This window comes from Bradyrhizobium sp. BRP22, assembly GCF_020194175.1.
Taxonomy (GTDB): domain Bacteria; phylum Pseudomonadota; class Alphaproteobacteria; order Rhizobiales; family Xanthobacteraceae; genus Bradyrhizobium.
The window spans coordinates 1-56,725 of the sequence record NZ_JADYVX010000016.1; the positions used below are offsets into that span (position 1 = coordinate 1).

At 63.1% G+C, this 56,725-nt stretch carries 49 protein-coding genes, 1 tRNA gene and 2 pseudogenes (1 of these 52 cut by a window edge); 19 read left to right on the forward strand and 33 right to left on the reverse strand.

Annotated features, from left to right (window positions below; translation table 11 throughout):
- The first annotated feature begins 186 nt into the window (after positions 1-186).
- Positions 187-1,149, forward strand: coding sequence for an alpha/beta hydrolase (locus I6F35_RS20285; RefSeq protein WP_225119438.1), 963 nt, complete (start codon positions 187-189; stop codon positions 1,147-1,149).
- A 2-nt stretch (positions 1,150-1,151) separates the two neighbouring features.
- Here the strand turns inward: I6F35_RS20285 and I6F35_RS20290 are convergent, their stop codons facing one another.
- Positions 1,152-1,805 carry a helix-turn-helix domain-containing protein gene (locus I6F35_RS20290; protein WP_225119567.1) on the reverse strand — a complete coding sequence of 218 codons (654 nt, stop codon included), beginning with the start codon at positions 1,803-1,805 and terminating at the stop codon, positions 1,152-1,154.
- Between the two features lie 272 nt (positions 1,806-2,077).
- On the opposite strand from I6F35_RS20290, the gene I6F35_RS20295 reads away from it, so the two are divergent.
- On the forward strand, positions 2,078-3,235 hold the full coding sequence (locus I6F35_RS20295) for an acyl-CoA dehydrogenase family protein (RefSeq protein WP_225119439.1): 1,158 nt from the start codon (positions 2,078-2,080) through the stop codon (positions 3,233-3,235).
- A 590-nt stretch (positions 3,236-3,825) separates the two neighbouring features.
- Here the strand turns inward: I6F35_RS20295 and I6F35_RS20300 are convergent.
- On the reverse strand, positions 3,826-5,100 hold the full coding sequence (locus I6F35_RS20300) for an OpgC domain-containing protein (protein WP_225119568.1): 1,275 nt from the start codon (positions 5,098-5,100) through the stop codon (positions 3,826-3,828).
- Positions 5,101-5,262: 162 nt separating this feature from the next.
- Positions 5,263-5,454, reverse strand: coding sequence for a hypothetical protein (locus I6F35_RS20305; RefSeq protein ID WP_225119440.1), 192 nt, complete (start codon positions 5,452-5,454; stop codon positions 5,263-5,265).
- Between the two features lie 459 nt (positions 5,455-5,913).
- On the opposite strand from I6F35_RS20305, the gene I6F35_RS20310 reads away from it, so the two are divergent.
- Positions 5,914-6,885 (forward strand): AraC family transcriptional regulator, encoded by a 972-nt coding sequence (locus I6F35_RS20310; protein WP_225119441.1) that lies wholly within the window; start codon positions 5,914-5,916, stop codon positions 6,883-6,885.
- A gap of 102 nt (positions 6,886-6,987) precedes the next feature.
- Here the strand turns inward: I6F35_RS20310 and I6F35_RS20315 are convergent, their stop codons facing one another.
- The 3 genes from I6F35_RS20315 to rpmB all read right to left on the reverse strand — a co-directional run bounded on the left by I6F35_RS20315 (position 6,988) and on the right by rpmB (position 11,970).
- Positions 6,988-8,271, reverse strand: coding sequence for a DUF2235 domain-containing protein (locus I6F35_RS20315; RefSeq protein ID WP_225119442.1), 1,284 nt, complete (start codon positions 8,269-8,271; stop codon positions 6,988-6,990).
- 105 nt (positions 8,272-8,376) lie between these two features.
- Complete coding sequence (locus I6F35_RS20320; RefSeq protein ID WP_225119443.1) at positions 8,377-11,364, reverse strand: TaqI-like C-terminal specificity domain-containing protein; 2,988 nt, start codon at positions 11,362-11,364, stop codon at positions 8,377-8,379.
- Positions 11,365-11,664: 300 nt separating this feature from the next.
- Positions 11,665-11,970: a 50S ribosomal protein L28 gene (gene rpmB / locus I6F35_RS20325; RefSeq protein ID WP_225119444.1), complete on the reverse strand. Its 306-nt coding sequence runs from the start codon at positions 11,968-11,970 to the stop codon at positions 11,665-11,667.
- Positions 11,971-12,368: 398 nt separating this feature from the next.
- Here rpmB and I6F35_RS20330 point away from each other — a divergent pair, with 398 nt between their 5' ends.
- From I6F35_RS20330 to I6F35_RS20350, 5 genes are all read left to right on the forward strand, one after another.
- Positions 12,369-13,190 (forward strand): DUF3108 domain-containing protein, encoded by an 822-nt coding sequence (locus I6F35_RS20330; RefSeq protein WP_225119445.1) that lies wholly within the window; start codon positions 12,369-12,371, stop codon positions 13,188-13,190.
- Positions 13,191-13,588: 398 nt separating this feature from the next.
- Complete coding sequence (locus tag I6F35_RS20335; RefSeq protein ID WP_225119446.1) at positions 13,589-17,032, forward strand: helicase-related protein; 3,444 nt, start codon at positions 13,589-13,591, stop codon at positions 17,030-17,032.
- Positions 17,033-17,058: 26 nt separating this feature from the next.
- A complete protein-coding gene (locus I6F35_RS20340; RefSeq protein ID WP_225119447.1) occupies positions 17,059-17,328 on the forward strand; it encodes an RNA-binding S4 domain-containing protein in 270 nt (89 codons plus the stop codon).
- Between the two features lie 135 nt (positions 17,329-17,463).
- The gene (gene fdxA / locus I6F35_RS20345) at positions 17,464-17,802 is read left to right on the forward strand and encodes a ferredoxin FdxA (RefSeq protein WP_225119448.1); all 339 of its coding nucleotides are present in this window, start codon (positions 17,464-17,466) and stop codon (positions 17,800-17,802) included.
- Positions 17,803-18,200: 398 nt separating this feature from the next.
- Positions 18,201-18,986, forward strand: a complete 786-nt coding sequence (locus I6F35_RS20350; protein ID WP_225119449.1) for a CarD family transcriptional regulator — start codon at positions 18,201-18,203, stop codon at positions 18,984-18,986.
- 288 nt (positions 18,987-19,274) lie between these two features.
- Here the strand turns inward: I6F35_RS20350 and I6F35_RS20355 are convergent, their stop codons facing one another.
- The 9 genes from I6F35_RS20355 to cyoA form a co-directional block, all read right to left on the reverse strand.
- Positions 19,275-20,813: an MmgE/PrpD family protein gene (locus I6F35_RS20355; RefSeq protein ID WP_225119450.1), complete on the reverse strand. Its 1,539-nt coding sequence runs from the start codon at positions 20,811-20,813 to the stop codon at positions 19,275-19,277.
- A 267-nt stretch (positions 20,814-21,080) separates the two neighbouring features.
- Complete coding sequence (locus I6F35_RS20360) at positions 21,081-21,797, reverse strand: ABC transporter substrate-binding protein (RefSeq protein ID WP_225119451.1); 717 nt, start codon at positions 21,795-21,797, stop codon at positions 21,081-21,083.
- Positions 21,798-21,896: 99 nt separating this feature from the next.
- Positions 21,897-22,430: a response regulator transcription factor gene (locus I6F35_RS20365; RefSeq protein WP_225119452.1), complete on the reverse strand. Its 534-nt coding sequence runs from the start codon at positions 22,428-22,430 to the stop codon at positions 21,897-21,899.
- Positions 22,420-23,811: an ATP-binding protein gene (locus tag I6F35_RS20370; protein WP_225119453.1), complete on the reverse strand. Its 1,392-nt coding sequence runs from the start codon at positions 23,809-23,811 to the stop codon at positions 22,420-22,422. Before I6F35_RS20370 ends, I6F35_RS20365 begins: the two co-directional genes overlap by 11 nt.
- Positions 23,783-24,577 (reverse strand): SURF1 family protein, encoded by a 795-nt coding sequence (locus I6F35_RS20375; protein WP_225119569.1) that lies wholly within the window; start codon positions 24,575-24,577, stop codon positions 23,783-23,785. The genes I6F35_RS20370 and I6F35_RS20375 overlap by 29 nt, the downstream gene beginning before the upstream one ends.
- A 26-nt stretch (positions 24,578-24,603) precedes the next feature.
- Complete coding sequence (gene cyoD / locus I6F35_RS20380; RefSeq protein WP_225119454.1) at positions 24,604-24,981, reverse strand: cytochrome o ubiquinol oxidase subunit IV; 378 nt, start codon at positions 24,979-24,981, stop codon at positions 24,604-24,606.
- Positions 24,978-25,607 (reverse strand): cytochrome o ubiquinol oxidase subunit III, encoded by a 630-nt coding sequence (gene cyoC, locus I6F35_RS20385; protein ID WP_130225984.1) that lies wholly within the window; start codon positions 25,605-25,607, stop codon positions 24,978-24,980. The genes cyoD and cyoC overlap by 4 nt, the downstream gene beginning before the upstream one ends.
- Entirely contained in the window at positions 25,604-27,613 is a 2,010-nt protein-coding gene (gene cyoB / locus I6F35_RS20390; RefSeq protein ID WP_225119455.1) for a cytochrome o ubiquinol oxidase subunit I, read from the reverse strand. Before cyoB ends, cyoC begins: the two co-directional genes overlap by 4 nt.
- Positions 27,614-27,623: 10 nt before the next feature.
- Entirely contained in the window at positions 27,624-28,790 is a 1,167-nt protein-coding gene (gene cyoA / locus I6F35_RS20395) for a ubiquinol oxidase subunit II (protein WP_225119456.1), read from the reverse strand.
- Between the two features lie 179 nt (positions 28,791-28,969).
- On the opposite strand from cyoA, the gene I6F35_RS20400 reads away from it, so the two are divergent.
- Entirely contained in the window at positions 28,970-30,286 is a 1,317-nt protein-coding gene (locus I6F35_RS20400) for an MFS transporter (protein ID WP_225119457.1), read from the forward strand.
- A gap of 24 nt (positions 30,287-30,310) precedes the next feature.
- Here I6F35_RS20400 and I6F35_RS20405 read toward each other — a convergent pair whose 3' ends face one another.
- The gene (locus I6F35_RS20405; RefSeq protein ID WP_225119458.1) at positions 30,311-31,804 is read right to left on the reverse strand and encodes a M48 family metalloprotease; all 1,494 of its coding nucleotides are present in this window, start codon (positions 31,802-31,804) and stop codon (positions 30,311-30,313) included.
- A gap of 198 nt (positions 31,805-32,002) precedes the next feature.
- Complete coding sequence (locus I6F35_RS20410) at positions 32,003-32,746, reverse strand: thermonuclease family protein (RefSeq protein WP_225119570.1); 744 nt, start codon at positions 32,744-32,746, stop codon at positions 32,003-32,005.
- A gap of 274 nt (positions 32,747-33,020) precedes the next feature.
- On the opposite strand from I6F35_RS20410, the gene I6F35_RS20415 reads away from it, so the two are divergent.
- Genes I6F35_RS20415 through I6F35_RS20425 form a run of 3 tightly spaced genes read left to right on the forward strand, consistent with a single transcriptional unit; the run spans position 33,021 to position 35,267 of the window.
- Positions 33,021-33,539, forward strand: coding sequence for an Mpo1-like protein (locus I6F35_RS20415; RefSeq protein WP_225119459.1), 519 nt, complete (start codon positions 33,021-33,023; stop codon positions 33,537-33,539).
- 26 nt (positions 33,540-33,565) lie between these two features.
- On the forward strand, positions 33,566-34,615 hold the full coding sequence (locus tag I6F35_RS20420) for an NAD-dependent epimerase/dehydratase family protein (RefSeq protein WP_225119460.1): 1,050 nt from the start codon (positions 33,566-33,568) through the stop codon (positions 34,613-34,615).
- Between the two features lie 25 nt (positions 34,616-34,640).
- The gene (locus I6F35_RS20425) at positions 34,641-35,267 is read left to right on the forward strand and encodes an isoprenylcysteine carboxylmethyltransferase family protein (protein ID WP_225119461.1); all 627 of its coding nucleotides are present in this window, start codon (positions 34,641-34,643) and stop codon (positions 35,265-35,267) included.
- Positions 35,268-35,361: 94 nt separating this feature from the next.
- Here the strand turns inward: I6F35_RS20425 and I6F35_RS20430 are convergent, their stop codons facing one another.
- Together I6F35_RS20430 and I6F35_RS20435 are read right to left on the reverse strand one after the other, a co-directional pair.
- Complete coding sequence (locus I6F35_RS20430) at positions 35,362-36,381, reverse strand: LysM peptidoglycan-binding domain-containing protein (protein WP_225119462.1); 1,020 nt, start codon at positions 36,379-36,381, stop codon at positions 35,362-35,364.
- Positions 36,382-36,553: 172 nt separating this feature from the next.
- The gene (locus I6F35_RS20435) at positions 36,554-37,282 is read right to left on the reverse strand and encodes a hypothetical protein (RefSeq protein WP_225119463.1); all 729 of its coding nucleotides are present in this window, start codon (positions 37,280-37,282) and stop codon (positions 36,554-36,556) included.
- A 533-nt stretch (positions 37,283-37,815) separates the two neighbouring features.
- Between I6F35_RS20435 and I6F35_RS20440 the strand changes: the two genes are divergently transcribed.
- The 3 genes from I6F35_RS20440 to I6F35_RS20450 all read left to right on the forward strand — a co-directional run bounded on the left by I6F35_RS20440 (position 37,816) and on the right by I6F35_RS20450 (position 40,710).
- Entirely contained in the window at positions 37,816-39,021 is a 1,206-nt protein-coding gene (locus I6F35_RS20440; RefSeq protein WP_225119464.1) for an ABC transporter substrate-binding protein, read from the forward strand.
- A gap of 139 nt (positions 39,022-39,160) precedes the next feature.
- Positions 39,161-39,955, forward strand: a complete 795-nt coding sequence (locus I6F35_RS20445) for an enoyl-CoA hydratase (protein ID WP_225119465.1) — start codon at positions 39,161-39,163, stop codon at positions 39,953-39,955.
- Between the two features lie 2 nt (positions 39,956-39,957).
- Positions 39,958-40,710 (forward strand): hypothetical protein, encoded by a 753-nt coding sequence (locus I6F35_RS20450; protein WP_225119466.1) that lies wholly within the window; start codon positions 39,958-39,960, stop codon positions 40,708-40,710.
- Positions 40,711-40,810: 100 nt separating this feature from the next.
- On the opposite strand, the gene I6F35_RS20455 is transcribed toward I6F35_RS20450, so the two are convergent.
- The 3 genes from I6F35_RS20455 to I6F35_RS20465 are packed head-to-tail and all read right to left on the reverse strand — an operon-like array spanning position 40,811 to position 43,865.
- Positions 40,811-41,611: an enoyl-CoA hydratase/isomerase family protein gene (locus I6F35_RS20455; protein WP_225119467.1), complete on the reverse strand. Its 801-nt coding sequence runs from the start codon at positions 41,609-41,611 to the stop codon at positions 40,811-40,813.
- Positions 41,612-41,623: 12 nt separating this feature from the next.
- On the reverse strand, positions 41,624-42,784 hold the full coding sequence (locus I6F35_RS20460; RefSeq protein ID WP_225119468.1) for an acyl-CoA dehydrogenase family protein: 1,161 nt from the start codon (positions 42,782-42,784) through the stop codon (positions 41,624-41,626).
- 16 nt (positions 42,785-42,800) lie between these two features.
- Complete coding sequence (locus I6F35_RS20465; RefSeq protein ID WP_225119469.1) at positions 42,801-43,865, reverse strand: acyl-CoA dehydrogenase family protein; 1,065 nt, start codon at positions 43,863-43,865, stop codon at positions 42,801-42,803.
- Between the two features lie 260 nt (positions 43,866-44,125).
- Between I6F35_RS20465 and I6F35_RS20470 the strand changes: the two genes are divergently transcribed.
- Positions 44,126-44,908, forward strand: coding sequence for an SDR family oxidoreductase (locus tag I6F35_RS20470; protein WP_225119470.1), 783 nt, complete (start codon positions 44,126-44,128; stop codon positions 44,906-44,908).
- 94 nt (positions 44,909-45,002) lie between these two features.
- On the opposite strand, the gene I6F35_RS20475 is transcribed toward I6F35_RS20470, so the two are convergent.
- Both I6F35_RS20475 and I6F35_RS20480 read right to left on the reverse strand, forming a co-directional pair.
- On the reverse strand, positions 45,003-45,281 hold the full coding sequence (locus tag I6F35_RS20475; protein WP_225119471.1) for a GlsB/YeaQ/YmgE family stress response membrane protein: 279 nt from the start codon (positions 45,279-45,281) through the stop codon (positions 45,003-45,005).
- A 42-nt stretch (positions 45,282-45,323) separates the two neighbouring features.
- Positions 45,324-45,920 carry a YidB family protein gene (locus I6F35_RS20480; RefSeq protein ID WP_225119472.1) on the reverse strand — a complete coding sequence of 199 codons (597 nt, stop codon included), beginning with the start codon at positions 45,918-45,920 and terminating at the stop codon, positions 45,324-45,326.
- A 145-nt stretch (positions 45,921-46,065) separates the two neighbouring features.
- Here I6F35_RS20480 and I6F35_RS20485 point away from each other — a divergent pair, with 145 nt between their 5' ends.
- Both I6F35_RS20485 and I6F35_RS20490 read left to right on the forward strand, forming a co-directional pair.
- The gene (locus tag I6F35_RS20485) at positions 46,066-47,070 is read left to right on the forward strand and encodes a 2-dehydropantoate 2-reductase (RefSeq protein WP_225119473.1); all 1,005 of its coding nucleotides are present in this window, start codon (positions 46,066-46,068) and stop codon (positions 47,068-47,070) included.
- 60 nt (positions 47,071-47,130) lie between these two features.
- The gene (locus tag I6F35_RS20490; protein ID WP_225119474.1) at positions 47,131-47,358 is read left to right on the forward strand and encodes a hypothetical protein; all 228 of its coding nucleotides are present in this window, start codon (positions 47,131-47,133) and stop codon (positions 47,356-47,358) included.
- A gap of 237 nt (positions 47,359-47,595) precedes the next feature.
- On the opposite strand, the gene I6F35_RS20495 is transcribed toward I6F35_RS20490, so the two are convergent.
- The 4 genes from I6F35_RS20495 to I6F35_RS20510 form a co-directional block, all read right to left on the reverse strand.
- Positions 47,596-48,189: a hypothetical protein gene (locus tag I6F35_RS20495; protein ID WP_225119571.1), complete on the reverse strand. Its 594-nt coding sequence runs from the start codon at positions 48,187-48,189 to the stop codon at positions 47,596-47,598.
- Between the two features lie 184 nt (positions 48,190-48,373).
- Entirely contained in the window at positions 48,374-48,541 is a 168-nt protein-coding gene (locus I6F35_RS20500; protein ID WP_225119475.1) for a hypothetical protein, read from the reverse strand.
- A gap of 3 nt (positions 48,542-48,544) precedes the next feature.
- Complete coding sequence (locus tag I6F35_RS20505; RefSeq protein ID WP_225119476.1) at positions 48,545-50,299, reverse strand: heme peroxidase family protein; 1,755 nt, start codon at positions 50,297-50,299, stop codon at positions 48,545-48,547.
- A gap of 271 nt (positions 50,300-50,570) precedes the next feature.
- A complete protein-coding gene (locus I6F35_RS20510) occupies positions 50,571-51,011 on the reverse strand; it encodes an MgtC/SapB family protein (protein WP_225119477.1) in 441 nt (146 codons plus the stop codon).
- 207 nt (positions 51,012-51,218) lie between these two features.
- Here I6F35_RS20510 and I6F35_RS20515 point away from each other — a divergent pair.
- Positions 51,219-51,295 (forward strand) — tRNA-Arg (locus tag I6F35_RS20515).
- 80 nt (positions 51,296-51,375) lie between these two features.
- Here I6F35_RS20515 and I6F35_RS20520 read toward each other — a convergent pair.
- The 5 genes and pseudogenes from I6F35_RS20520 to I6F35_RS20540 form a co-directional block, all read right to left on the reverse strand.
- A pseudogene (locus I6F35_RS20520) lies at positions 51,376-51,630 on the reverse strand (winged helix-turn-helix domain-containing protein); the annotation flags it as partial.
- Positions 51,631-51,893: 263 nt separating this feature from the next.
- Complete coding sequence (locus I6F35_RS20525; RefSeq protein WP_225119478.1) at positions 51,894-54,164, reverse strand: penicillin acylase family protein; 2,271 nt, start codon at positions 54,162-54,164, stop codon at positions 51,894-51,896.
- A 314-nt stretch (positions 54,165-54,478) separates the two neighbouring features.
- The gene (locus I6F35_RS20530; RefSeq protein ID WP_225119479.1) at positions 54,479-54,802 is read right to left on the reverse strand and encodes a 2Fe-2S iron-sulfur cluster-binding protein; all 324 of its coding nucleotides are present in this window, start codon (positions 54,800-54,802) and stop codon (positions 54,479-54,481) included.
- 10 nt (positions 54,803-54,812) lie between these two features.
- A pseudogene (locus tag I6F35_RS20535) lies at positions 54,813-55,616 on the reverse strand (cytochrome P450).
- A gap of 26 nt (positions 55,617-55,642) precedes the next feature.
- Positions 55,643-56,725, reverse strand: partial view of an ABC transporter substrate-binding protein gene (locus tag I6F35_RS20540; protein WP_225119480.1) — the 3' portion only. Its footprint extends 66 nt past the window's final position; 1,083 of the gene's 1,149 nt are visible here — the last part of the coding sequence; its start codon lies beyond the right edge, outside the window; the stop codon is at positions 55,643-55,645.

Below are 56,725 nucleotides of genomic sequence, written 5' to 3' on the forward strand. Positions count from 1 at the left end.
ACATTGCGTCAGCGGCCATAGCCGGCTTCCACACCCTGATCTTCTGCCCAAAAGCTAGGATCTGTCCGGAATTGAGCGCGCCAGCCTAGCCGGACGCTCAAAACTATTCTTGCCCAGTCTCTTCGCTTCATCCGGGCTACGATTCGGCGATAATCAACAAACAATCCGGAACGTCGGAGGAACTCGATGCCTCTCCCGCTTGATCCCGCGATCGAGAAGATCATCCCGCTGCTGCCGCTGCGCGATCCCAAGACCATGACCCCGCAGAGCGCGCGGCAGCAACTGCGCGATCTCGCCGCCGCGCGTGCCGCGATCCCGCCGCCGCTGGTCGAGCACGTGAAGGACATCAACGTCGCCGGCGGCGCCGGGCCGCGGCCGGCACGGGTCTATCGCAACGGCAGCGGGACCGCGCCGACGGTGGTGTTCTTCCACGGCGGCGGCTGGGTCGCGGGCGATCTGGAGACCCATGACCGGCAGGCGCGCAATCTCGCCATCGAAACCGGCGCGGTGGTCGTCTCGGTCGACTATCGCCGCCCGCCGGAGACGCGCTTTCCCGGCGCGTTCGAGGATGCCTTTGCCGCGGTGCGCGACGTGGTCGGCCGCATCAGGGAATTCGGCGGCGATGTGGCCCGCGTCGGCGTCGCCGGTGACAGCGCCGGCGGCAATCTCGCTGCCACCAGCGCGCTGGCCTGCCGCGATGCCGGGATCAGGCTCGCCGGGCAACTCTTGGTCTATCCGGTCACCGACGTTGTCGGAAATTTCGCAGACGGCAGCGAGAACGCGCGGTTCCCGTCGCGGGATGAGAATGCGGAAGGATACTTCCTGTCCCGCGCCGTTATGGAGTGGTTCTGCGGGCATTATCTCGAAGACCGCGGCCACGGCGCCGACTGGCGGGTCTCGCCGCTGCGCGCGAAGAACCTCAAGGGCGTTGCGCCCGCCGTCGTCACCACCGCCTGGTTCGATCCGCTGCGCGATGAGGGCGTGGCCTATGCCAATGCGCTGCGCGGAGCCGGGGTGCCGACCTGGCACCATGACGGGCAGGGCCTGATCCACGGCTATTTCGGCCTTGGCGATGCCTCCGACACCGCGCGGACCGAGGCGCAGCGGGCGCGGGCCGATTTCAAGGCGCTGCTCGACAAGGGCGTGTAGTATCAGCCGACCGCGCGCACGCCTTTCGCGAACGGGCTGAGGCCCAGCCATTGCTGCATCGAGCGGGCGATCGTCTTGTCGCCGGTGAGCTCGATGTCGCCGCTGGCCACCTCGCGCTCCAGCGTCGCGATGCCCATCCACACTGCGGTCATCGTCCGCAGCGGGCTCGTGACGTAAAGATCGACGTCATAGCCGGGATCGGTCAGGCAGAGATCGACGGTTTCGCCGTCGATCACGAGCCACCAGGATTTGCGGTCGCCCGCCAGCTCCGGATAGATGAAGTTGATGGTGCAGCGGCGCGGCGGCAGCAGCTCGGGGCGCAGGTTCCGCCGCATGTCCCACATCAAAAGCGACGGATCGAGGTTCTTCAGCGACAGCGAGGACTCGACCCAGCGCTGGGCCCAGAAGCCGAGCGACATGATCACCTCGCGCAGATCCTCGCCGGCCTGCGTCGGCCGATAGTCCATCACGCCCGGCTGGCCCGATGGCGTCACGCTGATCAGCCCGGCCACCTCCAGTTCCTTCAGCCGCTTCGAGAGCAGCGACGGCGACATCCGCGGCACGCCGCGCCGCAGATCGTTGAAGCGCGTGGTGCCGCAGAGCAGTTCGCGCAGCACCAGCACGGTCCAGCGATTGCAGACGATCTCGGCTGCCATCGCGACCGGGCAAAACTGCCCATAGCTTCCGCGTTCGGTCCTGTCAGGCAATCGGCTCCTCCAAAAATGCGGGCCCCGACCGGGGTAGTACAGAAGTGATAGCGCGTGACCCGGTGTGAGGCCCGAAGCCGCGGCAGAAAACGTAAGCGTTCCGGACGCGGTGGAGACCCTGATCGATGGCCACAGCGTCGCAGTACAGTTCCTGAACTGGAGCGCTCTTTGCGGCGGAATTAGGCTCTCGACGGTGGATATTCTCAATGATGGAGAGTGTCATGAGCAGCAACGCAGCACACAGTCTCGATGCGTCAAAATCGCGCAGCGCGGCCGAGCTCGCAGAGGAGCTTGGCCCGGTCTTCGCGCGCCGCGCCGAGCAGGAGACGAACGAGGACAAGTTCGTCGCCGAGAATTTCGCGGACCTGAAAGCCGCAGGCCTGGTCGAGGCCGGCGTGCCGGCCGAGCTTGGCGGCGGCGGCGCCGATGTCGACGAGCTCGCCGAGATGCTGCGCACGCTTGCGCATTATTGCGGCTCGACCGCGCTCGCCTTCTCCATGCACACCCACCAGGTCGCAATTCCCGCCTGGCGCTGGAAGGTGCAGAAGGCGGCTCCCGTCGAGCCGCTGCTCCGGCGCATCGCGAGTGAGCGCATCATCCTGCTCTCGAGCGGCGGCTCGGACTGGATCGGCGGCTCCGGCCGCGCCGAGAAGGTCGACGGCGGCTATCGCATCACCGCGCGCAAAGTGTTCTCGTCGAGCTCGCCCGCGGGCGACCTGATGATGACGAGCGCGGTGCTGGAGAGCGAAGGCGAGCCGGCGACGGTCTTGCACTTCGGCGTGCCGATGACCTCGCCGCACGTGAAGGTGCTCGACAATTGGCGCGCGCTCGGCATGCGCGGCACCGGCTCCAACGATGTCGCGATCGAGGGTCATGTGGTGCCGGAGGCGGCGGTGGCAGCGAGGCGCAAGGCCGGCGAATGGCATCCGCTGTTCCAGATCATCGCGACCACGGCGTTTCCGCTGATCTACTCGGTCTATCTTGGCGTCGCCGAAAGCGCCCGCGACATCGCGATCGCAACCGCGAAGCGCAAGACGCCGGACCAGTATGCGATCCAGCTCGCCGGCCGCATGGACACCGAGCTCGCGGCGGCGCGGCTCGCGCGCGAATGGATGCTGGCCGCTGTCAGGCTCAACGCGCCGTCGGCTGCGACCGTCAACCAGGTGATGATGGGCCGCCAGCTCGTGGCGCGGCATGCGATCGCAGCGGTCGAATATGCGATGGAGCTCGCTGGCGGCGCCGGCTTCTATCGCGCGACAGGATTGGAGCGGCGCTTCCGCGACATCCAGGCGGCGCGGTATCACCCGCTGCAATCGGGCCCGCAGGCGCAATATGCGGGATCGATGGCGCTCGGCCTGCCGGTCGACCGGGTGTATTGAGCGCCGCGTTGATGAAGACTGCTCGCGGTCGCGCCGCGCTCGTCGTTGCGAGGCAGGCACTCCATTACGCCGCCGCCGGCGTTGAATGGATCGCCGCCTCGCTCGCCGGGCACATGATGATGACGGCCTATGGCGGCGCCACATTTTCATTCTGGTTGTCAAAGAGCCGAGCGGATGTGCAGCTTCGTTCTCGCGGCGGGAAACGCCCGAGGCTTGCTGCCGTTTCACCCTCTTGAAGAACGAGAGGGCGCAGGGAATGCTGGGTGCCGGTCGCACCCGTGGGCCCCGTGCAACAAAAAGCACGGGGGTAGGACCACAGGTACAGCCGGAGCATTCCAGCATTCCCTGCGCGATGGTTTTACGGCTTACTTCGTGCTCTCCTCGGTGACCGGGCTTTCTTGCCACCGTCACCTCTCGCGCGAAAAACTCCGCGCAAAAGATTTAGCGCCAGCGTCGGGGCGCCAGGACCACACGACTTCGCCGTCCGCGGATGCTGCGTTCGTCGATCGCAACAGCCGCGTCCACCGCATCCCACCGCAACGTTCGTGACGATCGCGATCCGCCCCTCATCCTGGGTGAGACGCGCGGAGTCATAATGCTGATTTGCCCGACGACGGAAGCGGAATATTTTTCGCGAGAGGGGTGGACAGGATTTCAGGTGATTTGCCCGTCGGGCTGATTTGTCGCATGCGCTGCTTCCAGTTCGTCGCTGTCGCTCCTCGCAATGACATGGTGCCGGTCTTGCTGCCAATCGACAGCAGCACCGCGGCGACGATCATCACCATGATTCCACCAAGGCTGAGCGCAATCTGCATCGCAAGCCCGTCGGAAATGTCGAGCAGCGCCACGTGACTGGCGAACGCCAGCAGAACGCCGAGGCAATAGATTGGAAGCGAGTTCTGGCCACAGCGTATCGCGCCGCGCATCACCGGCGTCGCCAGCCCTGGCCACTCGCGAGGCACGAACCATGCAGCCACGATCGCAAGAGCGAAGAAATGCAGCAGTCGGAAGGGGCTGAGATTCGATTTGTCCATCGGGAACAGCAGATTCGTCAGGGTCCGCGGAACCAGCGGCTCGAGCGGCTTGATGCTTAAGCTCAATGTGATGATCAGGCTGAAGGCCAGATAGACGACGGCCAGGACCAGCGCCGCGCGCGAGGTCACCCGCGGCCGGAATCTGTTTCCCTCGATGACCCACCAGGCGCCAAACACAAGCAGAAGCTGCCAGGCCAGCGGATTGAAGAACCAGACATTGTGCGGCCAGGCGGGAACGGTCCAGCCGAACATGTACACGAGCCCATACAGCAACAGCGAGGCGCCAAGGGTCACGTTCGGGACTCGCAACAGCAGCCACAGAAGCGGTGCGAACAAGACGTGATAGATGACGAAAACCGGCAAGATGTCGGCGTTGACGGGACGGTATTGCAGGATCGCAGCGTGCGCGAGCGTCGCGCCCGGATCGTCCAGCAGAATGCGCGTATTGGTCTCGTCGGCAAGATGGTCGTGGCCTGCAAGGTAAACCATGATGACGCAAGCGAGCGTGAGCAGCAAAGATGCAGCATATATGTCCCATCCTCGCCGCAGCGAACGGCGGAGCACGCCGCTCCAGCCCTCGCGCTGGCGTGCCCTGCCGTAGGCCAGCGCGCAGGTCACGCCCGAGATGAACATGAACACTTCCGCGGCGTCGCTGAAGCCGTAGTGCCGCAGTGTCAGCCAACTTCCGATGTTGCTGGGAACATGGTCAAGAAAGATGCACCATAGCGCGATGCCACGGCAGGCATCGATCCGCAGGTCACGACCAAACCCCTCGAGTTCCGGCAGCGGTTCGCCGATCAATCGCTTCGAGATGTGAGTTCGATCATGCATCTGGTAAGCCTGTGCGGCGTGCGAGAGCGCTCTCCGTCGAACTGAGCTCGACGAGACCGCGGTCGCTGAAACGCCTTTGCATGTCAGGTCGCGGCGATGCATCAGGAGTGTGCGGGCGCCGGGCGGGTCACCGACCTTGACCGATGCGGTTACGAGGCCCGGCTATTGGACGATTGCTTCTTTCTCTGCGAGGCGGTTGCCGCCACCGCGATCACCAGAGCCGGCCGGATCGCCGGCGTCGCAATTCGCTTCCCGCACTTCGTCGCTCGCAACCGTAATCAGAAGCTGTTGCCGCATTTCGGCGAGGCGGGCGCGGCAATATTCGCGGTAAAGCAGGTCTAATATGATGGACATGATCGAATCCTCGCTTGATCATTACCGTCGACATTCCACGCATTTCGCCCGCGGCCGAAAATGATTTGTGCCGGCAGAGGTGCGCCGCGGATCGTTGAGTTCGATCAATCGCGAACAACGTAGTAAAACGGCACCCGCGCCTGCAGGCGCCAGCGATTCCCGAAAATGGACGTGATGGCGGCAACGAGAAATAGAGCTGTCACGGCTATCTCTCCTTAAAGGAGATTTTGCGTCGACTTTCGCAATAATATTATGAACCTAATTTTCTGGCCGCTAAGTGAGCCAACTCACATCAGCATCGCTCACGGGTGAGTGAGACTAGCAGGCGGACACTGCCGTTTCTTGGACTTCTGCGCACCGCGTAAACGAAGGTCGGTGCGCGAATAGCAAACTATAATGCCGGCGCTTGTTTGTTGGAGCACTTTGTCCGGATATTTTATCAACGCTGGGAGAGTCGTCATGTCGACCGGCGCAGCCAATTTCGAATCGTATCGATTCTCAACGCGCGAGCTCCCCGAGCGGATGCGCATGCAGCTATGGCGCGAGAACTTTGCGAGAGCCATAGTTCACGCCGATATAGAGCCTTTGTCGGACGTTCCGTTTCGTGCCGAAGCGACACTGCACGCGCTTCAGGGGTTGCGCACGATCGCTCTGAAGGGTTCGGCGATGCGCTTCGAGCGGTCGCAAACCAATATTGTCGATGGCGATGATTCGATCGGGCTCATCATCAGCTCTCCCGGCAGGAGTGAGCTGTCGCAGCGCGGCCAGGAGATCGAGCTTCGAGGCGGCAATGCAATCGCTATTCTGCATTCGGAGCCCGTCACTGTCAGCTATCTGGGAGGATGGCAATTTGGTCTGGCCGTGCCGCGCCCCGCGCTTGCATCGCGCGTGACCGATGTCGACGACCTCGCCATGCAGCCGATTTCACACCGGAGCGAAGCGCTCCGACTTCTCATGACTTATGTGAGGTCGGCATTGAAGGAGCGCACGCTGGCGTCCCCCAAGCTCCGTGAAGCGGTCGTCAGTCACATCCAGGATCTGGCGGCGCTTGCAATCAGCGAGCGCGCTCCGTTGGGTGAGAGCAACGCGAGCGCAGTTGTGGCTGCGCGGCACAGCGTCGCTCTCGACCACATCGCCGCGCACTTCCAGGATCCGGAGCTCACCCTGGAGGTCGTCGCCGATCAGCAGCGCATCTCGCCCCGTTACCTGCAGCGGCTGATGGCGTCATCCGGAACGTCGTTCACGGAGTGCGTGAATGAACTGCGGCTGCAAAGGGCGTTCATACTGCTGAACGAGCCAAACGACGGCGCGCGGCGAATTTGCGACATTGCACTGGAAGTCGGCTTTTCGGACATCTCGCATTTCAACCGGTTGTTCCGGGCCCGCTTCGGCGATTCGCCACGCCGCGTGCGCAGTGCGCGGAAGGGGTGATGGGGGCGCGTGGCCCCGATCCGCGCGTGCGGCGAGCGCCGCGCAGCATGGGTCGTCGTAGGTGCTCGTCGCTGTCGTCCTTCGCGATGACGGCACCACACCTCACGCCGCTTCCGGCGGAGCCTGCTCGGTCGGCGCTTCCGGCATCGGGAAGGTCTTGTACTGCTTCGGCACGTTGATCGGCCGATAATCCTTCACCGCCTCCATCCGCTTCAGCACCGACTCGTGGATCACGGCATCCTCCGGAATCAGCCGCGGCTCGGCGTTGGGGATGTAGAAGCCGAGATACGATTTGCGCTCCGGCCATTCCTTGTAGGTGGCCTTCTTCGGCAGATATTCCATCAGGCGCCAGCCCCATGTGATCCGGTCGTGCAGCTCGCCCGCCACATCAGGCTTCACGTAAGTGAACGGGCTGCCCTTGCGTTTGACGCCCCAGGCGAGCTGCTTCACCATCTGCATGTTCACCGTCAGCCCGGATTTGCAGGCCTCGTCCAGCATCCAGAGCAGCGGATATTTCGACAACGCGCTTTGCGCTTCCGGATAGCTGCCCCCGATGTCGCCATGCGCGCCGGCGAACCACACCTGCAGAATGTCCTGGGCTTCGGCCTTCTCATCGGGGATGAAGCGGTTGCTGAAGAAGAGCTGCGGCTCGTCATACGTCTTCAGGCGGAACATGCAGCGCCGCTCGTCGATCGAGATCGCCTGGCGGAAGGTGCGGATGCTCGGGTTGCGCAGCGTGAAGGCGAGCTCTTCCAGGCTCGGCCAATAGAACCGGTCCGGCCGCGGCACGAACACGCTGGCGACCGTGTCCCAGACGCCGACGAAGCGGATGGTCGGCCAGCGCACCGAGAGGATGCGAGCGAATTGCGCCGCGTTGTCGAAGCGGTCGGTCGGCAATGGCCCGAACTCGTCGCTCGGCGGCGGCAGCGCCCGCAGGGTCGCGTCCGCGCCGCCCCTGCCGTCATCGGAGAACTGCTTGTAGGCGGTGAGCCCGCTGCCGGCGAGGTTGACCTGCTCCGGCGAGATCAGCCCGATCTTGTGGATCAGCCCGGCCAGCACCCGCACGGTATAGGCGCCGCGGGAATAGCCGAACAGGTAGATCGCATCGCCGTCCTGGTAATGATGAACCAGGAATTCATAGGCCGCGAGCACGTTGTCATCGAGCCCATAGCCGGTGGTGAGCCCCAGGATCGCAGTGATTTCCTGCTTCAGCTTCTGCCACGGATCCGGCCGCGCCAGCGTGCCGACGCCCGGATCGTAATAGACGAACTGCCGCGGCTGCGTCTTCTCGGTCTTGCGCAGGCAGCGATAGAGCTTCAGGACGTTGGAGATGTTCTCGTTGATCTCGTTCCCGGTCCCATCGCAGCAAATCACGATGTTCCGCATGGCGAATCCTCCCCTGCTACCTGAGCGAGTATAGCAGAAGTAAAGGCGTAGGGTGATGCCGCTTCGGATATTCGCCTGTTTCGCCCCTACAACACGCTACTGCACCTAAGCGCGCACCTCAACGGTTTCACTTGGAGTGGGTACGTTCGCCTCTTCAACTTTGAACAACTGTGCGACAAGGACGTCTATTCGGCGATCAATTTCGGAGATCAGTCGATTTGTTACCTCGCGTTGGTGTTCAGACTTGGCACGACGTAGGTCCATTTGCAGGGCGGCCATTCGATCAACTAGTCCCACCAGTGTTACTCGATCTCTTGATCCAATCGACCTCGGATATGGCAGTTCACGGAGGTTATTGATCACTAGCTTTGGAAATAGAGTGCGCGCTCCCTTGACCGCTCGCGCCTTGTAATAAATTGAAAATGGAGTGCTGTTGAGCACGCCCAGCAGGCACTTAAGTTGGTCCAAATCGTTCTCGTGATGTAGAACGTTGAGAACGCTCTTGTTGTTCAGAAATTCATCTGTTGCTAGTGCTGCACGAATGCAGTGAGGCAGCCTTCCTGTTATTTCCCGAATGAGAATTCGAGGTCTGGTGAAAATCTGTATTTCGCGAGGCTGTGATAGCCACGGGCCGTACTGCATCCACATTCCGGACCAACAGATATTGTATCTGTTGACATCGCCGCCCTGCAGATATCGATATGAGTCTTCATTCTCTCGCCGGTCCCGATCAAAGACGTGGTTCGCCACGTCTTCTGCAGTTTGAGGGGGAGTTCCTTTACCTCTCTCGTAGGCCTGAAGACCTGTTCTGACGTCGAACACGTCACCGATGCATCTAGATGACGCTTGAATGCCGGACAGCAGGACTGTCTGGCGAGAGTCGCTATCTATGTGTATGCGTCCGTCGTGTTTGACCCACATCTTCGCGTCTGAGAACGATTTCGCGGTCAACGTTAGTTCGCTGGACTTGGCGATCCGCTGAGTTTCGATGCGGCCTGTATGAGGTTTACCCTGGGCGACAAAGATAGATGGCTCCATAGACACCCGACGAAACGCCGAAAAATTCATATCCACGACGGTCAGTAGTCGCGGGATGTATAGCTCCCGCAAGAACTTTGCGCTCTCGATAGTGAGCCACGAATTTGGGACGATGAAGCTAGCCCTGCCATCCGGTCTAACAAGGCTGAGTATCTTCTCCATGAACAACATGAACGTGTTTTGCTTATCCCACGAGTGTTTGAAGTACTCGTGGTAGTACTCTTTCTCATGCGGGAGCATTAGCTCGCGAGCGAATATGTAAGGCGGATTGCCGAGAACTACGTCAAAACCTTTTCCCTCCTTTAGAAATGGGAAATTCTCCGCCCACGAGAATGCATTAATTCGATACTGCTCTTCTGCGCCGAAGAAATCGAGGTTTGCGTCAGAATAGAAGTCGGGTGCAATCAATGAATTGCCACACCGAATGTTGGCGCCGAGATCAGGTAACGGACGGGAGCGAAAGAAGTCCATTTGTCGTGCGAGTCCATCGCCGCTTTCTCCTTCCAGCACCTTAAGCAAGAGAGAAAGTTTGGTAACCTCGACGGCTTGCGGGTCGATGTCGACACCGAAGATATGATCTAAGAGTATTCGCTTCTTTTCCTCGATGGTGAGCGCCCAATCGCCGGTTGGAGAGACATGCAATTTAGCATTCTTTCCTCTTGAATGCTTGTGAGGTCCGTCTTCGACGTACCTCTCACGATACCAATCCAAGAGATACTGATAAGCTTCGATCAGAAACGATCCAGACCCGCAAGCAGGATCTAAGATTCTTAAGGGACTCGAATCGCGGCGTCGGCGATCCTGCCCGGATGCTTCGGAAGGCGTCCTGTTCTTCAGGAGCGCCGCCAGCGTTTTGAGCACGATATAGCGTACGATGTATGTTGGCGTGTAATACACGCCTCCGGCCCTCTTTACTTCAGGCTTCTCATCAATCGTAATTCTGTTTCGTTCGATCTTGATCGTCTTTCCGAGAAATCGTTCGTAAATCTGACCAAGTATGTCGGCAGGTAAGACGGAGAACTCGTAGGGGCTATCGGGGTAGTAAAGGCTCTGGATGATGCGTTTGATCGTGATATCATCAATCTTCAGGTCGAGCGAAAATGTGTCGAGCGTTTCCTGCGCCCCGTCACCCTTCCTGAAGTGAAATAATCCCGAATTGTAGCGATCGTCAGCTTGTCTAAAATACTCGCAGAGTCTTGAATAAAGATTCTTGCCTTCTTTCAAAAGCCGTAACCTACCGTACGGCTCCATGCCGCGGTCCTCAGCAATCCTAAGGAAGATAATTCGGTCGATAGTTCTTTGGACTGCTGCATTCAAGTCGCGCGTATCGAGGGTCGAATTTCGCAGATGAATGTTACGCGAGAGTGCCTCTCTCCACTTTTCAATGTCTTCGAGAAATGCATCATCAACCTCCGTCGTTCCTCTCTTCTTCGAGGAGTCCGATGCATATTTGTCGAATGCGCCTTTTAAGATCGCTTCGCGTGAAAACGTTGCAGAAAGGTCATCCCAGCTGTCGGCGTACTCGTCGTATTGAATGTGCAAGATTCTGGCAGTGCTCGCTTTGTCTGATTTTTCTGGCTTGATCCGACAATCATATACTGCGAGCGTTCTAAAATTAGTTAGAATGGATATCGGTAACTTCGCGCTCCACGCGTATCGACGAAGTTGGTACGCTGAATCTGCATCCTCCGTGATGTTTTTTGAGGGCTTCTTCGCTTCCAGAAAAAACTTGCGAGTTCCGCCGATGCGAAAAGCGTAATCGGGAGCCTTGGAGGTGTCGCCTATCTTAAGAGAGTCTTCATGAACAACGTCTTTGTAGGCTTCCGCATATCCACTCGTGTTCTCAATGTCCCAACCGAGTTGACGAAACATTGGATCAATAAACTCACGACGTAGCTGAGCCTCATTGTAGCGCGATGCTAAGTAGGCTTCTTTGTTGTGTTCGAAGCGCTCTACGAGTTCGAGAATTGCGGACGGGACGGACATCTCAACCTTTGACGAATTGTTAGTTGCTGCGCGCGGCAAGCCACAAGCGGGCAACGAAGGAGGATTCATGGAATCTAGCGAAAGGACATCGATGCTCCAAGATCAACTGAACTGGATAAAGGGTGTCATACCGCAAAACAGATATGGACGCTTTTTCAGCTCCAACAGAAGCCGGGGCTCAGCTGGAACTGCAGGAGATTGCTTCATACAGCACAATGCAGCCTCAAGTAGCAATCCGATTCAGGCGTCGCGTCCAATGTCTCGTTTAGCGAACGGCACGAGTAAAGTTTAGTTGGAAAACAAAAACGGCCGGGTCTTTCGACCCGGCCGTTCAAACTCGCGAAACCGCTACTCTGATACAGCGAACGCTCAGCTCGCCTTCTTCTCCGCGGCCGCCGTCCGCTTCTTCTCGATCTGGCGCTTCAGATCCAGCGCCCTCGGCGAGAGGTGTGCCGCGTTCGCCTTCAGCAGGAAGGCGTCGAGGCCGCCGTTGTGGTCGACGCTCTTCACCGCGTTCGAGGAGACGCGCAGGCGGATGTTGCGGCCGAGCGCTTCCGACTGGAAGGTGATGTTGCAGAGGTTCGGCAGGAAACGCCGCTTGGTCTTGATGTTCGAGTGGCTGACCTTGTGGCCCACTTGCGGGCCCTTGGCCGTCAGTTCACAGCGCCGGGACATTGTTCAAATCCTCTTCCATCCCCGCTAAGTAGCAGCGCGCGCCGCGCGCGGCGGGGGTCTAAACCTTACGTCCATTTTCCAGGAACCGCGGACGTATAGGGGGTGAGGTGCAAAGCGTCAAGGTTTTATAGCTTTTTCGGGCTTCGTTCCGGGGCTCCGAAACTTCCAATTTGACGCGTCTTTCCCGGCGCAACGGTAAAAGGCTACAGGGCCCGAAAGCTGCGCGTTCACAAGGCCGTTCGGTGCTTTAACCCACCATATAAAGGGCGTATTCAGGCCCGTTAACTGGTTCCGTATTCGCCCGCGTTGCCTGCCGGTCATTGCTTCCTACATGATCTTTCGGCGCCGACGACAGGATCGTTAAGTTTGTGAGCATTTTCAGCGGTTTTCTACCCTCAATGAGGGAATCCTGGCTGTTGTGCGCCGGCGCGCTCTTCATGATGTGGCCGGAGGGCGCGCTCGCGCAGGGACGGCTGGAGGCACAGTATGAGGCCTCGCTGGCCGGAATCGCGGTCGGTAAGGGAAGCTGGGCCGTCGAAATCGGCGATGACACGTTTTCCGCCACCGCGCAGGGCGGCACCGCTGGGCTCTTGAAGGCGTTTGCCGGCGCCAACGGGGTCGGCGGGTCGCAGGGGCGCGTGGTCAACGGCGCGCTGGTCGCCTCGGGCTATACCGTCAACTATATGAGCTCGAAGAAGTCCGAGGTCATCCGGATGGTGCTCGGCGGCGGCAGCATCAAGGAAAGCACCATCGAGCCGGAGCCGCCGGTCGATCCCAACCGCATACCGGTCACCGAGGCCCACAAGAAGAACGTGTTCGATCCGATGACCGGCTCGCTGTTGCGCGTGCCCGGCACCGGCGAATTGATGAGCCCGGATAGCTGCCGCACCAGCGCGGGCATTTTCGACGGCCGGCTGCGCTACGACCTGAAGCTCGATTTCAAGCGCATCGAGATGGTCAAGGCGGAGCGGGGCTATCAGGGGCCGGCGCTGGTCTGCGCGATCTATTTCACGCCGATCGCGGGCTATATCCCCGATCGGCCCGTGATCAAGTACCTGGCGGAAGCGCGCAACATGGAGATCGCCTTCGTGCCGGTCGCGGGCACGCGCGTGATGATCCCGTTCCGCGTCAAGATCCCGACGCCATTCGGGCTCGCCATGCTGGAGGCGACGTCGTTCGTGACGTCGGCCACGCCGCCGCGGGTGGCGAAGACGCAGTAGCCATGCACACTGTCATTCCGGGGCTCGCGTTAGCGAGAACCCGGAATCTCGAGATTCCGGGTTCGATGCTGCGCATCGCCCCGGAATGACGGAGAAGCAGGAATCCTGTTGACTCTTTCCTACTTCTGATTCGACTCCGCACCCTCAGAGATTTTAAGGAATTTGCCCGCGCCGTGACCATCCTCAAACCCGATCTAGTGCTGGAACCGAAACGCCTCCGCGAGATATTGCGGTGAACGGAGGAGAACGGCGGTGGAGTCAGCGATTCGGCCGCGATTCGTTCTCAACTCGTTCCGAAGCTTAAGCAGCAGTGGGAGGGCCGTCGCATTGTGAGACAATATCCCTAGATATCGCGCCGCGAGCGGCTCAAGAAACGCCTAAAAAAAGCATCTGGAATCATGGCTCTTTCCTCTCCTCCCTTCGCCCATGAGCGGGCGCCCGGCGCCGGCGTCACCGCCGTGCTCGGGCCGACCAATACCGGCAAGACGCATCTGGCGATCGAGCGGATGCTTGGGCATTCGTCCGGGCTGATCGGGCTGCCGCTGCGGCTTTTGGCGCGCGAGGTCTACAACAAGATCGCCGATCGCGCCGGGAGCGAGAGCGTCGCGCTGATCACCGGCGAGGAGAAGATCAAGCCGAAGTCGCCGCGGTTCTGGGTCTCGACCGTGGAGGCGATGCCGCGCGATCTCGACGTCTCGTTCCTTGCGGTCGACGAGATCCAGATCGCGGCCGATCTGGAGCGCGGGCATGTCTTCACCGACCGCATGCTCAATCGGCGCGGGCGCGACGAGACGCTCTTGCTCGGGGCTGCGACGATGCGCCCCATCATCGAGCGGCTGCTGCCGGGCGCCTCCATCATCACGCGGCCGCGGCTCTCGACCCTCGAATTCGCCGGCGACCGCAAGATCACGCGACAGCCGCGGCGCACCGCGATCGTCGCGTTCTCAGCGGATGAGGTCTATGCGATCGCCGAACTGATCCGTCGCCAGCATGGCGGCGCGGCTGTCGTGCTCGGCTCGCTGTCGCCGCGCACACGCAATGCGCAGGTGGCGATGTTCCAGAACGGCGACGTCGATTATCTCGTCGCCACCGACGCCGTCGGCATGGGATTGAATCTCGACGTCGATCACGTCGCCTTCGCGTCCGACCGCAAATACGATGGCTATCAGTTCCGCCGCCTGACGCCGGCCGAGTTTGCGCAGATCGCAGGCCGCGCGGGGCGTGCGACGCGGAACGGCACCTTCGGCACCACGGGGCGCTGCGCGCCGTTCGAGCCGGAACTGGTGAACGCGCTGCAGAACCACACCTTCGACAGCGTGAAAATGCTGCAATGGCGCAACTCGAAGCTGGATTTCTCCTCGCTCGGCAGCCTGCAGGTGTCACTCGCGCTGCCGCCGTCGCACGAGGTGCTGACGCGGGCGCCGATCGCCGAGGACATGCGCGTGCTCGATCATGCCGCGCGCGATGCCGAGGTGCGCGATAGGGCGCATGGCGCAGCCGCCGTCGAGCGGCTATGGGACACCTGCCAGATACCCGATTACCGAAAGCTGTCGCCGGCCGCGCATGCCGAACTCGTGACCACGGTGTACGGCTTCCTGATGCAAAAGGGGCGTATTCCCGATGCATGGTTCGCCGCGCAGGTCGACCAGGCCGACCGCGTCGACGGCGACATCGACACGCTGTCGGGCCGGATCGCGCAGGTGCGCACCTGGACCTTCGTGGCCAACCGGCCGGACTGGCTGTCCGATCCCGAACATTGGCAGGGGATCACGCGCGAGCTCGAAAATAAATTATCCGATGCGCTGCATGAACGGCTCACGGAGCGTTTCGTTGATCGGCGTACCAGTGTATTGATGCGCCGCCTGCGGGAGAACTCTGTTTTGAACACTGAAATCGGCAAGACCGGCGAAGTCATCGTCGAGGGGCACGTGATCGGCCGGCTCGATGGTTTCACCTTTGCGCCCGATGCGGCGGAAGCGGGCTCAGACGCCAAGGCGCTGCAGGCCGCGGCGCAGCAGGTGCTGGCGCGCGAGATCGACCAGCGGGCGGAGAAACTGTCCGCCGCGCCTGACGATACCTTCGTGCTGACCTCCGACGGCACCATCCGCTGGACCGGCGATGCGGTGGCGAAACTCGTCGCGGCCGACGACGCGCTGCATCCGCGCCTTCGCATCATCTCCGACGAGCGGCTGACCGGCGCGCCGCGCGAGGCGGTGCAGAACCGGCTCGATCTCTGGCTCAAGACGCATATTACGAAATTGCTAGGGCCGCTGTTCGACCTGTCGAAGGCGGAGGATCTGCAGGGGATCGCGCGCGGCATTGCGTTCCAGTTGGTGGAAGCGCTCGGCGTGCTGGAGCGGGCGAAGATCGCAGCCGAGATGAAGGATCTCGACCAGCCCTCGCGCGCGACGCTGCGCAAATATGGCGTCCGCTTCGGCGCCTATCACATCTATTTCCCGCAGCTCCTGAAGCCGGCGGCGCGGGCGCTGGCCTCGCTGCTCTGGGCCGACAAGCAGGACAATGTCGATCTCGCCACGCTGTCGAATGTGCAGCATCTGGCCTCGAGCGGGCGCACCTCGTTCCCGATCGACAAGGCGTTGCCGCGCGATGCCTATCGCGTGCTCGGCTACAAGCAGTGCGGCGAGCGCGCGGTGCGCGTCGATATCCTGGAGCGATTGGCGGACCTGATCCGCCCCGCGTTGGCCTGGCGCGAGGGCTCAGCCGGCGAGAAGCCCGCGGGCGCGTTCGACGGCCGCGGCTTCGTGGTGACGCAGGCGATGACCTCGCTCACCGGCTCGGCCGGCGAGGATTTTGCGTCGATCCTGCGTGCGCTCGGCTATCGCATGGAGCGCCGCCCGGCGCCGCCGCCGAAGCCGGTGGAGGTGGTCGAGACGGTGTCCGCCGAGACGCCGCCGGTGGAAGCCAGCGCCGAGGCTGCGGCCGAGACGCCGGCGGAAGAGCTAGCCGCCGAGCTGCCCGTCGCCAGCGAACAGGGACCATCCGCGGCGCTGTTGCCCGAAGTCACGCTGGCGCCGGCGCCGAGCGAGGAACCGGCGGCTGCGGTGGAAGAGCCGGTTGTTGAAGCGCCGGCCGCTGAAGCGCAGCCTGAACCTGAGGCGACCGAGCCGCAGGCCGAGCCCGTCGCCGAAGTCGAGGCCGAAGCCGCCGCACCTGAAACTCCCGCGGCCGAGCAGGCTGCAGAGCCGCCGGTTGAATCCGTCGCTGCCGACGAACTGACGGCGGCCGCCGCCGGTGTCGCTCCCGTTGCACCGGAAACGCCAGCCGCAGCGGCGGCGGAGGCGCCGGCCGAGCCGCAACTGGTCGAAGTCTGGCGCCCCGGCGGCCGCTCCGAGGAGCGCCGTCCGCGCCACGACCGCAATCGCCACCGTCACCAGCCGCGCGACGGCGCGCCGGCGGCAGCAGCGGGCGAAGGGGCTGAGGGCGCGCCGCGCGACCAGCAGCGCCGTGGCCGCCGCCATCACGAATTCCGCAAGCCCCGCGAGGATGCGCCTCCCGCGGAAGCCGCGGCCGCCGGCAACGGCGCCCCGCGCGAGGACAAGGGCGGTCGCCGCGAGCGCTTCGAAGGCAAGGGCCGCGACCGCGACAACGAGCGGCGGCGCGATAAATTCTCCGGCGAGCGCAAGGACCGCGACCGTGGTGACCGCGGCGGCCGCGACTTCCGCGACAAAGGCGGCCGCGACAAGGGCCGCGAGAGCGGGCCGGCGCTCCGCCAATACGCGACCTCGGCCCCGCGCGAGCGCGAGCGCGCGATCGATCCGAATTCGCCATTCGCAAAGCTCGCCGCGCTGAAGGAACAACTGGCCGGCAACCGCAAGGACTGAGCCGCGACACACGGGCATGAGGCCGATTGGAGCGCCAGCGTCTCGATAAATGGCTGTGGCATGCGCGGGTGGTGAAGGCGCGCACCAGCGCCGCCGCGCTGGTCGAGGCCGGCCATGTCCGCATCAACGGCGTGCGCGAAAGCGCGCCAGGGCACGCGGTCAAGCCGGGCGATGTGCTGACCATCGCGCTCGATCGCAGCGTCCGCGTGTTGAAGGTGGTCGGCTTCTCCGAGCGACGGGGCGACGCCACCGCCGCCCGCGTGCTGTATGAGGATTTGCAGAACCGCGCGGAGTGATTATCTGCGGTTGGCAATCAGTTGCCCGAAAACACGGCGCCGAATGGCTGGCTTATCTTGCGGCAGCGGTTTTCCTGCGCTACGCCACGGTAGAAACGTAACCCCTCAAAGAATGAATCCGTTTCGGAGTCTTGGATGACTTACGTCGTCACTGAAAACTGCATCAAATGCAAATATACTGACTGCGTCGAGGTCTGCCCCGTCGATTGCTTCTACGAGGGCGAGAACATGCTGGTCATCCATCCCGAGGAATGCATCGATTGCGGCGTCTGCGAACCGGAATGCCCGGCCGATGCGATCAAGCCGGATACCGAGCCGGGCCTGGAGAAGTGGCTCGAGGTCAACAGCGAATACGCCAGGAGCTGGCCCAACATCACCCAGAAGAAGGACTCGCCGCCGGACGCCAAGGAGTTTGACGGCCAGGAGGGCAAGTTCGAGAAATATTTCTCTCCAAATGCTGGAACCGGCGACTGATTCGCGCGCTGTTCCTTGCCGGATCGAAGCCGTCTAGCACGAGGAATCGAGCCATCGTTTAACCCTAATGACAGAGTTATGACCGGTAGTCCCTGGAGGCGGCGGGATTCGGCCCTAAATCATTGATTTTTGCGGAAAATGTGCTATATTGGGCACATTGTCAGAGCCGAACCCGGCCATCCCGATGCTTGGCCCCGTTGGTTTTAGCAAAACATCGAACAGGGGCGTGGCAGTTCCGCGCGCAGGCTGTGTCACAGAAAACGCGTAAAAAGAGTGCTTCTAAGACCACCAAAAAAGCCGCTGCAGTTGCCCGCAGCGCAACCAAAGGTCGTGCCGGGGCGTCCGTAAAGGCAGCCCGCAAGGTCGCGGCTACAAAGTCCTCCAAGAAAAGAAGCGTGATGCCAGAAAAGACCGCCAAAACTGCCGCGAAAGCGACAGCTCCGAAGACCGTTGCTCCGAAAGTCGCCGCCAAGACCGCTCCGAAGGCTGCGGCGCCTGCGCCGAAGGCTGCCGTCAAGCCGGCGGCGAAGCCGGTTGCCGCTGCCCCGCGCGTCGAGGAGCCGAAGAAGGTCGTGACCCAGCGCCAGGGGTTCAAGGCCAACGAGTTCGTGGTCTATCCGGCCCATGGTGTCGGCCAGATCCTCGCGATCGAGGAGCAGGAGATCGCGGGCGCCAAGCTGGAACTGTTCGTCATCAGCTTCATGAAGGACAAGATGACGCTTCGCGTGCCCACCGCGAAGGTCGCCAATGTCGGCATGCGCAAGCTGTCGGAGCCGGCGCTGGTCAAGAAGGCGCTGGAAACCCTTAAGGGCCGTGCCCGCGTCAAGCGCACCATGTGGTCGCGCCGGGCGCAGGAATACGAAGCCAAGATCAATTCAGGCGATATCGTTGCGATCGCGGAAGTGGTGCGCGACCTCTATCGTTCGGAATCGCAGCCCGAACAGTCCTACTCCGAACGCCAGCTCTATGAGGCGGCGCTCGACCGCCTGTCGCGCGAGATCGCGGTGGTGCAGCACTCGACCGAGACCGAAGCGGTCAAGGAAATCGAGAGCCAGCTCGCCAAGAGCCCGCGCCGCGGCGCGGCCAAGTCCGAAGCCGGCGCTGACGAGGCCGACGGTGAGGGCGATGCCGACGATCTCGACGGCGACAGCGACGACACCACCGTCGCGGACGAGGCGGCGTAAGCAGCTCGCAAGATTTCAGCGAAAAGCCCGGCCGGACGGCCGGGCTTTTTGTTTGGGTGCTGCGGGTTAAGGCGGGCGTCGTAACACCAGAGCGCGATGGTTATTTGGTTGAAGCGGCGGGCCGGTTCGTTTGACCTCTCCCGCAAGCTTGCAGGAGGTCGACGCGTAGCGCCGGGTGAGGGCTCTTTTCCCACGGAAAGTCCCATCGCGGAAGCACCCTCACCCCAGCCCTCTCCCGCAAGCGGGAGAGGGAGTGCACTTCCATCGTGGATGCAGTGGGACCTGATCTCATCTCATGCTCTGAGAAACGGTGCGCGCGGGCTCATCGGTCGCGCCCGAGCTGGAGCACAGTTCTTGAATCATCCTGCACCGTCGGGCTGAGACAGACATTTTCGCGATGTCCGCCGCGCTCGGCAGGCTCTCGACATTCCAGCAGGCATCCATGACCCGCCGGATCGTGGCTGCGGGGATGATCCCGTCCGCGAGGTCGGAGAATTTCGCCTCGAGCTGCTTGTCGGTCATTGGCACCTCGACGCTGCCGATCGCATGTTCGATGTGGCGGTGCAGCTGACGCCCATCTCTGAGAACGATCGTCATGTCCACCTGCTCCGGTTTGATGCCGGGCGTGACAACCGGCATCACCTTGCTGCGCAACGAGACAACGGTCGGATCGGCGACCGCGCGATCGCTGAACTGCTTCTCGCCGCCCGCGCCTTCGACGATCGCGACGGCGACCGCATGGTAGATGCTGAACTTGCCTTCGAGCCCTTGTTGCGGCGTCTTCTTGCCCGTGAGTTCCAGGACGAGCGGATGGACCTTCAGCTCGATACGTTCGATCTGGTCGGCGGTCAGCTTGTTCTCGTTGCGAAGCTGGATCGCGGCGTCGATGGCCGGATGCATCACGATTCCGCAAGCGAATGGCTTGTACGTGTTCAGCGCGGCCTCATACCGCTTGCCGAGGTCGCCGAGGATCTCGTTATAGTCCTGCTTGGTGCTGATCGTGTTGGCCCAGCCGCGCTTGGCCTCGATCATCGCCTCGGACGAGGTAAAATTCTTTGAGGCCAGCATGGCTGCGAAGATTCCGTTGGAGGCAGCCCGCCCCGGGTTAAAGCTCTTGTTCATCGAGCCGAACGATTCCCGAAGACCGACCGGTTGCGACGCCGCGAGGCCGAGTGCCCAGGTCATCTGCTGCTCGTTCAGCTTCAGCAACTTGCCGACGGCAGCCGCCGCGCCGAACACGCCGGCCGTACCGGTAATGTGCCAGCCGACGTCATAATGGTTCGGATAAACGGAGTTTCCGATCCGGCACTCGGTCTCAACACCAAGCACCAGGGCGTTCAAGAACTCCTTGCCAGAAACCGGCTGCATCTCCGAAAGCGCAAGGATCGCCGATGCCACGGGGCCCGCGGGGTGGATGATCGTCTTCAGATGCGTATCGTCGTAATCGAAGATATGGCTCGACACGCCATTGATGAATGCCGCGTTCATGATATCGAAGCGTTCACGCCGCCCGAACAGCGAAGCCTGTTGCGGGCCCGAGAACGGCGAGAGCGCACTTACTGCGATATCGACCGTCTCGTGATGTGATCCGCCGATCGCGACGCCGACCCAGTTGAGCAGCGTTCGGACACCTTCCTTGCGCACGCTGGCCGGCAGGTCGTCATAGCTCGCTGTAACGAGATAGTGCGCGAGTTCACGGGTGACGTCCTTGACCGGTGTGGCTGCGGACGCCGTGGTCGATGCCTGTGCGAAGGCCGGGCTGGCAGCGACCGCTGAAAGCGGAAGTGTGACCGCCGCCTGGATTAAGGTCCTGCGATCAGTGTGCATATGAATGTCTCCTGTACCTTCATCGACGCCCGTTCCGCGGCAAACGCGGATCGCGATCTTCGCCGACGAACTCGAATGTCGTACCATGTGATTGGACGCAAATGGCGCGAGTGCCTCTTGCCTCGAGTCTACTTCGACGCCGAAGGGGCCGCTACCGCGTTCCGAACAGACCTGATACGCCATTGTTTCGGCGCAGCCATCGACCACTCACGCTTTGGAGCAGATTCCGTTCCGGTCGAATCAGAATCGAAGCTCTCTTGTTGAGCTCTATGCGTCGGATGATGGCGGCATGGCTCCGGCTCCGAGCCACTGTTTGATCAGCGCGGTCAACGTGCCGTCGGCTGCAAGCGCGGCTTGCGCCCGGTCAATCGCATGGCGCAGCACGACGTCTCCCTTGCGGACGCAGATGCCAAGGCGCTCCACGGTGATGCCGGTCTCGACCACCGCAAGCCTCGGCCGATCGCGCACGAACCAGGCCGTCACGGGCGCAAGTTTCATGAAGGCGTCGCAGCCTCCGCTCGAGAGATCATCGAGTGCCTTTTCGATTTCGTGATAGGCATAGACCCGCACCCGCGCAGCGCGATTGTCGGCGACCAGTTTTTCGGCGACGGGCTGGCTGGTATTGCCTTGCTGCACCCCGACGACCAGACCTTTGAGATCGGTGATGCCGCGCACGTTCGGATTGCTGAGGACATCGACAACGAGCGACTGGCCCGAGATTGCGTAGGGCGTGCAGAAATCGGCAATCTCCTCCCGTCCGGGCGTGATGGTGGTGCCGGAGGCGACGCAGTCGTAGCTGCCGTCATCCAGACCGGCGAAGATGCCGTTGAAATCGGAGCCCGTGTACGGGACGAGCTCCCATCCGCGGCCAAGCATCCCGGCGATGCGCTGCATCAGCGCGATGTCGAATCCGGCCGGGCCATCCTTCGTCGAGAACTCGAATGGCGGATCCGGAAGCGCTGCCCCCACCCTCAAGGTCGACACGGCTCTGCCCCGGGCTGATTGCTTTCGACAGTTGAGGCTATCCTAGAGAACGCCGACAGGGGGAGTGCAATTTGGCGAGCCCAGCGACAAACGCTCCCGTCACTTCACCTGACGCTTTTCCAGTTTTCTCGCCAATGTCCGGCGGTGCATGCCGAGCCGCCTTGCGGCTTCGGAAATGTTGAAATCGGTTTCGATCAGGGTCTGGTGAATGCGCTCCCATTCCAGCGTCTTGATCGAGGTGGGGCGCGCGGCCACCTCGATGTCGGCGTTGCCCTCCGCCTTCTGGAACGCGGCCTCGATGTCGTCGGTGTTCGACGGCTTGGCGAGATAATGGCAGGCGCCAAGCTTGATGGCTTCGACCGCGGTGGCGATGCTGGCAAATCCGGTCAGCACCACGATCAGCATCTCGGGGTCGTGCGCATGCAGCGCTTCGACGCAGGCAAGCCCCGATGCGCCGCCGAGCTTGAGGTCCACCACGGCATAGCCCGGCGTCTTCTCTTCCAATACTTTCCGCACTTCGTCGAGCGAGGCCGCCACGACGACCTGATAGTCGCGCCGCTCGAACGAACGTTTGAGCGTGCGGGCAAAGCCGGCATCGTCCTCGACGATCAGAAGCAGCCGTTCATCCGCCAAGGCTGCCTCCGATCGCAAGCGTTGCCAGCGGCAGTTCGAGGCTGATGGTTGCGCCGCCTTCTGCGTTGTTGCGCGCCGTCACCACCCCGCCGAGCTTGCGCACGACATTCACGACCAGAAACAGGCCGAGACCGCTTCCCGGGCGTCCCTTGCTGGATTGATAGGGCTTGCCCAACTGCGCCAGCATTTCCGGCGCAAAGCCCGGTCCACGATCGGTGACCGACAGCAGGAGCTTGTCGCCGGCGCGCTCGGCCGCGAGTTCGATCCAGTCGCGCGATACCTCGGCGGAGTTGTCGAGCACGTTGAAGATCGCCTGTTTGAGCGCGACCTCGGAGACGACAGGCAGGTCGGCGCCGAACTCGTTGCGGAAGTACAGCGTGGCCGACGGGCGCGTGGTGCGCCACTCCTCGACCAGTGCCGTGAGAAAGGCGGTTACCGTCGTCGGCGACGATTCTTCGCCGCGCGCCTCGCCGGCCGAGACGAGAATACCCGTCACGATCGACTTGCAACGCTGGAGCGATGTCTCCATCTCGGCGAGATCGTCAGACAATTCCGGATCCGATGTCAGGGCCGGCATGCGGCGCCAGTCGCTCAGGATCACCGACAGCGACGCCAGCGGCGTGCCGAGTTCATGCGCCGCCCCGGACGCGAGCAGGCCCATCCTGACGATGTGATCCTGCTCGGCGGCATGCTGGCGCAACGCAGCGAGATTCGCATCGCGTTCCCTTAGGTTGCGATTGATGCGGGTCACGAACACCACGAGCAGGATCGCATCCAGCATGAAGCCGACGAACATGCCGGCAACGTGGAGGCTGAACGGATCGCTGAAGCCGTGATGCGGCAGCCCGAGCGGCCGATAGGCCATGGTCAGCCCGGCGAAGCTCAGACAGGCAAGCGCGACCAGCGACCAGGTCGAGCGCGCGTCGAGCAGCACCGCGCCGAGCGTCACCTGCAGCAGGTAGAGCGACGTGAACGGATTGGTGGCCCCGCCGCTCAGATAGAGCTGGCCGGTCAAGGCGGTGACGTCGAGCATCAGCGCCAGCAGCAGTTCGCGGTTGTTGATCTCCGCCCGGTACCGCACCCAGACCAGGCTCAAGAGGTTGAGCGCCACCAGGGCTGCGATCACGCCGGCCATCGGCAGGATCGGCAGTGCAATGCCGAGCCATTGCTCGACGAATGCGATGGTCGCGATCTGGCCGATCACAGCAGTCCAGCGGAGCTGGATCAGCAGCGCCATGTTCTTGCGGTTGGTCGTGTCGTCGGTCGATGTCGGGGCATCCAGCGCGACCGAACCCGTGCCGGCACCGGCCCTGGCCGGGGGCGTCATGGCCTCGTCCGCCGTTTTCCCGTGGTCATGCTGATCCGATATGCGCTCGAGCATCTGGGCCCGTCTTGCGAGACAAATTGCGTGCGGCAGCCACCAGGCTCCGCACGGCATCGCGCCGCGCATCGAAGTCGCGGACATGGCCCCTGCCGCGCAGGACGCGCAGGAGTGCAGCCGCCAGCATAAAGGCCATGGCGAACCATGTCAGCGCGTAAATCAGATGGTTGTTCGGGAACCTGACGACGGTCAATCCGCCGATCGGGTAGCCGCCGGGATTGGGGGCCGCGTCGGCATCGATGAAGAATGGCGCGACCTCTGACAGCCCGCGCGCCGCGGCGATCGCAGCGACGTCGCGCGAGTACCAGCGGTTCGCGGCCGGATCGTTGGTATGCAGGAAGGCGCCCTTTGGCTCCGTGATCCGCAGCAGGCCGGTGACGCTCGCCGTTCGAAGCGGATTGCCCTCACCCCGTGTCGACGGGTCGCTCCGCTCCGGGGGGACAAAGCCGCGATTGACCAGGACCGTGGCGCCGTCCGCCGTCTGCAGCGGCGTCAGGACCCAGAAGCCGCGGCCGTAGTCGGTGACAGCAGCCACCAGCGTCTCGCGCTCATGCAGGAAATGGCCGGTCACGGTCACGCGCCGGTACTCGTCGCTTGCTGCCGTGATCGCGGGCCACGAGGCGGGCGCCGGCAGCGGCTGAGGGGCGGCATGCAGGCGCTGCTCGACCCGATCGATCAGCGCCAGCTTCCAGGACCTGCGCTCGAGCTGCCACACGCCGAGCGCGGTCAGCGCAACGACGCCGAGCGCCGCGAGGGCGACCAGCAGCAGCGAGAGGGCAGGGACCCGCGCCGTCACGGCATGGTGCTCATGTCGTGCCCCGGCATCATGTTGACGTTGAGGTGATGCATGACCCACAGCGTTCCGGTCAACCCGATCACCACCATGATGATGGTGAAGATCAGCGCCATCATAGTCCAGCCGCTTTCGGAACGGGTGTTCATGTGCAGGAAATACACCATGTGGACCACGATCTGGACCGCCGCCAGCACCGTGATGGCGAGCCCGGTGACCTGCTTGTCGAGAACGCCGGTCATCACCAGCCAGAACGGGATCGCGGTGAGGATGACAGAGAGGCCGAAGCCGATCAGGTAGCTTTGCCGTGAGCCGTGGGCATGGTGCTCGGCGTGCTCGCCGGATGCGGGCTGCAGGGCGTGAGTATCGGTTTTCATCGGAGCATTCCCATCAGGTAGACAAAGGTGAACACGCCGATCCAGACCACATCGAGGAAGTGCCAGAACATGCTGAGGCACATCAGACGCCTGCGGTTGGCCTCGATCAGGCCGTAGCGCGCGACCTGCACCATCAGCGTCACCAGCCATACCAGGCCGAAGGTGACGTGTAGACCGTGGGTGCCGACCAGCGTGAAGAAGGACGACAGGAACGCGCTGCGCTGTGGTGTTGCGCCCTCGTGGATCATGTGGGCGAATTCGAACAGCTCAATGCTGATGAACGCCAGGCCGAACAGCCCGGTTATCACGAGCCAGGCCTGCATCGCGCCGACGCGCGACTTCTCCATCGCCAGCATCGCGAAACCATAGGTGATCGACGACAGCAGCAGCATCGAGGTGTTGACCGCCACGAGCGGCAGGTCGAACAGGTCCTTTGGCGCTGGGCCTGCCGCGTAGTTGCCGCCGAGCACGCCAAAAGTGGCGAACAGCATCGCGAAGATGAGACAGTCGCTCATCAGGTAGATCCAGAAGCCGAGCATGGTGCTCGCGCCTTCGGGATGCTCGTGCTCGTCGACGACGTAGAAGACCGGTTCGGAATTCTGTGGGGGAACGACGGCAAGTGTCATGACTTGGCTCCGGCGGCAAGCAGGTGCGTGCGCGCATCCTCCACCCGGACGACCTCATCGGCCGGGATGTGATAGTCGCGGTGATAGTTGAAGGTGTGGCCGATCGCGACCGCGAGCAGGCCGATGAAGCTCACGGCGGCCAGCCACCACATGTACCAGATCAGGCCGAACCCCATCGCGGTGGCCAGCGCGGCGAGGATGACGCCCGTGCCGGTGTTGCTGGGCATGTGGATCGGCTTGAACCCGGTGAGCGGACGCCGATAGCCGCGGCGCTTCATGTCCCACCAGGCGTCGTTGTCATGGACGACGGGTGTGAAGGCGAAGTTGTAGGCCGGCGGCGGCGACGACGTCGCCCATTCCAGCGTGCGTGCATTCCAGGGATCGCCGGTCACGTCCTTCAGCGCTTCGCGCTTGAGCACGCTGACTGCGATCTGCACCAGGAAGGAGACGATGCCGAGGAAGATCAGGAAGGCGCCGATGCCGGCGATGACGAACCAGATCTGCAGGCTCGGGTCGTCGAACACCCGCAGGCGGCGGGTGACGCCCATCAGGCCGAGCACGTAGAGCGGCATGAAGGCGAAATAGAAGCCTGTGACCCAGAACCAGAACGACAGCTTGCCCCAGAACGGGTCGAGCCTGAAGCCGAACGCCTTCGGGAACCAGTAGGCGATGCCGGCAAACGCGCCGAACACCACGCCGCCGATGATCACGTTGTGGAAATGCGCGACCAGGAACAGGCTGTTGTGCAGGACGAAGTCGGCCGGCGGCACCGCCAGCAGCACGCCCGTCATGCCGCCGATCACGAAGGTGAACATGAACGCGACCGTCCACATCATCGGCAATTCGAAGCGGATGCGGCCGCGATACATCGTGAACAGCCAGTTGAACATCTTCGCTCCCGTCGGGATCGAGATGATCATGGTGGTGATGCCGAAGAAGGAATTCACGCTGGCGCCCGAGCCCATCGTGAAGAAGTGATGCAGCCAGACCAGATATGAGAGGATGGTGATGACGACCGTGGCGTAGACCATGGAGGTGTAGCCGAACAGGCGCTTGCCCGAGAACGTCGAGGTCACCTCGGAGAAGATGCCGAACGCCGGCAGCACCAGGATGTAGACCTCGGGGTGGCCCCAGATCCAGATCAGGTTCACGTACATCATCGGGCTGCCGCCGAAGTCGTTCGTGAAGAAGTTGGTGCCGACGTAGCGATCGAGCGACAGCAGGGCCAGCACCGCCGTCAGCACCGGGAAGGAGGCGACGATCAGGACGTTGGTGCACAGCGAGGTCCAGGTGAACACCGGCATCCGCATCATCGTCATGCCCGGCGCGCGCAGCTTGACGATGGTACAGATCAGGTTGATGCCCGATAGCGTCGTGCCGACACCGGCCACCTGCAATCCCCAGATGTAGTAATCGACGCCGACATCGGGGCTGTAGCCGATGTTCGACAGCGGCGGATAAGCGAGCCAGCCGGTGCGCGCGAATTCACCGACGAACAGCGAAATCATCACCAGCACCGCGCCGCCCACGGTCATCCAGAAGCTGAAATTGTTGAGGAAGGGGAACGAGACGTCGCGCGCGCCGATCTGCAGCGGCACCACATAGTTCATCAGCCCGGTGACCAGCGGCATGGCGACGAAGAAGATCATGATCACGCCATGCGCGGTGAAGATCTGATCGTAGTGGTGGGCGTTGAGATAGCCTTCGGAGCCGCCAAAGGCGATCGCCTGCTGCAGGCGCATCATGATGGCGTCGGCAAAGCCGCGCAGCAGCATCACGATGCCGAGGATCATGTACATGATGCCGATGCGCTTGTGGTCGACGGTGGTGAACCACTCGCGCCATAGGTAGCCCCACAGCCGGAAATAGGTGACCGCGCCGAGCAGGGCGATGCCGCCGAGCGCGACCACGACGAAGGTGCCGACCACGATCGGCTCATGCAGCGGCAGCGATTCCAGTGTCAGGCGGCCGAAAATCACTTTCGCGAGGGAAGAAGTATCGAACATGCGGCGCTCTTTAGGAGTCTGATTTCGGACGCGGTCCGAGGAGAAGGGATGTCGAGGACGGGTTGGCGGGCGAGAACGGCGGACGCTTGAGGCCGGCACCGCGCAGCGGCGTCGTGTCGAACGGGACGTTGCTCTTCGCCGCGGATTGCCCCTTCAGTTCGTCGACCGAGCAGATGCCGGCGACATAAGTCGGCTCGGGCCCGAACACCGCGCCACGGCGGGCATATTTGTCGTAGGCCAGCGGCAGCGTGTTGTTCAGCCCTTCGCGGCCAAGGCCACCCTTGGCGTCGATCGCCATCATCTCGCTCGCGCACATCTTGCCGGGCTCGACGCACATGTTGACGATCGCCTTGAACAGGTCGCGATCGACCGAGCCGTAGCGGCGCACCGGCTGGTTGGTGCTCGGACGTTCGAGCACGAGATAGTCGCTGCGGCCGAGCATGCCGCCGCTTGCCTTCACGCCGGCGATCCATTTGTCGAAGTCGGCGGCGGCGAGGCTGTGGAACGCGAAGTGCATCCCGGAGAAGCCGGCGCCGCTGTAATTGGCGGAGAAGCCCCTGTAGATGCCGGGCTTGTTGGTCACGGCGTGCAGCTTGGTCTCCATGCCCGGCATGGCATAGACCTGGCCGGCCAGCGCCGGGATGTAGAAGGAGTTCATCACGGAGGACGCCGTGATGCTGAAACGAATCGGGCGATCGACGGAAGCTGCGAGCTCGTTGACGGTTGCGACGCCGTATTCCGGATAGATGAACAGCCATTTCCAGTCGAGCGCGACCACCTCGACATTGAGCGGCTTGTCCTGCGCCTCGATCGGACGATCGGCCGCGATGCGCCCGAGCGCACGATAGGGATCGAGCAGATGGGTGCCCATCCAGGTGAGCGCCCCCAGGCAGACGATGATCAGGAGCGGCGCCGACCAGATGACGAGCTCGAGCTGGGTGGAATGGTCCCACTCGGGCTCATAGCGGGCCGATGTGTTCGACTGCCGGTAGCGCCAGGCGAACAGCGCGGTCAGCGCCATCACCGGCAGGACGATCAGGAGCATCAGAACGGTGGAGATGACGACCAGGTCGCGCTGCTGCACGGCCACGTCGCCGGCCGGGGCGAGCACGACGAAATCACACCCCGAAAGGGCGGCTGCGAGCGGCAGCAGCGCCAGAATCCTCAAGACACGCACGGTGGAACCTTGTTGGAATTTTGCTATGTGGAACAAGGGGTAGCTGCGATGCAACACGGAGGACATTGGACAATTTGTCCAATGTTGCAGTGCGCAATAGCGGCCCAAACAGCGGTTTTCCGGCCGCTCGAGCGCAACACCGCCCGGCGGCCGCCTCAGTCAAGGACGGCATAGGCGCGATGGCGATGACACAGGCCCCTGCAATGGCTCACGGCCACCCGGTGACGAAAGGTCACGAACCGGCGCATCCGGGGGAGATCGCCATCGGCGTCATCATCGGCCGCACCTCCGAATTCTTCGATTTCTTCGTCTATGCGATCGCGTCCGTGATCGTGTTTCCGCGCCTGGTGTTCCCATTCACCAACGAGCTGACGGGGACACTTTATTCTTTCGGCATCTTCGCGCTTGCCTTCGTGGCGCGTCCGCTCGGGTCCGTCATCTTCATGACGGTCGACCGCCACTACGGCAAGAACGCGAAGCTGATCATCGCGCTGTTCCTCCTGGGGACTGCAACCGTCGCGATCGCCTTCCTGCCCGGCTATGAGACGATCGGCGTGGCCGCGATCTGGCTGTTGGCGCTGGCGCGCGGCGTCCAGGGTCTGGCCTGGGGCGGGGCGTGGGACGGCCTTGCATCGCTGCTCGCGCTCAATGCGCCGCGGCATCATCGCGGCTGGTACGCCATGGTGCCGCAGCTCGGCGCGCCGCTCGGACTGATCGTGGCGAGCGCGCTGTTCGCGTATTTCGCCGGCAACCTGTCGGCGGAAGACTTCTTCGACTGGGGCTGGCGCTACCCGTTCTTCGTCGCGTTCGCGATCAACGTGGTCGCCCTGTTCGCACGGCTGCGCATGGTGGCGACGCCGGAATATGATTCGCTGTTCGAGACGCGCGAGCTGCAGCCGGCCCGCGTCACCGACACGGTCCGCGGCGAGGGGCGCAACATCCTGCTCGGCGCCTTCGCGCCGCTGGCGAGCTTTGCGCTGTTCCACATGGTCACGGTGTTTCCGCTGTCCTGGATCTTCCTGTTCACGCGCGAGAGCCCGGTGCGTTTTCTCATCATCGAGATGATCGGCGCGGCCTTCGGCGTCGTCGCCATCGTGGCTTCGGGACTGATCGCCGATCGCGTCGGACGAAAGTCATTGCTGATCGGTTCGGCGATCGCGATCGCGGTCTATAGCGGCTTTGCCCCGCAACTGCTCGATGCCGGTCCCGTCGGAGAGACCGTCTATATGGTGCTGGGCTTCATTCTGCTCGGCCTGTCGTTCGGCCAGTCCTCGGGCGCGATCGCCTCCAGCTTCGCGCCGATGTACCGCTACACCGCTTCCGCGCTCACTTCGGACCTCGCTTGGCTGTTCGGCGCGGGATTTGCGCCACTCGCCGCGCTGTTGCTCGCGACCCATTTCGGCCTGATCTCCGCCGGCGCCTACCTCTTGTCCGGCGCGGTGTGGACGCTGCTGGCGCTTTGGCTGAGCGGCTTGCGCGAAAACATCATCGAGTAATGGCAGGCGGCGCCGGTGCGATCGTCACTCCACGACGATCTTGACGCGGTCGCGGGGCTTGACCTGGGTGTGGGCATCGAGCCCGTTGAGGACGCGGAAGCGTTCGGCGGGGTGGTCGACGCCGCCCATGCGGTGGGAGAGTGATTCCACGGTGTCGCCGGGCTGCACGGTGATGACCTTGATGCGCAGCGGGCGCGCGGCCTGGATCTCCTCGAGCGTCAGGCGGCGGAACGAATTGACGGTCTCGCGCGCATTGCGCTCGCTCTCGGTCGACTTCTGCTTGGCCGCGAAGATGAAGCGGTAGACGTCGCTGCCGAAGCGCAGTGCGTAGACCTTGAACTGCCACTGGTCGCCACGCGCGGTGGCGGATGCCGCCGGGAAGCCGTTGACGGTGAGGTCCTCGGTCGACGCTTTGTCGACGCCTTCCATCCAGCCGGAGTTCAGATACTCGCCGAGCGACTGTTCGGCCGGCACCCGCACCACGTCGAACCGCATCGCCTGCGTGCCGCCTTCGCGCACGCCGATCACCGCCTGCGCGGTGTTGTCGAGCGTGAAGTTCTCGGGCGCCTGGAAGGTGAAGCCGAGCTTGGGATGCAGGAAGCGGCGGCCGCGAACGAAGCCTTCGCTCGGATCTTCGCCATAGACGATGTTGTCGATCGCGGCGAGATAGGTCTCGCGGTCGCGTTCGGACCCTTCGGGCGCCGTATATTGCCGTGCCGCGGCTTGCGCGTTGGCGACGCGCTCGGGTGTTGCCGGATGCGAGGACAGGAAATCCTGTGCGCGCGGATCGAACGAGGTCTTGCCGACCTTCAGCGCCGCGTTGCGCTCCATCGCGGTGAGGAAGCGCGATGCGCCATAGGGATCGAAATGTGCGCGTGCGGCGATACCAACGCCGATGCCGTCGGCCTCGAACTCCTGCTGGCGCGAGAAGCTCGCCATCGTGAGCTTGGTCTTGGCGAGGGCCAGCGCGGTGAGTTCGGGATCGTTGCCCATGTCGGTGACGACGCGTGTCACCACCGCCGCCTGCCGCGCCTGGTCCTCGCGGATGGAGGCGTGCTTGGCCAGCACATGCGCCATCTCGTGGCTCAGCACGGAAGACAACTCCGAAGTGTCGCTGGCGAGCGCGATCAGGCCGCGCGTGACATAGAGTTGTCCGGTCGGCAGCGCGAAGGCATTCACCGCGCCGGAATTGAGGATCGTCACCTTGTAGCCCTGGTCGGGACGGTCGGAGGCTGCGACCAGCCGGTCGACGGTCTTGCTGATCAGGGCTTCCAGCTTCGGGTCGTCATAGGCGCCGCCATAGGTGGCCAGGATACGCTCATGTTCGCGCTCGGTCGCCGGTGTCTGCGCCACCGTGGGCTTTGGCTTCGGTTGGGGCGTCGCGACGGGAGCTGCGGTCTCGATCCGGCCGATGCTAAGATTGCCGCAGGCGGACAGCAGGGTGGCCGCGCACAACAGCGCCGGCGCAGCCAAAAGGCCGCGGCCCGTCCTGTCCCGCCGTCGCACACCCTCAATCACGTCAGCTACTCTCAAGCTGCCGGAACATATCACGGTCCGGCAGGCCGGATCATGACCCCATCCCTGTTTGCGCACGATTCGTGGAAGACAAGCTTCCGCGTTCGGATCATGCGCTCGTTTGTCTGTTTAAGCACGATCTCCGCGCAAACGCTTGGCGTTTGTCGCAAGGAGAACCGTTCCCCTCTTCCCGATCATGCTTTAGTTCCCGCCAAGCACTTCCAACTGCCCGACCCGGAACAGTTCAATTCGTGGCCCGTTGCGGGCTTCGACCCAGCCGCGGACACGAATCCTTCGATTTTCGAGGGACTTAGGCGTAAGCCCGGCCGCCTCGAGCGCCGGCACTACGCGCCTTGAAATAGTCACAGCAAAGTCCCGTGTCCAGTTTCGGCCAAAGTTGAGGTAGGTGGTTGCCCCCGCCTGGCGGACCGACAAGACCTTCCCCTCGACCACCGCAAAGCGCCCGATCCCTGCCAAAATAACGCCGGGACTTTCCGCGTTTTTTATGGCCGATCCGTCGGCCCAGGTTCCGCGCTTGGCCTGCCTCGCCTCCGCCTCGGCGGCGAGCAGCAGCGTAGCGCAGTCGCGATTCGAGACCTCGGGCGATACCATCGCCTGGCCCTGCTTCAACAGTTCACTTTGCACGGACGAATCAGAACCCGAGACAAACACGAAAGCTGTCTGGCGGCCGTAGCGGTCCGGCGCGTCGTCCTCGCCCTGCAGCGAGATGTCGCGCCCCATGACGAGCGCCGACAGCGCCGCGATGCCCTTCTGTCGGTCGGCAATCTCGATGCCGGCGAGGCGGACTTCGCGGCCGTCCTCGAGGCGAAAGCTGCGCGCGTCGGTCACGGCTGCGACCCGGCCCTCGCCCAAGGCTTCGAAAGCGCATCCCGACGCTCGGGCGGAATCGGTTACCACTGCGAGGATGAGGCAGAACGGCAACATTTGTGCACAAAATTTCGCGTGATGTGCTGTCACTTTGTGGGCCCGTGTCATGACGCCGCTGCTAGTCGACTGAATTAGGACATGATTTTCCGTAACGACGGCGGTCCGCGTCCGATCTGCGGGACACACCATGCCGGGGGCATTTTGACTTGAGGCTGATTGCGAGCATAAGTAGCACCCTGCCGGCGGGGGCCAGCAATGAAGCCGGAGCGCTGGGTTTCGCGCAAGCAGGTCTTGCCGCGCGTCCCGGCACAACAGGAAAGATAAGTGCTGCATGAACTCGTACTTTCGGCGGCAGTTGACCGATTACGTCGAATATCATCGTGATCCCTGGAATTGCGCGATGCATGTGTTCGGCATCGTGTTTCTGTTCCTGGCGGCCGTTCTCCCGCTCAGCCTGTGGTCCTTCAACCTGTTCGGAGTCGAGGTCAACGCGGCCGTCATCGCCGTCCTGCCGGTGCTGTTCTATTGGTTCTTGCTCGATCTCGCGCTTGGTGCCGGAATCTTTTGCGGAGCGGTCGCCTTGCTGTCGGTAGCCTCCTGGATCGTCGGTAACGTGACCACCACGACGATGTGGTTGCTTACGGCGGTCCTCATTGTGGTAGGGATAGCCTCGCAGACCATCGGGCACCAGGTGTTCGAACGCAGGAAGCCCTCGATGGCCGACCACCCCACCCATCTGCTGCTCGGACCGATGTTCGTGATGGCGAAACTGTTCATTGCACTGGGCTTCCGACACGATCTCGCGAGCATTATTGAGCCTCCGCAAGATTCCCTGTCGTATTCCCAGTAATCCAGCCGGTACTGCATCCCACCGCAATGACACGAATCCTGGTTACGGGCGGTAACGGCTTCATTGGCAAGCACCTGGTTTCGGCGCTTGTCGCGCAAGGCTGTGGTGTCCGCGTGCTCGATCTGCAGCCGCCGTCCCGGGCGTTGCCGAAGGTCGAGTATGTCAAGGGATCGGTGCTCGACCGCGAACTCGTGCACAGCGCCCTCGACGGCGTCGACGAGGTCTATCACCTTGCCGGCCTGCCCGGGATGTGGCTGCCGCGGAAAGCCGATTTCCACGACGTCAATTGCGGCGGCAGCGAGGTCGTGATCGGGACCGCGCGCAAGCGCGGCGTGAAGCGGCTGCTGCACTGCTCCACCGAATCGATCCTGTTCCGCGCCTCGCGATCGGATGATCGCCTGGCCGACGATGCGCTGCTGCCGGATGACATGCCCGGGCCTTATACGCGCTCGAAGATGCTCGCCGAACGCTACGCGATGCAACAGGCGGCATCCGGATATCCTGTTGTCATCGGCTGTCCCACGATGCCGATCGGAACCCACGACCACAATTTCACGCCGCCGACCGAGATGCTCCGGCTTTTCCTGAATCAGCGCGTGCAGCTCTATCTGGATTTCGTGGTGAACCTGGTCGACGTTCGCGATGTCGCGGCAGGGCTGATCCTTGCCATGGAGCGCGGGCGGTTCGGGCATCGCTACATTCTCGGCGGCGAAAGCATCGCGCTGAGGCAGGTGCTCCGGATCATGGCGGAAGTCAGCGGCCGCCGCACGCCGCGCCTTGCGATGAATGGCCGTCTTGCCGAGTTCACCGCCGGCATCCTGGAGTTCGTTGCCGATCACGTGACCGGCCGCCCGCCATCCGGCACGGCTGAAGGCGTCCGGATCGCGCGGCGGGCAGAGGCGCTGTCGATCGAAAAGGCGCAGCGCGAGCTCGGCTACGCGCCCGGGCCCGTCGAGCCCGTGCTTCGCGAAACCATTGCGCATCTGCTTGGCTCCGGTCACAATCAGGCGGAATGGGAACCGGCGCCGAGCCGGAGCGCCCAATCGTTCAATACCACGCGCCGGATTGGCGTCTGATCCAACCGCCTGATACGGTCGCAATATGCAGCAAGATCCTGGTCAATGGTTCGCGTTTGTCTGGAGCGGGTGGACGGCCACCTGGCCCACGCAATTGCTCGCCATCATCTGGATTCTGTGGGTCGCTAGCTGGGTGGCGGCGTCGGTCTGGTCCGGCCAGACCAAGAAGCACGTCATGACCACGGACTCGCTGAAGTATCGCATTCCCATTCTCGTGGGCGCGATCCTGTTCCTGCCGTGGACCGGACGGGTGCTGGGGGAAAAGCCGCTGTGGCAGTTCGGCAGCTTCGGCATCTACGTGATGGCGATCCTGACGCTCGCCGGAATCTCCTTCACATGGTGGGCGCGAATCCATCTCGGACGATTCTGGTCGAACGCGATCACGCACAAGGAAGGGCACCACGTCATCGACACCGGGCCGTATGGTATGGTGCGCCATCCGATCTACACCGGCCTGATCGCGGGCATGCTGGCTACTGGCGTTGCGGTCGGGACGGCCACCGCGATCCTCGGCGCAGTGCTGATCTCGCTCGGCATGGCGCAGAAGGCGCGGATGGAGGAGGTGTTCCTCAGCGCCGAACTCGGCCCGGAGGAATATGGAGCCTACCGCCGGCGCGTACCGATGCTGATCCCGTTCCTGCCGGCCGGCTAGCGCAGATCTCTATCTCCCCCCGGGTGGAGCGCAGTGTAACCCGGGCCACTCGCGTTTCGCTCCGGGCTACAGGTTAGCGCTGCGCGGAGATCTGTCACCGTGTTCGTGGGGACGACGACTTGTCACTCGAGGCCTCTCCGCGCGAAGGACGGGCAGACGGAGTTGCCGATCGCTTTGCCGCTTCCGCTGTCGTCGCCGTCACGGGCGGCTGCTGCCCGACCGGCATCAAATGGCGCGGAATGACGATGCGCTGACCTGCGGTCAGCGGGGCGTTATCCGATAGCTGATTGGCCTGAGTAAGCGACCACAGCGGGACCTGGTTTACCGTCGCAAGGCGTTGCAGGGTATCGCCGGTGCGGGCGGATTGCGGAATGCCGCTGTCCCACAATTCGAGCGGCTCATCCTGTGGAACGAGGTAACGCAGCGGCGCCGTCTCGCCTTTGACCTGCATCGGCGTCGTTCCGAGTTGCACGACCGCCTTCACCACCTGGTCGTGGATCGTATCCATCTTGTCGATGTTGATGTGCGTGACTTCCTTGTGGTCCTTCAAGTCGTAGCTTGCATAGTGGCCCTGATAGCCCGGCTCCGCGACGACATCGCCGCCGCCCAGCACGCTGTCGGACAGGAAGATGTTGATGAACCGCTCGACATTGAGCGGCACGTTCCCGGTTGCGTGCGCCGGGTCGATGGTGACGATCAGGCTGACCGGGATGTTTTCGTCACGCAGCACCTCCGCGAATATCACCGAGCAAAGCCCGCCCATTGAATGCCCGATCAGGACGATCGGAAGCGGCTCTTCCTTGTATTCGCGGATGGCCCTGGCCGCGATGATCCGGCAGATCGTGAACTCGTTGACGTCGGCCTGGACGCCGACTTCCTGGAGCCGGCTGGTCAACCGGTCCATTCCGCGCGAAAAGATCGGGCCCATGGCGCCGCGGAAAAGGTAGGCGCGCACCCGTGGTGTCGGCGCGGGCTGCTCGGCGGCAGGCGGGGGCGGCGGTGTGGCCACCGCGGTGGCGCTATTGGTTTGTTTTGCGACCGGACCAGCGAGCGTCAAACCGCAACCGGCCGACCAGATACAGGCGACAAGCATCGCCCGGAACACAACGGCCATAACCGGTTTCGGATTGATCATGCGCCTTCCGCCTGTGATCTCGGCGCGCAGATACGCCGGCTCTCGATCGCCGGCAGGCCACTTGCCCGCGTTCACGATCAACTATCGCGCAGGAATTGGCAGAATTGCGGCGCAACCTCTGCGCCGCAACAAGTAGACAGGACAGCAAGATCTAGTTGCGCGCCGCCGCACTGGTTGCCGAGCGGGATCCGGCGGCGCTAGCTTCGCTCGGCGGCCGCGGTGAAGCCGGCGCCGGCCGACCGAAGACCACGGCGTCGATCTCGCCGATCACCTTCTGCTGCATGATCTGGCTCTTTTCGATCGTCAGGTGCCCGACACCCGGCACGCTCTGCACATTGACGTTCTCGAGCTTGCCCTGGAATCCCCTGGCCCTGTCGACGGGCGTGCCGGCGCCGTTGGCGACGTAGAAATTGATGTATCGTCCGACGCGCCCCGAGAGGCTGGTGTGGAACACCGAGTCGAGCCCGATTGCGAGCTTCACGGGAACGCCGAGCTGGTCCAGCTTGGCGACCATATCGGGCAGGTAGGTCGCACCCGAGGAGTGCCCGACCAGAATGACGGTCTTGATCTTGCCGCTCCGGTATTCGGCCGCGGCCTCGTCGGCCAGTGACGACCAGAAGACATAGTTGGTGATGGTCACCCGCATGCCCTGCGCCTGCAGTTTCGCGGCAATCTCGTCCAGTCCCAGCGAGAAGATGTTCAGGACCCCTCGGAGCAGATAGACGTGCGCGGTGGAGGCCCGAGCGGCCGCCGTTTCCGGCGCAGCCTGCGCCGGGCTTGCGACGATCGGAAGCAGCAGCAACAGCGCGGTGGCGATGGTGCGCAGCCGCGGAAAGAAATGCCGGCCGACCAATCCGCTGCGGCCGCGATAGGCGTTCATGGCTCCTCCTCGAAGGGCTACCGAATGTTGTTGATGACCGTAACCCCGGTGCGCTCGCAACCGCAACAAAAGCGGTACGCGCGGCGTGGCTTTACTGATGCGGCGTGTCTCGGGAGCAACACGGAGACTGCGGATTCATCAATGTTTCTCGTGCGCTAGGGGAATGGTCGGGAACTTGGCGAGAAAATGGCGGCTGAGGGGAAGCAACCGAAATCAGCGGCCGGGCACGCGCTTTTGATCATGGCGCGTCGGGCGCGCCTGCGGGGCTTGATTGCAGGCAGTTGCCGAGCGCACGGCGCTTCGTGGTCAAGGGCTGTTTGGTCCAGCGGCCCGCGCTCCGCAGCCCAGGCAAACTTCGATGGATATCGATGTATCGTACATGCGGCTGACGATGCCGAAGGTCATTCCGCTTAACGGAAAACCAGCAACGAATTGACCCTTCGCCGCGGCTTGCTGCCATCAATCCCATGCGGCATGATCGCGCTGCAAAATGGTAGATCGCAGGCAATGCGGCGGATCAACCGGGAGGTTTCATGAAACGAATTCTGGCGGGCGCGTTCGCCTGCATGCTGGCGGTCTCGGCCAGCGCGGCGCTGGCGCAGGGCAAGCCGCCGCTCAAGATCGGCGGCATTCTCGACATGTCGAGCCTCTATGCCGACATCACCGGCCCGGGCAGCGAAACCGCCGCCAAGATGGCGGTGGAGGATTTCGGCGGCGAGGTCCTGGCCCGCAAGGTCGAGGTCGTTGTCGGCGACCATCTCAACAAGGCCGACCTCGCCGCGAACATCGCGCGCGATATGCTCGACAATCAGGGCGTCGAGATGATCTTCGACGTCGCGGCCTCCGCCACCGCGCTCGCCGCAAGCGAGATCGCAAAGGCTCGCGGCAAGATCATCATGTTCAACGGCCCGGGCTCGATCCGCCTCACCAACGAGGCCTGCGGGCCCTATACCGTGCACTATGTGTTCGACACCTTCGCGCAGGCCAACGTGACCGGCCTTGCGGCGGTGAAATCCGGCCTCGACACCTGGTTCTTCCTGACCGCCGACTATGCTTTCGGACAGGATCTCGAGAAGGACACGACCAATGTCGTGGTCAAGACCGGCGGCAAGGTGCTGGGTAGCGTGCGTCACCCGATCAACACCTCCGACTTCTCCTCCTTCCTGCTGCAGGCGCAGGCCTCGAAGGCCAAGGTGATCGGGCTCGCCAATGCCGGTGGCGACACCATCAACGCGATCAAGCAGGCGGCCGAGTTCGGCCTGACCAAGAGCGGCCAGAAACTCTCGCCGCTGCTCGCCTTCGTGACCGACATCGACAGCGTCGGGCTCGATACCGCGCAGGGGCTGCTGCTCGCCGAAGCCTTCTACTGGGACCTGAACGATGACACCCGCGCATTCACCAAGCGCTTCATGGAGCGCACCAAGCGCGTGCCGACGTCGGCGCAGGCCGGCGTCTATTCGTCCGTCACGCATTACCTGAACGCGGTGAAGGCCGCGGGCACCACGGATGCGGCGGCCGTCATGAAGGTGATGAAGGAGACCCCGATCAACGACATGTTCGCGAAGAACGGCAGGATCCGCGAGGATGGCCGCATGGTGCACGACATGTATCTGTTCGAGGTGAAGAAGCCGTCGGAGTCGAAGGGACGCTGGGACGACTACAAGCTGATCGCGACCGTTCCGGGCAACGAGGCCTTCCAGACGCTGGAAAATTCGCGCTGCCCGCTGGTGAAGAAGTGATGGAAACGTGGTCGTCATTGCGAGCGCAGCGCAGCAATCCGTCTCCACAAGCGGCGAGATGGATTGCTTCGTCGCTACGCTCCTCGCAATGACGATGCGGGCAGATCGATTCCGAACAACAACCAAGAAAGCCGAACCCATGACTGAAAACAGCATCGTCCTGCAGAACCTCGACAACGGCCTGCTCACCATCACCATGAACCGGCCGGAGCGGCGCAACGCGCTGAACCCGGACATGACGCGCGGCCTGGTCGAGGCGGCGCGGCGCGCGGCTGACGATCACGAGGTGCGCGCGGTGCTGATCAAGGGTGCCGGCGGCACTTTCTGCGTCGGCGGCGATGTGAAGTCGATGGCCGAGGGGCGGGCGCCGCTGCCATTCGAGGCCAAGCTTGCCAATCTTCGTCGCGGCATGGAGGTCTCGCGGATCCTGCATCAGATGGCCAAGCCCGTGGTGGCGCAGCTCGACGGTGCCGCGGCCGGCGCCGGCTTGTCGATCGCGCTGTCCTGCGACCTGCGCGTGGCGAGCGAATCCTGCAAGATCACGACCGCCTTCGCCAAGGTCGGCTTCTCCGGCGATTACGGCGGGACCTATTTCCTCACCCAGCTGCTCGGCAGCGCGAAGGCGCGCGAGCTTTATCTGACCTCGCCGGTGCTGACGGCGAAGGAGGCACATGCGCTCGGTGTCGTGACCAAGGTGGTGCCGGATGCGGAGATCGACGCGGCCGCGCGCGAGCTCGCGCTGTCGCTGGCGCAGGGGCCCTCGATCGCGCTCGGCTACATCAAGCGCAACATCAATAATGCCGAGCATCTGTCGCTCGAGGATTGCTTCGATGGCGAAGCCATCCATCACACCCGCTGCGGGGAAACAGCCGACCACAAGGAGGCGGCGAAAGCATTCGTCGAGAAGCGCAAGCCCGTCTTCAAGGGCGAGTAGCGATGGCCGGCTATCTCAGGCTGCGCCAGATCTGCCTGGTGGCATCGAAGCTCGAGCCGGTAATCTCTGACATCGCCGACATCATGGGGCTGAGCGTCTGCTATCGCGACGAGAATGTCGCGAAATATGGCCTGGAGAACGCGCTGCTGCCGGTCGACACCATCCTTCTCGAAGTGGTGGCGCCGTTCAAGCCGGGCACGGCGGCGGGCCGCTTCATCGAGAAGACCGGCGGCCGCGGCGGCTATATGGCGATCTTCTGCTGCGACGATCCTGATGCACGCGCCGCGCATGCGAATAGCATCGGCGTGCGCACCGCGAACGTGATCACGCATGCGCCCTATCACGGCGTGCAGCTCCACCCGCGTGATTGCCGCGCCGCCTTCATCGAGTTCAATCACACCGATGGCAGCGACGATGTTCTGGGTCCTTATCCGCCGGCCGGGCCGGAATGGCAGAAGCACATCCGCAAAGATGTGACGCGTGCGCTGACCGAAGTCGAGATGCAGAGTCCGGATCCGCACGTGCTCGCAGCGCATTGGGGGCGGATTCTTGACGTGCCCGTCGGCGGCGAGCCCGAGCTGCGGCTGCCGAATTGCACCTTCCGCTTTGTCGCGGGCGAAAGCGAGATCATGAGCGCGCTGACGTTCAGGGTCGCCGATGTCGCGAAGGTGCGCGATGCCGCCAGGACGAAAGGAATAACTGTCGCCGGCGATGAATTCTCGTTGGGCGGCGTCAGCTTTCGCCTGACGCAATGAAGCGTAGCCCGGGTGGAGCGGAGCGCAACCCGGAACACAGTCCCGCCGCGGACTGACCTGCCCCGGGCTTGCGCTTCGCTCCTTCCGGGCTACAAGATACCTACCGTCCCTTGAAATTCGCCACGCGGCGCTCGGCGGTGGCTTTCACGCCTTCCTTGAAATCTTCCGTGGCGCGCAGCTTGGTCTGCTCCACCAGTTCATGGTTGGTGGCGGCGAGCACGCGATCGGCGAGGTCGCCGCGCATGGTGGCGCGGGTGGAGACGAGGCCGAGCGGGGAGCATTCGGCGATCTCCTGCGCGAGTTTCAACGCTTCGGCGCGGACCTGGTCCTGCGGCACCAGCACGTTGGCGAGACCCCAGCGATAGGCCTCCTCCCCGGTGACGCGGCGGCTGGTGTAGAACATCAATTCCGCATTGTTCTTGCCGACCAGCGCGGGCAGCGTCACCGTCAAGCCGAACCCGGGGTGGAAGCCGAGCTTGGTGAAGTTCGCGGAGAAGCGCGCCTCGGGACAAGTGACGCGGAAGTCGGCGGAGACGGCAAGTCCGAGTCCGCCGCCGATGGCAGCGCCATGGACGGCAGCGACGATCGGCTTCTTGTTGCGGAAGATGCGCACCGCCTGCACATAGAGATGGTTGATCGGCAGATTGGCGGCCGGATCGGAGGCCGCGCGCTCTTCCTGCTCCTGCCGCGCCGGATCGCTGAAATTGGCGCCGGCGCAGAACGCCTTGCCTTGCGCGGCGAGCACGCTGCTGCGGATTTCGATATCGGCATCGAACTCCTCCAGCGCGTCCGCGATCTGGTTGATCAGCGCGACGTCGAAGAAGTTCAGCGGGGGTTTGCGAATCTCGATCAGGCCGACATGGCCCTGCTTCTCGACACCGATATCGGTATATTTGCTCATGAGCGTTTCCTTTTAGCGCAAACCAAGCCCGCGGGCGATGATGCCGCGCAGCACCTCGGTGGTGCCGCCCTGGATCGTCAGTTTCGGCGCGGTCCGCAGCGCGAATTCGAGCTGCTTCTCCAGCGTCTCGCGGTTGGAGGCGGTCTCCTCGACGAAGGCGGCGAGGTCGCGCACGCGGTGCGGCAATTGCTGCTCCCACACCGTGCCGATGTCCTTGACGATGGACGCCTCCACCACTGGCTCCTTGCCGGCCTGCAGCATGCCGGCCACCGAGACCGACATGCGGCGCATGGTGTGAAGCTGCGCCACCAGGCGGCCGATGCCTTCGGCGCTGCGGGTGTCCGGCTTGTCGCCGACGGCGCGCACCAGCTCGGTCAAGACGTAGTAAGTCTCGAGGAAGCGCTCGGGACCGCTGCGCTCGTAAGCGAGTTCGCTGGTCGCCTGCTTCCAGGCGCCGTCGATCTCGCCGAGCACGTGATCGTCGGGCACGAAATAGTCGGTGAAAACGACTTCGTTGAATTCGTACTGCCCGGTGATCTGGCCGATCGGGTTCACCTCAATGCCCGGCTGCTTCATCTTGACCAGGAACTGGGTCAGGCCATGGCGACGATTTTCCTTGGTCGGCGGCGAGGTGCGGAAGATCGCGATCATGTAGTCGGCGATATACGCCGAGGAGGTCCAGATCTTGCTGCCGTTGATGAGATAGCCGCCATCGGTCTTGGTCGCGCGCGTCTTCGCCGCGAACAGGTCGGAGCCGGAGTTCGGCTCGCTCATGCCGATCGCGAAGCAGAGCTCGCCGCGGCAGATGCGCGGCAGGATGTCCATCTTGATATGCTCGGGCGCGTATTTCAGCAGCACCGGCCCGCTCTGACGGTCGGCGACGAAGAAGCGACGCGTCGGCGCATTGGCGACCCGCATCTCCTCGGTCACCACATAGCGCTCCAGGAACGAGCGCTCCTGGCCGCCATACTTCTTCGGCCAGGTCATCCCCAGCCAGCCCTTGGCGCCGACCCGGCGGGAAAATTCCGGCGCGTCGGTGTCCTCGCGGTTGGGCTTGTTCGGATCAAAGGTGCCGGCGGCGATCTCCTCGGCAAGGAAGGCGCGCACCTCTTTACGCAATTGCTCGCATTCCGCCGGCAGGCGGATCGGATCGAAACGAAGGGCTGCGGTCATGGCTCTGTCCCTGATGTCAGCGCGAGGCCACCAGCGGCCACAATTCGTCGGCGCCGCGGGCGGCGACGCGCTTGCCGAGCTCGACCGCCCAATGGCTTTCCGAGCCGAAATCGTCGCGCCAGGCCAGCGCCCGCAGCGAGTAGCGATGCAGGATATGCTCCATGGTGAAGCCGATGGCGCCGTGCACCTGGTGTGCGATGGCGCCGCCTTTCTCCGCGGCTTCGGCACAGCGGATCTTTGCAGATGCCGCTTCGAGGTATACCGCGTCATCGAACGAAGTCGCGTTGGCGACGGCGTCTGCGGCGGAGGTCGCGGCGGCCAGTGCGGCTGCGGATTCGCCAGCAAGACGTGCGAGATTGTGCTGCACCGCCTGGAATTTCGAGATCTTTTTCTCGAAGGCGACGCGCTCGTTGGAATAGCGCACGGAGATATCGAGCATCGATTCCAGCGCGCCCGCGATCTGCAGGCTGCGGACCACGCCGCCCATCAGCATCAGCGTGGTCTGGTCAAACCCCTTGGGCGCCGGCTTGATCGCAACAGGCTCGATTTTGTCCAGCGTCACGGTATCCGACTCGTCGTAGCCGACATTGAGGCCGGCCTCGATCCGGCCCTTGCCAGCCTCGACAAGCGCGATCGAGATGCCGCCATTGCCGTGCGCCAGCACCGCGAAATGCCTTGCCGATTTTGCAAACGGCACGCCGCGGGCGCGGCCGGACAGGGTGCCATCGGCATTGAGCGTGATGCGGTCCTTCGGGCTCGCGGGGACCACCGTCATCTCGCCGTCGGGAGAAGCGATCTTCGCCTGCGCCAGCAGCCAGCCCGCAAGCATGGTCTCGGCAAGCGGTACCGCGATCGCAAAACGGCCGGCGGCGTTGAGCACGCCAAACCCTTCGGCGAGGCTGGCGCCGGAGCCGCCGAGATCGTCCGGCACCCAGGCGAGCGGCAGGCCGGCCTCGCTCAGCGCCTGCCACAGCGGCGCTTTCCAGCTCCCCGTCTTGTCACTGTTGATGGTCTGGGCGTCGGCGAGATCCGCAAAGATTTTCTCTGCGGTCTCGACGACGATATTCTCACTCTCCGCCACGGCGTTCCTCAGGCTATGGAATTGGCACCTTCCGGGCGCGCCAAACTGCCGCGCCAAGTGCGTTTGCGTTCTTGCGCTTTATGATGCGGAAAAGCCATAGCCGTGACAAGCGCTGTCCGCAGGGCCGCCTGCGGCGGCGGCATGCGGCTCGCCGGCGGAAGGATAAATTCCATGCAACGGAGTTTAGGCTTGTCGCGCTTGCCGCACGATATGGTATGCCAACGGCAGAATATTTGAGCGCAAAGCAAGAGGGAGTGCTGATGTCGAAGGGTGGTTTGAACGCAATCGTAACGGGCTCGGCGTCCGGCCTCGGGGCCGCGACCGCGCAGATCCTGGCCAAGGGCGGCGGGCGCGTCGTCGTCAACTATTCCAACAGCAAGAAGGAAGCCGAAGAGACCGCCGACCACTGCCGCAGTGCCGGCGCCGAGGTCGTGGTGGTGCAGGGCGACGTGTCGCGCGACGAGGACTGCCGCAAGATCGCCGCCGCGGCCGCGTCCTGGGGCGGAGTGGATGCGCTGATCAACAATGCCGGCACCACCAAGCATGTGGCGCATGACAATCTCGAGGGGCTCTCGGCGGAAGATTTCCAGCGCATCTACGCGGTGAACACGATCGGTCCGTTCCAGATGGTGCGCGCGACGCGTTCGCTGCTTGAGGCCGCCGCGAAAGCATCGGGGCGCGCCTCGGCGGTGGTGAATGTCTCGTCGGTTGCGGGGGTCTCGGGCGTCGGCTCCTCGATCGCCTATGCCGCGAGCAAGGGCGCGCTCAACACCATGACGCTCTCGTTATCGCGCGCGCTCGCGCCGCTGATTCGCGTCAACACGGTGTGTCCCGGCTATATCGATACGCCGTGGTTCACCAAGGGCCGCGGCGAAGCCGGCGCCAAGCAGGTGCGCGATGCCGTGGTGGCGAGGGTGCCGCTGAAGGTGGCCTCGACGGCCGAAGATATCGCGCAGCTCGTCTGCTTCCTGGCGACGCCGGCCTCGAGCAACATGACCGGCGAATGCGTGCGCATGGATGCGGGGATGCATCTGATTTCGTAAATCTCCGATAGCGAGCGCAACGCGTCGCGTGAGGTGGGCAAAGCGAAGCATGCCCACCTTGCGCGCGTTTGCGATGACGGAGCGGACGACCGCGCTATCGCTTGCCGGGATCGGAGATGATCCCGTTGGCCACCAGCCGGTTCCAGATGAACAGCACCACCAGCGCGCCGATCGTGGCGGTGATGAAGCCGGCGCCCTGGTCGGGGCTGTAATGGCCGATGGCCTGGCCAACCCAGGTTGCGAGAAACGCACCGGCGATCCCGAGCACCGTGGTCAGGATGAACCCGCTCGGGTTGTTGGGGCCCGGCGACAGGATCCGCGCGATGATGCCAGCGACAAAGCCGACGATGATGATCCAGAGAATGCCGCTCATGGCGGTCGTCCTTTCCTGAGGCGAGAGATCAGCGTCTGGCAGTCAGATCCGCCTCGAGACTTCTTCGTCGTTCGGCAGCCGTCCGTCCGGCGTCAGATGATTGATCGCATCGGGCAGATACTGGCTCAAGCCGCGCAGCAGGTCGTCGCGCGACAGGCCGCTTTGCGCGGAGATCTGGTCGATCTGGTCGGCGCCCAATGCATTGGCGAGGTCGCCCGGCGCGACCTGCTTGTTCGGGCCGTTGCTGACCCAGGAATCGGCTTGGTCGCGCAGACCGTTGTCCTGGAGTTGCTTGAGGAGATCGCCAAGTCCGCCGCTCAGGATGGTACCTGCGGCGCCGCCCGCAAGCAGTCCGCCAAGGCCACCCTTGAGCAGATCGCTCAAGCCGCCGCCGGCGCCGCCGGGCAAGCCTGCAGTGACGACATTGCCGGGCGGGGGAGCAGGTGTCGGCGACGGGGCCGGAGCCGACTTCGGTGCTTCGCCGGGCTGATTGGTGAAATGCTTGACCGCCTTCCAGGCCAGGAGTGCCAGGATGGCCATGGTCATTGGCGACATGCCGCCCTTGTCGGATTCGGCGCTCGGCGTGCTGGGCCCACGCGGGCCGTTCTGCATGCCGTTGAGTACGTCGAGTAAACCCATCGTTTTCTCCCGCGTATCTGCCCCGCGGCGAAAACATAACGGCGCCCCATGACGGTTACAAGGCATGGCCGCGGGCTGCGCTTCCGCTCGGTAGGCACAAAATACCAACTCTGCTATCGGTTATGGTTGGGAGGTTGAACGTCGGATGAATGCTTTGGATCGACCGATCGGGATCGCCGGCGCCGGCAGCATCGGCTGTTTTGTCGGCGGCATGCTGGCCGCCGCCGGTCGCAAGGTGGCGCTGCTGGCGCGGCCGCGCGTGGTCGATGAGATCAGGAGCAACGGGCTGTGCCTGACCGGCTTTGACGGTTCGGAGCAAAGGCTCTCCGTGAGCGAGATCACGCTGTCGGACGATCCCTCGATTTTTAACGAGGCGGGCGCGGTGCTGGTGACAGTCAAAAGCGCGGATACCGGAGACATGGCCGACATCATCGGCCGCCATGCGCCTGAAGATGCCGTCATCATCAGCCTGCAGAATGGCGTCGGCAATGTCGGCCTGTTGCGCCAGCGCTTGCCGGGACGAAGGGTGCTGGGCGGCATGGTGCCGTTCAACGTGGTCGCGCTGGGCGGGGGGAGGTTTCACCGCTCGACCTCCGGCGCGATCGTCGTCGAACAGGATGCCGCTCGCACGGCGCAAGCATTGTCGGTGCCCGGCCTTGCGATGCGCCCGACCGACAATATCGACGGCGTGCAGTGGGGCAAGCTGATCCTCAATCTCAACAACGCGCTGAATGCGCTGTCCGACATCCCGCTGCGCCGGCAGCTTGCGCAGCGAAGCTGGCGCAAGCTGTTCGCCGACCAGATGGCGGAGGGCCTCGCGGTGATCAGGGCTGACGGCATCGAGCCGGTCTCGCCGACGCCGATTCCGGCCGGCCTGATGCCGCCGCTGTTGCGGCTGCCCGATGCGATCTTCGAGCCGCTGCTCGGGCGCACCATGAAGATAGACCCTGAGGCGCGCTCCTCGATGTGGGAGGATCTCAAGCGCTCACGCCGTACCGAGATCGATTATCTGCAGGGAGTCATCACAGCCATCGCCGACCGGCACGGACTGAAGGCGCCGCTGTCGCGGCGAATCGTCGATCTGGTCAAGCAAGCCGAGGCGGCGGGGAAGGGCTCGCCCCGGCTGACGCCGGAGCAAATCCGCGGCTGATGCGTTGAAAAGATACCGATGTTGCGCGAATTTCAGCGCGGACATGACGAGGAACGATCGATGACACGGATTTTCGCAGCACTGTGGTCGATTGCAGCACTGGCTGCAGCGTCAGTCGCGCCCTCGCATGCCGCGCCGCCGACGGTCGTCCCCTCGCCGGGCTATGATGCGCGATTGCAGGAGAGCGGTGGGGCGGCATCGAGGGCGCCGACCTATTACGAGCCGTTCATGCCGGCACCCAAGCCGGTCGTGCCACGCCGCACCAAGCGGACCTATCATCCGCGCTAGAGCATTTTCGGTTCTGATTGAATCAGAACCGAAGCTCTAGATTCTTGTTTTGACGCGTTTTCTTCACGCGAACCGGTATCCACTTCGCTCGAAAACGCTCTAAGGCGCTGTTCGATCGTGGAGTGAGTCTCTGTAGCCCGGGTGGAGCGAAGCGCAACCCGGGACATTTTCCTTGAGGCGTTCGCAGGCGGCCCCGGGTTACGCTTCGCTTCACCCGGGGCTACGATCCCAACGCGTTCAGCTACGCTGCTTGGCCTTGGTGGACGGTGCCTGCGGCTGCGAATTAAAGATCTTCTTGAACTCGTTCCAGCTCGAGGACAGCCGTGGCCACTCGCAGGAGAACGAGTCCTTCGCGCATTTGGCGGCTCTGATGCGCTCGGCCTGCTTGACCGGGCTTGCCACCGGCACCGGCACCCGCACCGTCTCGGTCCGCAATGTCACTTTCTCGATGCCTGGCTGCGCAGGCGATTGCATCGGCTGTTGTGCCTGCACTTGCGCTTCCGCCTCCTGCTGCTGCTTCAAGGCCAGCGCCGCGGTCATGCTCTCGCGACGCTGCTTTTCCAGATAGCGTGCATATTCCTGGTCGATCTTCTTCTGTTCTTCCGGCGTGGGGTTGGGTCCGGAGATGTCGAATGAACGATCCTGGAGGAAGTCATAATAAGTGTAGCCGCCACCCACTTTGCGGCGACCGGCGAATTTCGCGTTGCAGTCGGCAAGTTGCGACGTCTTTTCTTGCTTCGTCTTCGCCTTCTCGGCGATGTCAGCGCATTCCTCGAAATCCCTCGGGGTGCTGCGCCACCATTGCGCGTCAACGCGCGCCGGCGCGAGCATGGCTGCACCGGCGACGGCAACACTGAGCATCAACAGACGCGAGGCGATCACAGAGGCATTTCCAGCCAGATTCGAAGCAGCGGGAGAGTTGGGCGGATTGTCGGCATTTTCATGGCGCTTGTCACGACGGAACCGCGCGTCCACAAGCTATCGGAGATGCTTGATGCACCGATGACGTCTCGCTTCAACTAAAATTTTCAAGAAATTTCAAGATGAAGGAGCCAGGTCCGACCACATTGGCCGACACGCGATAAGGGTCACCACCGCCAGTCAGGCGTACAGAAAGTTCCCTCAATAAGCAATCGTGTGGGCCGACCTCCCCCAAGGCGCGGGGGAGGTCGGCGAGTTCCATGCACTATTCCATCACGCTTGCAAAGCGCATCCATTTGGCAATCGAATCGATTTCCGTGTTGTCGTTCATCCGCAGCGGGCTCTGTTTCGGGTGGAACCCGCGCGACAGCGCGGAATCGGGATCCGCCAGAAGGACGCCGATGAAGGTCGAAGCGACCAGGAAGCTGCCGACCTCGCCGAGCCGATTGCCGCCGCCATTTTCCGCTTCGGCCAGGATGTAGAACCACAGCGGCGTCCGCTCATGGAACTTGGACTGCGAGTTCTTGAGGAAGTTGCGCAGGTCCGGCTTCGAACCGAAGACGGTCGATATGTCGGCAATCGGGGCCGATTGAACCGCGCCGGTCTGCCTGAGATGGCTATGGAGAGCCTGTCCGGTGGGAAGCCTCAGATTGTAGCCGCGGCGGAGATTGCGGCGTGCGAGGCTCTTGAACAGCGCCTTCAGTTGCGGGTCGGTCTCGTCATTGCCCTCCTTGATCATCTCGTTCAAAGGCGGCGCCAGCGCGGTGTCGATCTTTCGGGCCACACGTGGCGGCGTCAGATTGCCGACAAAGCGCGCCCAATCGATCACCCAGATCTTCGGGAGGCGCTTGCCGGTGTTGATGGCGCCACCGCCACCGGTAAACTCGAATAGATCATTGAGGGTGGCTCTTGGAGCTATCCCGGCTTCGGGCCCAAAGTTCTTGTTGTAGTCGTAGGCGCCGCGGACCATCGAGTGGCCGAAGCGGTAGGCAGCCACGGAGAATTCAAGCGGCAGTGCGTTGCCGAGCCTGGTGTTCTGCCGACGCGAGTCGAACTCGGCCCTGAACTTGAAGAAATGCGACGCCCGGTCCTGAATGACGCGGTTCACCACGGCCGGATCGCAAACGCCCTTCAGGTAGCCTTCGACCGCCAGCCACTGGTAGTGCAGCCGCGTCAGCGTCTGGGCCGATGCGAAATCCGGAATCCAGCCGGTGTCGTGGCTTTCGAGGAAGTCGATGGCCCGGTTGTGAAACCGCAGGAAGCTCAGATGAAACTGCGCGACGACGAGGTTTTCGTCGTTGCGGGTGTCTCCGATCAGCGCACGCTGCGGCAACGTGTCGGAGAACTTGGCGAATTCCGACGGAGGCAGCGACGCCTGGGCAACGCGCAAGGCTGCGTTGCGGACCGCAGGCTGCACCTGCACGTAACGCGGCAGGTCGCGGTGCTCGTCCAGCCCATCCGGGAGGGGAGCCGGATTGATCGACGTTCCAACGCGCATCTTGTTTCGAAGCGTCGGATGGCGCAGGCCCGATATCACGGTCGCGACGTCGGCTGTGATGTCGGGACCCACCGGCGAGCCGCCATAGACGCTGTCGAGATCGAAGCGCGGCGTGCGCGCGTTTCTCAAGCTGCTTTCGACGGTCGAAGACGGCACCGGCGGATGCGCGTTCTCGATCTTGCTGATCGCCGTCTCGCGGTCGGTGCGTGCGGTCAATTCATGGTCGAGGAATTGGCCCCAATAGGTCAGCACCGGCGGCATGGTTGAGTCCGCACCACCAGGTCCGCCTGCCTCGATCATGAGATTGCCGAGCCCGTCGATCTCGTCCACCGTCGTCTGCGATTCAGGCAGGTAATGCTCCGGCGCGTCGAGCGGCGGAACGAAGTAGCCGAAGTCGGCCTGCTCATCGACCGCGATATCAGGCACCGCGGGTGGTGCAGCACGTGCAATGGCGCGTGCAGTGAGGGGGCTTGGACCTTTCTCTTTTTCGCGGCCGCTGTGGGATTGGAACAGGATCGTCATCGCAAATCCTCCAGATGATCCACCCGGGGCGCGATCTTTTTGTCTCGGTTGCCATATTGTCAACGAACAATCTTAGGTCATTATGCCTCAGCGCATTGTGGGGCAGTTCATAGAAATTCGCCAAAAAGTGTTTTCGATCGTTCACGCCGCCGATGCTAGGGACGGCAGCGTTGCGATGAATGGCGGTGCCTCGCAGCACGATCTGCCTATGCGCCGGGATGACTGCTGCAAGCCGGCCAACCGGGTGCGATGTGTTCACGGCAAGGCGGCCTCACTCGGCCTTGTTGCCGTCCGCTTGGCTCTCTTCCTTGACGAAGGCGAGCAGCTTCAATGTCAGGAAGGTGAAGACGGCAATCGTCACGGCCACGTCAAAGCTGCCAAGTCCGACCGAAAGCCCCATCGCCCCAGTCGCCCATAGGCTCGCCGCTGTCGCCGTGCCGTGAACGGAGGTGCCATGCTTGAGGATGGCGCCGCCGCCGATGAAGCCGATGCCGGTGATCAGCCCTTCGATCACTTTGCCCATGCCGTCCGGCGAGCCGCTGAGCAGCGTTTCGCTGGCCTGGACAAAGCCGCAACTGGCCATCGCCACCAGCGGGAAAGTTCGCAGCCCTGCGCTGCGGGCGCTCTGCTCGCGGTCCCAGCCGATCGGCACGGCAAGCACGAAAGCCGTGGCCAGCACCAGGAAATGCGTACCGATCTGCTGCCAGTCCAAGATCCGCCTCGCTGCAAGTCGACGCCCGGCAAAGTCGATATCCGCGGCCAGCCGGCCTTCAACAATGCGGGATGAGGCTTCAATGTTCCAGCTCAGGCGGCCTTCACGGACGCCTGGAATTCAGCCGGCGGCGTTATCCCGCTACACAGTCTGGCGATCAGGCTTTCAGTCTGCTATGAGGTGCCGAAACTCCACATGGGGGTTCGCGGTCCCGTAGCTCAGCCGGATAGAGCGGCGGTTTCCTAAACCGTAGGTCGGAAGTTCGAGTCTTCCCGGGATCGCCAGTCTCAAAATGCAAGAAGCCCAATAAATATAGGCGTTGTTCGCCATGCGCGCGAACCAAAGGCCAAACGCACGCCGCAGTTCATACCTGTTCGTCCAATTGAGTGACCCTGGTGGCGAGCTGATAGCCACCGTTGCGGACAGTCTTGAATATGTGGGTCGCACCGCCGTCCGAAAGCTTGCGTCGCAGGCGGCTGACTAGCACATCGATCGAGCGGTCCAGGACGTCGCCATCGCGCCCCCGTGTCAGATCGAGCAGTTGATCTCGCGAGAGCACGCGGCCGGGGCGATCAAGAAAGGTCAAGAGCAGATCGAACTCGGCGCCGGTTAGTTCGATATTGCCGCCCCGCGGATCGACCACCGACCGGGCAAACGGATCTGCTACGAAGATCGAGAGCGACACGATCACGGCCTTGCTGGCCGTTCACACAAGAGGAAACCGCCAATCGTTCACCATGGAATCGCCGGGGGCGTGGGTTTCACAAGTCTCGATTGATCTTCTTCGAGATCCTCGATGAATGAAGCGGCTTCCTGGGGGAGCGGAGCGAAGTGAAGGCACGTTCGCCGGCGATGAGGCTGATGTCGCAGAAACGACTCCTCTCAGGGCAGCATGATCAATTGGTGAATTGTGGGGCCGGGCAGGAACGGACTGGGATCGCCACGCACCCATGCCTCATGGCCCGCGAGAAAGAACGGGGATAGCGGGTGGCCGCTCTGGCCTCCCGGCATGTGGAAGATACCGGTGTCTTCATGGCCGGGGGCCACGACCATCCGTTCGGAGGCGCCGAACTCGGGTGCCTGTACCAGCGGCATGTTGACATCACCTGGCAAGCCTACTGGAGGCACGGCCAACCATGTACGAAGCCATGGCAGAGAGCGCAGCAATGGATGCGCTATGCGAGACGTGTTCGTGCTGCCCCAGCGCGCATCCTGAAGCTGCGCTCCGCCGTGCGTGGCCTTCGCTATGACCAGATCGATGCGATTGAGCAGAAAGGCTCGCCAGTCGGAAATCTCAGACGGTATCCATGCGTGGCGCTCGGCCAGCGTTTCCATCACGGCCTCCGCGCGTCGGTTCGCGACACGATAGCTGGCCCTCGGATGGACTTGACGAAGTTCGGCATCGAGACCGCCAAACCACGCGTCGTACATGGACTGATAGAAGCTGCGCACCAGTGAATAACCGATCGCGTCCGCGTCAGCGCGGCCGTTCCACTCCGTCACGAGCTGTTTGAGCTTGGCGCGCTGCGGATGGCCGTCCAGCGCAGCGTCATCGAGCGCATCCGTCAGCAGGCGCCGCCAGAAATCGATCCAGAGCGCACGATCGTCACGCTGTATGGACAGGAACGAGCTCTCGTCGAAGCTATCTTTCATGAACAGGTCATCCCGGATTTGGCTCGCGCGCGCCCCGAGGTCGGCGTCCTTGCCTCCGATCTTGTCCTGATCTTTGTCGCTCAATTGGCGGTTGTTCGCGGTCCATAGACGTCCATATGAGGGATCGTACCTTACCGGATACTCGTCTGGCGTGAGATATTCCGACCAGGTGTGATTGTCGGGCCCGGAGATCGGCAGACCGTCGCTTGGCGCCGAATGTCTCGGCAATGGACCGGCAAGAGACCAGCCGATGTGGCCGTCCAGGTCGGCGACGATGAGATTCTGAGTGGGTATACCGCTTGTCCGCCCGATCTTGATCGCCGACGCGACATTGTCGGCATCTTCCATGCGCAGAAGATGCAGGTTGATCGCATTCGGATCGTGAGCTGTCCAGTGAATTGCGTAGTTCTTGTTGCCGATTGCGATGACAGGTCCCCAACGTGTCACGGCAATGGGTAGATCAACCTGGGCTTCTCCTTTCACCTTGATGCTTTCGATCTGGCGCGCCGCCGTCTCGAAGCGGCTGCCACCGGGTTCGCGATATCGGAGGCCATTTACGGTGTTGTCGTCAAGACTGATCAAATCCAGGTAGTGCCCTGAGCTGTTCGTAAATCCCCAGGCCACGCGACCGTTGCTGCCAACGATAACAGCCGGCACGCCGGGCAGGCTCGCGCCAGTGACGCGACGCATCTTTCCGCTGGCGTCAGGATAGATGAGCGACAGACGATACCAGATGTTTGGCAGCCGCAGGCCGAGATGCATATCGTTCGCCAGCAGGGCTGCACGATGGCGAGTGTGCGGGCCGGCGACGGCCCAGCTGTTGCTGCCGGCAATGGGCTTCTCGTCGAGCTGCGATTCCGATCGCGCCAGCGAAAGCGACCAATTTGGCTTGGCCGCGGGCAGAGCGGGCATCAGGACCATCGGGCTGGCCGCCCGGTCCAGCGGCGCGTCCCAATGAGTGACATCGGGCAGCAGGAATCTGAACATGTCGTCGGGCGTGTGATCACGTAGCGCAGCACGTGCCAGCACGGATTCCAATTCATCGTATTGCAGTTCGAAGTACATTGAATACGCAACCAGGACCGAATCCTCCGGTCGCCAGGGGGCAGGCGTCGCCCGCAGCAGCATGTATTCGAAAGGCCTGGCGGAAAGCGCGTTCAACCCGTCATTGACCCCGCGGGTATAGGACTCGATGAGGCGGCGCTCGTCCGGTGAGGCGGCGGTGAGCACGGCGAGGGAGCGCATTCGGAATTGATGCAAGCGCTGGCGGCGATCGAGGTCGAGCGCTGCCGGTCCAAAAAGCTCGGCCAGTTCGCCCGCGGCCGAGCGTCGCAACAGATCCATTTGGAAGAACCGATCCTGAGCGTGCAGGAAACCCGTTGCGTAAGCCAGATCCGCCCGGTCGGAGCCGCTGATCGTGGGTACGCCCAGCGCATCCCGGTCGATCGTGACCTTGGCGGATAGTCCTTTGCCTTGAACGGAGCCATCGAGTATCGGCAAGCTGGCTCTAAGGGCGACCCAACATATCACGACCAGGGCGGCCAGGATCGTTGGAATGGCTGCGATCGACCAGCCAAGCAAAGACCTTCGCTTCACCATTCCTGCCCATAGGATTTGTCTCGCTCAGGGCTATGCCTGCGAACGCCTTTGACGGTCCATACACAACTCCTTGAAGCCACGCCGAATGTCGGCGGTCTGTTGTTACAGCCGAAGTGGCGTACAGGGACGATTTTTATGGCGGCTGCGTTCTGTGCCGCATGCGCCGCTACATTTCCAAGCCGCTTACCCGCGCCCCGTCGAGTGCCGATCGTTGCTCAGACCTGACGTTCCGGCAGGCGCAGCACAAGTCCATCGAGTTCGGGTGTCATCCTGATCTGACAGGATAGGTAGCTGCTCGGCAGGCGGTCGCAAGCGGTGCCGTCGAGCAGGGCATCCTCCTGGTCGCCCATCGCAGGGAGGCGCGCCAGCCAGTCATCGTCGACATAGACATGGCAGGTGGCGCACATGGCGTTGCCGCCGCATTCGGCCAGAATTCCATCCAACCCGTGACGGGTCGCGGCCTGCATGGCGCTCTCGCCGTCGCCGGTCTCGAGGCGATCGCTGCGGCGATTGGGGTGGATGAAGGTGACTGCAGTCATCGTCGCCTCGTCATGCCGGAGTGATCGTAACGGGCAAGCTGTCGAGCCCGCGCAGCGTATTGTTGAAGCGGCGCTTCGGCTCGCCCGTGATCTCGATTTTCGCGACGCGGCGCGCCAAGGCCGACAGCATCACCTCGCCTTCGAGGCGCGCCACGAGCTGGCCGACGCACATATGGATCCCCGAGTCGAAGCCGACATGGCCGCTGGTGCGCCGATTGATGTCGTAGCTGTCGGGCCTGTCCCCAGCGCCGCGGATCGCGATTGGCCGCGCCGAGGAACATCAGGACCTTCTCGCCTTCGCCGACTACAGTGCCCTCGAGCTCGACCTCTCTCGTCGTGGTGCGGAAGAAGGTCTGAACCAGCGGATAGGCCTCCGCAAGATCTTCGATCGCATCGAAGCTGCGCTTTCCAAGAGCGCGTCGACCCTGGCTTCGGCGGCAGCAGTGAAGCTGTCGCGCACTTGTTTCATGACGCCAGGCGACAGCACCCGGCTGAGCACGGCGCGTGTGCGGGTATGTGCGGGCGGATCGGCTTCGAGAATCAGGCTCGGCGGTCGCCAGGGCTTTTCTTTCTTGAAATCGCTCAAGCCCACGCCGCGGCTGGAGCAGAAAGTCATGGGATCGTTCAGCACCGCATGGACTTCGGCGTATCGCGCAACGCCGTAGACGTCCCATCTGTGGAGATGCACGATCGGCCCAACTTCCCGCAGCACCTCATGGGCCGGGAAAGGATCGGCGAAGAACTCGATCGCAAAGGGATCAAGATCCAGATGCGGAACGGTGCTGGCCGTGGCAGATGAGCCGAGTGCGCTCATTCAAATCCTCCCTCATCTTGCTTGCGCTACCGCAGCAGCCGGAATTTCCCACCCTCCACCTTGATGAGAAAGGCGGACCGCTCGTCGTAACCGTTGTGGTCGCTCGGACTCATGGTGGACAGGCCGTTGTTCAGATAGACGTCCTTGCCGCGCTCGAGTTCGTCCCGCAGCGCAGCGCGGAATTCCGGCGTACCCGGCTTCGCGGTCTTCACGGCGTTTACTGCCGCCCGCCTGAACAGCGCGACAGCATCCCACAAATGCGCGGCGAAGATGTTTGGCCTGTGGCCATTGGCCTTTTCGTAGGCAGCGACAAACTCATCCCGCGCCAGCCGGAACGGATCGTTTGCCGGCAGATCCTCTGCGATGGTGAACGCTTCCCCGGTGAACACGGCGCCTTCGACATTGGCGCCACCGAGCTTGATGAATTCTTCCGTCGCGACGCCGTGGGTCTGGAAAATCTTGCCGGCATAGCCTCGTTCGCGGAGGGCTTGCTGGGGCAACACGGCCGGCGTGCCCGCGGATGCGATGAACACCGCCTCCGGAATGGTCGCCATCACCTTCAAGGCCTGGCCCGTCACGCTGGTGTCGGCGCGCGCGTAAACTTCATGCGTCGTCACCGTCAGGCCCAGCGTCGGCGCGAGCCGGCTGACTTCCTTGTAATAGCCCTCGCCATATCCGTCCGAAACCCCGATATAGCCGAGCGTCTTGATCCCCGACTTCGCGATATGTTTGAGAATGGCCGCCGCCATCAGGTCGTCGTTCGGCACCACCTTGAACGCCCATTTGCGGCGGTCGTCCATCGGCTGGACGATGGCGGTCGCGGCTGCCAGCGAGATGATCGGGGTTTTCGATTCCATGGCGATGTCGAGCATCGGCATCGTCACCGGCGTCAGCGACGATCCGATCAGGATATCGACGCCGTCCTGGATCACCAGGCGCCGCGCGTTCTGGACGCCCTTTGTGGTATCAGATTCATCGTCGAGCGGGATGTAGACGATTTTTTCGCCGCCGATCTCCTTCGGCAGCGCCGCGACGGTTCGCATCTGTGGTTGCCCGAGCGCCGAGCCTGGTCCGGATGCGGAGACAACGATCCCAACCTTGATGTCCGC

What these genes read in the sequence shown, in the direction of transcription:
- I6F35_RS20285 (WP_225119438.1), top strand. Translation starts at nt 187, where the DNA reads ATGCCTCTCCCGCTTGATCCCGCGATCGAGAAGATCATCCCGCTGCTG.
- I6F35_RS20290 (WP_225119567.1), bottom strand. Translation starts at nt 1,805, where the DNA reads ATGGCAGCCGAGATCGTCTGCAATCGCTGGACCGTGCTGGTGCTGCGC.
- I6F35_RS20295 (WP_225119439.1), top strand. Translation starts at nt 2,078, where the DNA reads ATGAGCAGCAACGCAGCACACAGTCTCGATGCGTCAAAATCGCGCAGC.
- I6F35_RS20300 (WP_225119568.1), bottom strand. Translation starts at nt 5,100, where the DNA reads ATGCATGATCGAACTCACATCTCGAAGCGATTGATCGGCGAACCGCTG.
- I6F35_RS20305 (WP_225119440.1), bottom strand. Translation starts at nt 5,454, where the DNA reads ATGTCCATCATATTAGACCTGCTTTACCGCGAATATTGCCGCGCCCGC.
- I6F35_RS20310 (WP_225119441.1), top strand. Translation starts at nt 5,914, where the DNA reads ATGTCGACCGGCGCAGCCAATTTCGAATCGTATCGATTCTCAACGCGC.
- I6F35_RS20315 (WP_225119442.1), bottom strand. Translation starts at nt 8,271, where the DNA reads ATGCGGAACATCGTGATTTGCTGCGATGGGACCGGGAACGAGATCAAC.
- I6F35_RS20320 (WP_225119443.1), bottom strand. Translation starts at nt 11,364, where the DNA reads ATGAATCCTCCTTCGTTGCCCGCTTGTGGCTTGCCGCGCGCAGCAACT.
- rpmB (WP_225119444.1), bottom strand. Translation starts at nt 11,970, where the DNA reads ATGTCCCGGCGCTGTGAACTGACGGCCAAGGGCCCGCAAGTGGGCCAC.
- I6F35_RS20330 (WP_225119445.1), top strand. Translation starts at nt 12,369, where the DNA reads ATGAGGGAATCCTGGCTGTTGTGCGCCGGCGCGCTCTTCATGATGTGG.
- I6F35_RS20335 (WP_225119446.1), top strand. Translation starts at nt 13,589, where the DNA reads ATGGCTCTTTCCTCTCCTCCCTTCGCCCATGAGCGGGCGCCCGGCGCC.
- fdxA (WP_225119448.1), top strand. Translation starts at nt 17,464, where the DNA reads ATGACTTACGTCGTCACTGAAAACTGCATCAAATGCAAATATACTGAC.
- I6F35_RS20350 (WP_225119449.1), top strand. Translation starts at nt 18,201, where the DNA reads ATGCCAGAAAAGACCGCCAAAACTGCCGCGAAAGCGACAGCTCCGAAG.
- I6F35_RS20355 (WP_225119450.1), bottom strand. Translation starts at nt 20,813, where the DNA reads ATGCACACTGATCGCAGGACCTTAATCCAGGCGGCGGTCACACTTCCG.
- I6F35_RS20370 (WP_225119453.1), bottom strand. Translation starts at nt 23,811, where the DNA reads ATGCTCGAGCGCATATCGGATCAGCATGACCACGGGAAAACGGCGGAC.
- cyoD (WP_225119454.1), bottom strand. Translation starts at nt 24,981, where the DNA reads ATGAAAACCGATACTCACGCCCTGCAGCCCGCATCCGGCGAGCACGCC.
- cyoC (WP_130225984.1), bottom strand. Translation starts at nt 25,607, where the DNA reads ATGACACTTGCCGTCGTTCCCCCACAGAATTCCGAACCGGTCTTCTAC.
- cyoB (WP_225119455.1), bottom strand. Translation starts at nt 27,613, where the DNA reads ATGTTCGATACTTCTTCCCTCGCGAAAGTGATTTTCGGCCGCCTGACA.
- I6F35_RS20400 (WP_225119457.1), top strand. Translation starts at nt 28,970, where the DNA reads ATGGCGATGACACAGGCCCCTGCAATGGCTCACGGCCACCCGGTGACG.
- I6F35_RS20410 (WP_225119570.1), bottom strand. Translation starts at nt 32,746, where the DNA reads ATGTTGCCGTTCTGCCTCATCCTCGCAGTGGTAACCGATTCCGCCCGA.
- I6F35_RS20415 (WP_225119459.1), top strand. Translation starts at nt 33,021, where the DNA reads ATGAACTCGTACTTTCGGCGGCAGTTGACCGATTACGTCGAATATCAT.
- I6F35_RS20420 (WP_225119460.1), top strand. Translation starts at nt 33,566, where the DNA reads ATGACACGAATCCTGGTTACGGGCGGTAACGGCTTCATTGGCAAGCAC.
- I6F35_RS20425 (WP_225119461.1), top strand. Translation starts at nt 34,641, where the DNA reads ATGCAGCAAGATCCTGGTCAATGGTTCGCGTTTGTCTGGAGCGGGTGG.
- I6F35_RS20430 (WP_225119462.1), bottom strand. Translation starts at nt 36,381, where the DNA reads ATGGCCGTTGTGTTCCGGGCGATGCTTGTCGCCTGTATCTGGTCGGCC.
- I6F35_RS20435 (WP_225119463.1), bottom strand. Translation starts at nt 37,282, where the DNA reads ATGAACGCCTATCGCGGCCGCAGCGGATTGGTCGGCCGGCATTTCTTT.
- I6F35_RS20440 (WP_225119464.1), top strand. Translation starts at nt 37,816, where the DNA reads ATGAAACGAATTCTGGCGGGCGCGTTCGCCTGCATGCTGGCGGTCTCG.
- I6F35_RS20445 (WP_225119465.1), top strand. Translation starts at nt 39,161, where the DNA reads ATGACTGAAAACAGCATCGTCCTGCAGAACCTCGACAACGGCCTGCTC.
- I6F35_RS20450 (WP_225119466.1), top strand. Translation starts at nt 39,958, where the DNA reads ATGGCCGGCTATCTCAGGCTGCGCCAGATCTGCCTGGTGGCATCGAAG.
- I6F35_RS20455 (WP_225119467.1), bottom strand. Translation starts at nt 41,611, where the DNA reads ATGAGCAAATATACCGATATCGGTGTCGAGAAGCAGGGCCATGTCGGC.
- I6F35_RS20460 (WP_225119468.1), bottom strand. Translation starts at nt 42,784, where the DNA reads ATGACCGCAGCCCTTCGTTTCGATCCGATCCGCCTGCCGGCGGAATGC.
- I6F35_RS20470 (WP_225119470.1), top strand. Translation starts at nt 44,126, where the DNA reads ATGTCGAAGGGTGGTTTGAACGCAATCGTAACGGGCTCGGCGTCCGGC.
- I6F35_RS20475 (WP_225119471.1), bottom strand. Translation starts at nt 45,281, where the DNA reads ATGAGCGGCATTCTCTGGATCATCATCGTCGGCTTTGTCGCTGGCATC.
- I6F35_RS20480 (WP_225119472.1), bottom strand. Translation starts at nt 45,920, where the DNA reads ATGGGTTTACTCGACGTACTCAACGGCATGCAGAACGGCCCGCGTGGG.
- I6F35_RS20485 (WP_225119473.1), top strand. Translation starts at nt 46,066, where the DNA reads ATGAATGCTTTGGATCGACCGATCGGGATCGCCGGCGCCGGCAGCATC.
- I6F35_RS20490 (WP_225119474.1), top strand. Translation starts at nt 47,131, where the DNA reads ATGACACGGATTTTCGCAGCACTGTGGTCGATTGCAGCACTGGCTGCA.
- I6F35_RS20495 (WP_225119571.1), bottom strand. Translation starts at nt 48,189, where the DNA reads ATGCTCGCGCCGGCGCGCGTTGACGCGCAATGGTGGCGCAGCACCCCG.
- I6F35_RS20500 (WP_225119475.1), bottom strand. Translation starts at nt 48,541, where the DNA reads ATGGAACTCGCCGACCTCCCCCGCGCCTTGGGGGAGGTCGGCCCACAC.
- I6F35_RS20505 (WP_225119476.1), bottom strand. Translation starts at nt 50,299, where the DNA reads ATGACGATCCTGTTCCAATCCCACAGCGGCCGCGAAAAAGAGAAAGGT.
- I6F35_RS20530 (WP_225119479.1), bottom strand. Translation starts at nt 54,802, where the DNA reads ATGACTGCAGTCACCTTCATCCACCCCAATCGCCGCAGCGATCGCCTC.